Source organism: Bradyrhizobium sp. 186, from assembly GCF_023101685.1.
Lineage (GTDB): Bacteria > Pseudomonadota > Alphaproteobacteria > Rhizobiales > Xanthobacteraceae > Bradyrhizobium.
Genome location: NZ_CP082164.1, coordinates 6,030,467 through 6,085,952, shown reverse-complemented (window position 1 = coordinate 6,085,952; position 55,486 = coordinate 6,030,467). Strand labels below are relative to the sequence as shown.

Here is a 55,486-nt window from a genome sequence, read left to right as displayed (position 1 = left end):
AATGGCCTCGCCGGCGCGGATCCGCGCGGCGCTCTCCTTCATGGCGCGGTAGAGCGTGGTGGCGGTCTTCCGCTCCTCCGGCGAGAGGTAGACGTTGCGCGAGGACATCGCGAGGCCGTCGCGCTCGCGCACCGTGCGGGAGCCGATCACCTTGACGCCGAGGTCGAGATCCCCAGCCATCTGCGTCACCACCCGCAATTGCTGAAAGTCCTTCTCGCCGAAGATCGCGACATCCGGCCGGCATTGCGTGAACAGCTTGCCGACGACGGTGGCGACGCCGCCGAAGAAGTGCGGGCGGAAGCGGTCCTCGAGGTCGGCCAGCGCGGTCCCCTCCGGCACGATGCGGGTGGCGAAGCCTTCCGGATACATCGCCTCGACGCCGGGGTGCCAGACGATCTCGACGTCTTCGGCCGCGAGCTTGGCGATATCGGCCTTCCAGGTTCGCGGATAGGCGCCGAAATCCTCGGTCGGAGCGAACTGGGTCGGGTTCACGAAAATCGAGACCACGACGCGGCTGGCGCGTCGCCTGGCCAGGCGCACCAGCGACACATGCCCGTCATGGAGTGCTCCCATGGTCGGCACCAGCGCGATCGTGGCTTTTCGCTTGCGAAGATTGTCGACGGCGCGTCGCAGGGCGGGGACCGTGCGGACGATCAAGGGGCTTCGTGACATCAGGTCTCAACGGGGTTTGGGAATGGAGGCGGACGCGTCCCGGCGCCCGAGAGGCTAACCCTAACAAGCGGCGATCGTGGACGCCATGCATCCGGATGCGGCACAGCGTTGCCTGTGAAGCCGCGCAGTATGTCGCGACATTGTGGGCTGGATCACAGACGAAAGATGGCGCCGCGATTCATGATGAAGCACGGCGCAGTGTGATTTGCATTTCCTGTCACGCATTTCACTTGACCGCCGACGCGGCCAACTCGAAGATATTCCGTAGGGGTGTTGAGGATCGCTATGCTTGTGCAGGCTAGCCAAGGCCAATCCGGCTCGGCGCATGTGGTCGTGCTCGGCAACGAGAAAGGCGGCTCCGGCAAGTCGACCTCCGCCCTGCACATCGCGGTCGCGCTTCTGAAGGCCGGCCAGCGCGTCGCCACCATCGATCTCGACTGCCGTCAGCAGAGCTTCACCCGCTACATCAACAACCGTTCCGCTTGGGCGCGCCGCACCAAGCTCGACCTCGAGCTGCCGGTGCATCGCTGCATCAAGCTTGGCGAGACCATGCAGATCGCCGAGAACGAGAATTCCGAGTTCCAGCAGTTCATGGAGGCGGTTTCAGCGGTCGAGAGCAGTTTCGACTTCATCGTCATCGACACTCCCGGCACCGACAGTTACCTGATGCGGCTGGCGCACTCGATGGCCGATACGCTGGTCACGCCGATCAACGACAGCTTCCTCGATTTCGACGTGCTCGGCACTGTCGATCCTGCCAACTATGCGGTGACGGGCGAGAGCCACTACGCCGAGATGGTGCTGGATACCCGCCGCAAGCGCCGCCAGCTCGACGGCTCGACGACTGACTGGATCGTCGTGCGCAACCGCCTGTCGATGCTCGGCTCCCGCAACAAGCAGCTCGTCGCCAACGGACTGAAGGATTTGTCGCTGCGGCTCGGCTTCCGCTACGTCGACGGCTTCGCCGAGCGCGTCGTTTACCGCGAGTTCTTTCCGCGCGGCCTGACGGCCCTCGACGAGATCGACGAGGCGACGTTGGGCATGCGGCCCAATCTCGGCCATCTCACCGCGCGGGAAGAGGTGACGAGCCTGCTCCGCCAGCTCAAGCTTCCGCTTGACGAGCGCGGCCGCCGCCGTGCGGCCAATAGGGCCGAGTGGTTCAGCCAGGTCGCCAAGCCGCTCGAGATTCACGACATCCTCGGCGCCTGACCACGTCGCTACTTCCGGTCGAAGCTTCCTAGCCGGTTCCCGCTGGAACCGACCCCGCGAAAACCCGTTTTCATCTCGTGTTTACTGCGAAGTTGAACCAGATCGAGACCGGTTGCGTCGGATGGTGACGTGCACCCTGACGTAGCTGTAGGGGGACGGGATGCTCAAGAAACGTGTGCGTCGCACAATGAAAGGGCTGCCAGTTCACAAAATTTGGCCTTCCTGTCACGCGGCTGTGACATATATTAGGGAATAGGCGCGAGGGAGCCAAAGAGCTTCCCGAACAAGCACGGTTTCGACAGGGACTTCAGGCCAGACAAGCCTGAGGCTGAGGACGAAAATGAAGCGTGGAATTGCCGTTCTGGTTTCGGTTACTGCCCTCTGCGGCGTCGCCTATTTCACGGCGAGCAAGTGGGCTATCAGGCACGAGACCGTCACTTTCTACGATGCCTCGCGCGACAATCGTCCGGTGCCCGTCGATATCGCGATCCGTCGCGACAAGGAAATGCAGGCCAATGCCGGCATGATCACGATGCCGGTCGCGGTGATCAATCACGGCAACACCGTCAAGAATACCGAGTACGGCTTCCTCGCCAACATCTTCGCGGCACGCGGCTATCTCGTCGTCAGTCCGCAGCATGACCTGCCGACCGATCCTCCGATGGTGACCAAGCCCGGCGAGCTCTATGTCGGTCGGCTGCCGCAGATCCTGCGCGGCGTCGCCAACATCCATCTCGCGATGCAGGAGATGAAAAAGGTTCAGCCCAACGCCGATTACGCCAGGGTGACGATGGTCGGCCACTCCATGGGCGGCGACATCACGATGTATTTCGCCAAGCAGTATCCGGACGAGGTCAAGAAGGTCGTCACGCTGGATAATCTCCGCGTTCCCTTCGTCACCGCCGGCAAGTTCAAGATCCTGTCGTTCCGCTCCAAGGATCCGCAGTTCAAAACCGATCCGGGTGTGATCCCCACGGACGAGGAGTGCGAGAAGGCCGGAATTCAGGTCGTCAAGACGGACTTCCAGCACAACGACATGCGCGACACCGGCCCGGATGGCGCCAAGAACTCCATCCAGGGGATGCTCGACAAGTTCCTGAGCGCGGCTGACAGCGACGTGGCGCCGGTTGACACCAGCTCGTCCCCGCCCAAGATCCTCGAGCCTGGTCCGGTCGCCCTGATGGCACCTGCCAAGAGCTGAGCTTCCAAGAGCTGACGCTTCGCTCCTGGTCAGCAACAGATGTTCGAAGCCTCCGCTGGCGCCCGCCGGCGGAGGTTTTTCACATTGACCGGGCAGTGCCCGCTAACCACATTAGCCGCTCACGCAAGGTGCGAGCAGGGATGTCGGGCGAACCTATCAAACCGCGCGGCCGCGATGCCGTCTCGGCGCAAGCAGGCGGCGCACTGCCGCAGGCCAACACGTCGACCACGGACGATATCGCCGCCTTCGTCGCCAAGGCACGTGCGCTGTCCCCGCATGCGCCCGGTGCGAACGGGCGGCTGATCTTCGCGCTGGATGCGACGATGAGCCGGCAACCGACCTGGGACATGGCCTGCGGGCTCCAGGCGGACATGTTCCGCGAGGCGGCGGCAATCGGCAGCCTCGACATTCGGCTGGTCTATTATCGCGGGTTCAACGAGTGCCGCGCCACGGGCTGGATCTCCGACAGCGCCAAACTTGCAACGCTGATGAGCAAGATCGACTGCCGCGGCGGCGACACCCAGATCGGCAAGGTGCTGAGTGAGGCACGGCGGGAGGCGGTCGATTCGGGCGTGCGTGCCGTGGTCTTCGTCGGCGATGCCATGGAGGAGAAAGTTGACGAGCTCTGCGCCAAGGCTGGTGAGCTCGGCATGCTCAAAGTGCCCGTGTTCCTGTTTCAGGAAGGCCATGACGACGTGGCCGAGCAGGCATTTCGCGAGATCGCGCGCCTGACCGGCGGTGCCTGGTGCCGGTTCGATCCTGGCGCAGCAGCGCAGTTGCGCGACCTCTTGCGTGCGGCTGCGGCCTATGCGGCGGGCGGCCGCGAGGCGCTGCTCAAATTGTCGAAGACGACGAGCGGCGCGGCGAAGCTGATCGGCCAGATGAAGTGAAGCGGGTTCGCCTGGCGAGATACGACGGCATGCTTTTTGGGCGCGAGGGGACTATATATGGGCGATGCCGACCCTGATCGCCGGCGCTGTCGCCGTTGTCACGATTTATCTGCTGCTCCAGATGTTCCGCGCCGCCAATCCGGCGGTGCTCGCGCGCGCCGTCAAGATCGGCGGCGGCGTGGTGGCGCTGGCGGTCGCGGCGTTCACGGGCTTGCGGGGCGAACTGGCGGTGGCGATCCCGCTCGGGATCTTCGGCGCCGGCCTGCTCGGCTGGACGCCGCTGGCAAACTCCGGCTTCGGCAATATCGGCGGGCTGTTCGGCGGTGGCGCGGCGCGCACTTCCGGACAGGCCTCGCGCGTGCGCTCGCAATTCCTCGACATGCGGCTCGACCACGACTCTGGCCAGCTCGCGGGACAGATCGTCGCCGGGCCTCACGCAGGGCGCGCTCTCGACGAGTTTGATCTCGCGAGTCTGCTGGCGATGGTCCCGACGTTCGACGCTGAGAGCGTGGCCTTACTCGAAAGCTATCTGGACCGCCGGTTTCCCGCCTGGCGTCAGCACGCGCAGGGCGATGCGGCAGGGGGGCAGCGCCGCACGGCGCCGAGCAGCAAAATGACGGCGGAGGAAGCCTATCAGATCCTTGGCTTGCAGCCGGGGGCGGGGCGCGACGACATCAGCCGGGCTCACAAGTCGCTGATGAAGAAACTCCATCCCGACCAGGGGGGCTCGACGTACCTCGCTGCCCGTGTAAACGAGGCCAAGGATACTCTGCTTCGTACGCATAACGGCTAACTCCGGCACCACGCTACAAACGCCCGTACCGCGTGAGCTCCGCTTGCTCTGTTTGCCGTCGCCCCGATGCCCGCCATTGCCGGCGTGGTCGATCCCTTGAGCAAAGTTTTAACCGTAAATTCTTGACGAGAGGTTGTCGTGGAACAGCCTTCGCATCATTGCGTCCCCAAAAACGAAAATGCCCGCGCCGAAGGCGCGGGCATTTTGACGGAACGATGAGACGATCAGTTACGGACGGTGATGCAGGAGATATCGGCGCGCTTCAGGGCGCGGCAGACGGCTTCGGCCTGGTCCCGCTCGAGCCCGGCGAAGCGGGCGCGGTAGAGCTTGCGATTATCCTTGGCGAGGACCGGCTCGGTGAACGGATCGGCCTTGCTGAGCAGGCCTCGGGCCGAGCTGCGCGCGGCATCGATGCGCTGCTGGGCTTCGTTCTCGCTCTCGAGGGCGCCGACCTGGACGATCCACCCGCTGTGGGTGACGACCGACCGGGTGGTGGCGCTCATCTGGATCGGCTGTGGCGCCGGATCGGCGGAGGCGAGCTTCGGAGCAGCCGGGACGGGTGCGGCGGCGGTTGCGGCCGGCAGCACGCCGAGGATGCCGTTGCCGGTGCCGAAGCCCGCCGGCTGTCGCGGCAGTTCGGTACGGGCGAGTTCGGCCTTCGGCGCCTCCGGTTGGCTGACGATCTCCGGCTTGTTGATGAGATCCGCCCGGGCGACGACGGCGCTAGACGTTTCGGCGACATCGGAGCGGGACGAAACGGTATTGGTGACCTGCGGCGCAGCCTGCGTCGGGGCGGCGGAGGCAACCTTTGCGGCACCGGCCTTGACCTGAACCGTCTTGACCCGAACCGGCTTCATCGGCTCGGACGAGCCCGGCATGATGGAGAGCGGCTGGCTCGCGATGACGCCGCTGGTGAGCGGAGCGGGCTCGATCTTGGCCTCGGCCTGCCTGGCGTCTGCCTTGAAGTCAGGCTTGGGCTGCGCCGGCGGCATTGCCGCGGTCGCTGCCGCAAGCGCCGACGGGCGAGAGGCGGGACGCGGTGCAGCCGTTTCGGGAGCAGGTGCGGCCGCAGCCTGGGCCTGCGGCGCCGGGCGGACCGGAGTATCCGAAGCATCGGCGACTTCGATGTTGTCAGAACCGCTGCGCTCAGTGATCGCGGCAACGGTGCGGGTCGAGGCGCCCTTGTCCAGGTTCTCCGCGAGCAGGTTGCGCATGATGGCGTCGCGCGAACCGCCGCTGCGGCCGCCCAGCACCACGCCGACCAGATGGCGGTTGCCGCGGCGCATCGAGGTCACGAGGTTGAAGCCGGAGGCGCGGGTGTAGCCGGTCTTGATGCCGTCCACGCCCTCGACGCTGCCAAGCAGGTGATTGTGGTTGCGGATCGACTGTCCCCGGAAATTGAACGAGGCGGTCGAGAAGTAGCGGTAATAGCGCGGGAAGCGCTCCTGAATGGCGCGGCCGAGCGTGGCCTGGTCGCGCGCCGTCGTCACCTGCTCGTCGTTGGGCAGGCCCGAGGCGTTGCGATAGACGGTCTTGGACATGCCGAGCGAACGCGCCTTGCGCGTCATCATCTGGCCGAAATCATCCTCGTCGCCGCCGATCGCTTCCGCGATCACCACGGCTGCGTCGTTGGCGGAACGGGTGACAAGACCCTTGATCGCGTCCTCGACACGGATGGTCTGGCCGGGGCGCAAATTGAGCTTGGTCGGATCCTGTGCGGCGGCGTGCTGAGACACCGGCATTTCGGTGTCGAGCTTCATCTTGCCGGACTCGAGACGCTCGAACAGCAGATAGAGCGTCATGATCTTGGTGAGCGATGCGGGATGGCGCAGCCCATCGGGGCTGGTCGACTGAAGCACCGCGCCGGAATTGCCATCGACGATGATGGATGCGAATTGCGGGCTGTAGCTTTCGGAGGCATCGCGCTGCACCCGGTGGTGCGCGTAGGAGCGATGCCGATGGCGCCGCGCCTCGGCAGCATCGGTGGTGAAGATGACCGCGGTGGTGATCGTAAGAAGCCCGAAAACCCCAACCCGCGCCAAGCGCGAGGAAGACAAGTTTTTACGAAGCATGAAACCCCGTCCCCGTTTCTGACTTGATCACCGGCTCGTGAGGCGAAATTGTGCCCTGCGGACCCGGGATCATTACCTGCTCAAGCTGCCCCTCCGCTGGTGTTCGCTGCGGGGGACGTTGGGCCTGAGCCGCTGTTCTGGCTAAGGTGGTGTTCTAAAACGGCTTTTGGCCGCTCGCGGAAGATGAACACGTCCAGGGAATCAGGGTAGGGGGCCGCGGTTTCCAAAAGCTTAAGGAACCATTGCGGGAAACCCCGGGAATCTCAGCGACTTGTATTTATTTTTGTGCGTCGCACAAGATTCTTGACTTTTTTGTGCGTTGCACTAATTATGGGCAGCGTCAGGGGGCCCAAGCTTCCCGACGAAACGCCAGGGAAAAGGATCCAAGATGTTCAAGGTTGAAGACTTTCAGAATTACGGGAAAGAGCAGTTCGAGACCTGCGTTGCCTCCGCGAGCTCGATGCAGCACGGCATCCAGGCGATCGCCAGCGCCTATGGCGACTACACCAAGAAGTCGTTCGAAGACACCAAGTCCTTCGTCGAGAAGCTTTCCGGCGTGAAGTCGCTGGACAAGGCGCTGGAAGCGCAGACCGATTTCGCCCGCACCGCCTACGAGACCTTCGTCGCTGAATCGCAGAAGATCGCCGGCCTCTACAACGACCTCGCGAAGCAGGCCTTCAAGCCGGTCGAGACCATCGCATCCAAGTTCACCCCGGCCGCTCACTAACCTTGCGGACTCCTGGAATCGAAAAGCCCGGCTGAATCAGCCGGGCTTTTTTATTTGCGGGCGAGATATCCGTCCGCGCGCCACGCGCAGCTTCGACAGCGGGGCGCCGATGGCCTTGAGCGCCGCGACGATCGCGTCTTCTGCCGAGCGTGATCTCGACGCATTGCTGTATCAGCGGCGCTGCGTGTTGAGGCCGTCGTAGAGCAGCACGATCGCGTCCTTGTAGGTGTAGCTGGTATCCTTGGCCGGCGCATTCACGACATGCTTGCACCGTAGAAATCCGGACGTATCCCCACGCGAAAGCGTCGCAGCCGCGTTACGGCGGGTTCCTGGTCGACATGTTCTAAAGGGTCGGGGCGGAAGTTTTTGTCAAATCGGTCCGGATTGATTAACCTTGGCCAGGATCGCCCGAACCGGGAATCGGGACCGCCATGGCCGCATGGCCGGACCTTGCATGCTTGCGGCGAGCCGGGGGCAGGCCCATATTCCCTGCAATCGATCCGGCTTGGACCGGATCGGTTGGAAGCGGCGATCCAACAAGGCGGCGCGCCTGTGCGAAGCTCCGAAGGGTGGGGCTGCGCGGCGGACCGTCATACGCTTCCGTGGGGAATTTGAACGCCTGAGCCATGCCGCAACTGTCTTCCAAACTTGACCTGCCCGCGGCGGCCGCCGCCCACGCTCCCCGGATGAGCAATGACGAGAACCGCCCCGGCGGTCCCTCCGCTCCGAACACGTCCGTCATCACCAAGGTCAAACCGAAGACCAAGCGGCCGAACCTGTATCGCGTGCTGATCCTCAACGACGACTACACGCCGATGGAATTCGTCGTCCACGTGCTTGAGAAGTTCTTCCAGAAGGACATCGAGGCCGCGACCAAGATCATGCTGCACGTCCATCATCACGGCATCGGGGAGTGCGGCGTGTTCACCTACGAGATCGCCGAGACCAAGGTGACGCAGGTGATGGATTTCGCCCGCAAGCACCAGCACCCGCTGCAATGCGTGATGGAAAAGAAGTAATCTTCGTCGCGGCTTGTTCGGAGCCGGCCTGTGCATGTCGCATTGTGATCGTCGCGTGACGTCTGCGCGATGCCCGTCTCGGCCGGTGAACTTGCGAAAATTTGCGTCAGCGCCGATCCCGCCCAAATCGGAACGGGTTTTGCATCGAAAGTGCCGCAGGTGTGTCGCCGCCGAGTCGCGGAACCGGTCTTTCGCCGCGATCTTGGATAACTATATGTGACAAAGGTTGTTGTTGCCTGACCGGGCGATGGCGATCATGATGGTGGGGGCCATAGAGGACGCGAATGCCGACTTTTTCTCAAAGCCTTGAACAATCCCTGCATCGTGCACTGGCGATCGCAAACGAGCGTCATCACCAATACGCGACGCTCGAGCATCTCTTGCTCTCCTTGATCGACGACTCCGATGCAGCCGCCGTCATGCGCGCCTGCAGCGTCGATCTCGACAAGCTCCGCACGAGCCTGGTCAATTATCTTGAGACCGAATTCGAGAATCTGGTGACGGACGGCGCCGACGACGCCAAGCCGACCGCCGGTTTCCAGCGCGTGATCCAGCGCGCGGTGATCCACGTGCAATCCTCCGGTCGCGAAGAGGTGACCGGCGCCAACGTGCTGATCGCGATCTTCGCCGAGCGCGAGAGCCATGCCGCGTATTTCCTGCAGGAGCAGGACATGACGCGCTACGACGCCGTCAACTACATCAGCCACGGCATCGCCAAGCGGCCGGGCGTCTCCGAGGCGCGCCCCGTGCGCGGCGTCGACGAGGAGACCGAGGCCAAGGGCAGCGAGGACGCCAAGAAGAAGGGCGAGGCGCTCGAGACCTATTGCGTCAACCTCAACAAGAAGGCTCGCGACGGCAAGATCGATCCGGTGATCGGACGCAATTCCGAGATCAACCGTGCGATCCAGGTGCTGTGCCGCCGGCAGAAGAACAATCCGCTGTTCGTGGGCGAGGCCGGCGTCGGCAAGACCGCGATCGCGGAAGGCCTGGCCAAGCGTATCGTCGACAGCGAAGTGCCGGAGGTTCTGGCGGCTGCCACCGTGTTCTCGCTCGACATGGGCACGCTGCTCGCCGGCACGCGCTACCGCGGCGATTTCGAGGAGCGCCTCAAGCAGGTGCTGAAGGAGCTCGAGGCCCATCCCAACGCCATCCTGTTCATCGACGAGATCCACACCGTGATCGGTGCTGGCGCGACGTCGGGCGGGGCGATGGACGCATCGAACCTGCTCAAGCCCGCGCTTGCCTCGGGCACCATCCGCTGCATGGGCTCGACGACCTACAAGGAGTACCGCCAGCACTTCGAGAAGGACCGCGCGCTGGTGCGGCGCTTCCAGAAGATCGACGTCAACGAGCCGACGGTCGAGGATGCGATCGCGATCCTGAAGGGTCTCAAGCCCTACTTCGAGGACTACCACCGGCTTAAATACACCAACGAGGCGATCGAGGCCGCGGTGCAGCTCTCCTCGCGCTACATCCACGACCGCAAGCTGCCGGACAAGGCGATCGACGTGATCGACGAGTCCGGCGCGGCGCAGATGCTGGTCGCCGAGAACAAGCGCAAGAAGACCATCGGCATCAAGGAGATCGAAACCACGATCGCCTCGATGGCGCGGATCCCGCCGAAGAGCGTGTCGAAGGACGATGCCGAGGTGCTGAAGCATCTCGAACAGACCCTGAAGCGCACGGTGTTCGGTCAGGACAAGGCGATCGAGTCGCTGGCGGCGTCGATCAAGCTGGCGCGTGCCGGCTTGCGCGAGCCGGAGAAGCCGATCGGCTGCTATTTGTTCTCGGGCCCGACCGGCGTCGGCAAGACGGAAGTGGCAAAGCAGCTTGCGGCAAGCCTCGGCGTCGAGTTGTTGCGCTTCGACATGTCCGAATACATGGAGCGGCACACCGTGTCGCGCCTGATCGGCGCGCCTCCCGGTTATGTCGGCTTCGACCAGGGCGGTCTGCTCACCGACGGCGTCGACCAGCATCCGCATTGCGTGGTGCTGCTCGACGAAATCGAGAAGGCGCATCCCGACCTCTACAACGTGCTGCTCCAGATCATGGATCACGGCCGGCTCACCGACCACAACGGCAAGCAGGTCAATTTCCGCAACGTGATCCTGATCATGACCACGAATGCCGGTGCTTCCGATCTCGCCAAGCAGGCGTTCGGCTTCACGCGCTCCAAGCGTGAAGGCGACGACCACGAGGCGATCAACCGGCAGTTCGCGCCGGAATTCCGCAACCGTCTCGATGCCGTCGTCTCGTTCGGCCATCTCAGCGTCGAGGTGATCGGTACGGTCGTGGAGAAGTTCGTGCTTCAGCTCGAGGCCCAGCTCGGCGACCGCGACGTCACCATCGAGCTGTCCGAACCCGCCAAGACCTGGCTGGTGAAGCACGGCTACGACGAGCAGATGGGTGCGCGGCCGATGGCCCGCGTGATCCAGGAGCACATCAAGAAGCCGCTGGCCGACGAGGTGCTGTTCGGCAAGCTGAAGGGCGGCGGCCACGTCCGCGTCGTCCTGGTCAAGGACGAGGCCGACGAGACCAAGGACAAGATCGGCTTCGAATTCGTCGAGGGCCCGGTCACGCCGAAGCAGGAAAAGCTGCCCGGCGCCCGCAAGCGCCCGCCGGGCAAGTCCAACAAGCCGGGCGGCCCCGGCGGCTCGAAGGGGCCGACTTCCAAGGGGCCGCTGGTCAAGGCTTGATCAACTCATCTCATGAATCGAAAAGGCCGGCTGAAAAGCCGGCCTTTTTGTTGACGCCGATGTTGGACCACAAAGCGGCCTTACGTACCCGCCTCGGGCGCGAGCGGTGGCCGCGGCTTCTTCGGAGCCCGCGGCGCGGCATGCGGGACCGACGGCTGCATCGTCACGACGACCGGATTCGGCTTGTGATCGGTTGCAGCCCCGTTGCGGCATCGACCCGGCGGCCCCGGAGGTGGGTATGTCGCGGCTGAGCGGCACGATCTGTGGTTCATAGCCTTCCTTCTGGAAGGCAATGGAGATGTCAGCGTTCCGCTTGACGACTACGGAGCAAGGCGTCGTGCAAGTGGTCGGAACGTCCATTCCGCTGATCACGGCTTCAACACCCGAGGGTATCGATGAAATGCCCCTTCTCCCGTCGTCAATGAAGCGCAACTGGAGCGCGAGGGCAACGGATCGTTCCTCCAGATAGTTAAACCCGCAGAAGTTGTGGACAGGGCCACGCCTGGGCGGCGGGTCCTGCTATTCCCCCCCGCAAGCGCTGATCGTCCTGTACGCGGACGTGCTCGGCGCCGCGCGCGCCCGCGGGCGACAGGCGCAGCATGCTCAGCGCCGCGCCGCAAAGCGCGAAGCCGACGCCGGTGAGCAGCGCGATCCTGGTTCCGTCGACCGGATAGCGGCCGAGGAATAATGCCACCAGCGCCGCGCCCGTGGTCTGGCCGAGCAGCCGCGCCGTGCCCAGCATGCCGCTGGCGCCGCCGGCGCGCTCGCGCGGGGCGGCCGCGATCATGGTGCGGTTGTTGGGCGTCTGGAACAGGCCGAAGCCGGTGCCCGCCAGTGCCATGCGCCAGATCACGTCGAGCGGTGTGGGCGCCGCCGGCAGTAAGGCGAGCGCGCCGAGGCCGCAGGCGAACAGCGTGAGCCCGATGCCGCCGAGCAGGCCGGCCGGATAGTGCTCGACCAGCCGGCCGGCGAGAGGGGCCGCGAAGGCCACAGCGATCGGCCACGGCGTGATGAGCAGGCCCATATGCACGGCTGAATAGCCGAACCGGCGCTGGAGGTAGAAGGGGATCGCGACGAAGGCCAGCATCTGTCCGCAGAACGAGGCGATCGAGGTCGCAATCGACAGCGCGAAGACGGGGATACGCAAGAGGTCGACCGGCAGCAGCGGCGAGGCGATGTGGGTTTCGCGGTACGTCAGCAACGCGCCGGCGACGATGGCGATGCCGAACTGCACGAGGCAGGTGATGGCGGCCTCGCCATGGCCGACGCTGTCGATCGCGGCGATGCCGACGCCGAACGTGATCGCGGAGAGGCCTGCGCTCTGCCAATCGAAGGAATGGCTCGCAGGCTTCGTGTGGGGCAGGCTGCGCAGGCCCAGTACCAGCGTCACCACGCCGAGCGGGACGTTGATGGCGAACAGCCAAGGCCAGCTTCCGACCGCGAGGATGCCCGCAGCGAGCGTCGGCCCGACCGCGGCCGAGAAGGCCACGACGAGCGCGTTGAGCCCGATGCCGCGGCCGAGCTGGCTGCGCGGATAGGTGAAGCGCACCAGCGCCGCGTTGACGCTCATGATGCCGGCCGCGCCAAACCCCTGCACGATGCGCGCGATCGTGAGCAGCGGCAGCGTATGCGCCAGCGCGCAAAACGCGGACGCCAGCGTGAACAGCACCAGCCCGGCAAGATAGACGCGGCGATAGCCGACGATCTCGCCGAGCGAGGCGAGCGGCAGCAGCGAGATGGTGATGGCGAGTTGATAGCCGTTGACGATCCAGATCGAGAAGGCCGGGCTCGCGTCGAGGTCGGCCGCGATCGTCGGCAGCGCCACGTTGGCGATGGCGCTGTCGACCACAGCCATGGTGATGCCGAGCGCAATGGTCAGGATCGCCTGGTTGCGCTGGGGCTGCGGCAGGCCGTCGGCATGCTCGATCGGGGCGGCCGACATGATGGAGGCGAGCTTGATTGGAGCCGTGATTCATCCCCGGATTAGGAAATTGCAGGATTGATCGCAACCCGGCAGGACACGGACAGTTCCGGTGCCCGGGAGCAGGTCCCCCGGCGCCGCAGCATGGGTCAGGATGGCTTTCGCAACCTCACCAGCCTGCAGGATGCCACGGCATGCGCTAGCCGGCTTGGTGCAGCTCAAGCCGAGATGTGTTTGCCCGCAACGTGCAAGTAGTGCGTCGCCTACACCGGTGGCGGATTGCGGTCGGTGAAGGTCGTCCGCTGGTGCCAATAAGGATAGGGCAGCGTGACCTTGCTCGCTGCATCGAGCTTTCCAATCTGCTCCTTGGTCAATGACCAGCCGACCGCGCCGAGATTTTCGCGCAGCTGCGTCTCGTTGCGCGCGCCGATGATCAGCGTCGAGACCGTGGGACGCTGTAGCAGCCAGTTCAACGCAATCTGCGAGACGCTCTTGCCCGTCTCCTTCGCGACTTCGTCGATGGCGTCGACGACGCGATAAACGTGCTCGTCCGGCACGGGCGGCCCGAAATCGGCGGTCTTGGGCAGGCGGCTGACCTCAGGCTTGGGTTGGCCGCGACGGATTTTTCCGGTGAGGCGCCCCCATCCGAGCGGGGACCAGACCACCGCGCCGAGTCCTTGGTCCAGGCCGAGCGGCATCAGCTCCCACTCGTAGTCGCGCCCGATCAACGAATAGTAGGTCTGATTGGCGACGTAGCGCGGAAAGCCGTGCTTGTCGGCAACGGCGAGCGACTTCATCAGGTGCCAGCCCGAAAAATTCGAAACGCCGACGTAGCGAACTTTGCCGGCGCGCACGAGCACGTCGAGGGTCGCGAGCACCTCTTCGGGCGGAGTGAATGCATCGAAGCCGTGGAGCTGGAACAGGTCGATGTAATCCGTACCAAGCCGGCCCAGCGAAGCGTCGATGGCCGCGAGCAGATGTTGCCGTGACGACCCGATATCGTTGGGTCCATCGCCGAAGCGGAACGTTGCTTTGGTCGAGACGAGAACCTTGTCGCGGCGGCCTTTGATGGCCTCGCCAAGAACGCGCTCGGATTCGCCCAGCGAATAGACGTCGGCAGTATCGAACATCGACACGCCGGCATCGAGGCAGATATCCAGAAGGCGGCGCGCCTCAGTCACGTCGGTCGTACCCCACGCCGCGAGGCGGCCAACGCCGCCGAAGGTGCCCGTTCCGAGGCTCAAGGCGGGCACCATGAGGCCCGACCGGCCCAAGCGTCGGTATTCCATCGATATGCTCCTCGGCTAGCCGCTGATTGATCCGTGCGGTCTTGTTGACGAATGGTAACGCAAGCATGCGCCTTGTACCATCACGCGCGCACATAGCGGCTCTGCTTTCCAAGCTCCGCATTCGCTACGGCAGGCTTGTCGTTTGCAAGTTTGCGGCCGTGATCTTCGCGCGCAACCAGGCCTCGAACGCGCCGACATGGCTGCGACCTTTGGTTTCGGCCGACCGCACCAGATAGTAGGACACCGTCTCGACCTCGAATTCGGGATGACGGAACGGCGCGACGAGCGTGCCGTTTTCCAGTTCGTCGGCAGCGAGGATCTCGCTCTCCAGGACGACGCCGAGACCTTCGACAGCCGCGTCGATGGCCATGGTCGATCGGTCGAACCACAATTCGTGGCGTGCCTTGATAGTCGAGCCGACGACCTTTCGCAGATAGTCGGTCCAGGTCAGCGCGTTTGAGGAATGGATCAGCGTGGCGCGGGCGAGATCGCCGGGCTCGCGAAGCCCGAGCTGCTCGATCAGCTGCGGACTGCAGAGCGGGCGCAGGCGCTCCGCCAGGAGCGGTTCGATCTGCCGGCCATTGACGACGGGAGGGCGTCCATAGGCAATGGCGAGATCGAAGCGAATGGTTTCGAGATCGCGCAAGTCGGCGATGGTCGACAGGATCCGCGGTTGAAGCCATTTGGCGGCAAAGCTCGGACCGCTCGCGATGAACAGATGATCCCGCTGCGACTGGGGCGCCACCAGCCGCGTCGCGCCCATGATCGTTCCGAACGCGCGCTCGATCTCGCTGGCATAGAGGCGGCCGGCATTGGTGAGCACCGCGCGGCCGGCGTGCCGGGAGAAGACACGAACGCCGAGGAAATCCTCGAGCTTGTGGATGTGGTGGCTGATCGCGGAGGGCGTCACTCCCAGTTCCTCGGCGGCGCGGCTGAAGCTGCCGTGTCGCGACGCGGCTTCGAATGCCGACAGCGCCCTGAGCGGAGGCATTTTCGGCCGTTGCGTTGACTCGGCTTCATCGGCTGCTGAATTTTTTGAACTGGCGTTCATCATGCCTGCCCGGTACGAATTTCCCCGTTGCACAGGCAATCTTCGTACCGCGAACGCCCTGAAGTAACAGCTTCGTGCCACAAAAACCGACCTGACAACGGTGAGCCGCTTCCGCATCGCCGCGCCGCATGGCCGTGCGGCGGATGCCGCTTGCCCGAGGAGAACGCATGACTTCAGCGCTGAAACAGGCCGCCGACGAATTCCTCGTCCGATATGGCGGAGACGTCTTCCCGAACCTCTTCACGTCGGCGAAGGGGACGATCGTGACCGATAGCGACGGGCGCGAATATCTCGATTTCACCTCAGGCCAGATGTGCGCCACCATCGGCCACAACCATCCCGCCATCGTCGCTGCGGTGGCGAGTGCAGGGAAGAAGGCCTTCCATCTCTTCAGCGGGATGATCCCCGAGGTGGTCGCCGAGCTCGCCCAGGTGCTGGCGAGAGATTGGCTTCCCGGTGATCTCAAGCGCTCGATCTTCATCAACACCGGCTCGGAAGCAACCGAAGTCGCGCTCCGGATGGCCAAGATGTACACCGGCGGCTACGAGGTTCTCGTTCTCGGCGGCTCGTGGCACGGCATCACCGGTGGAGCAGCCTCGGTCTCCATGGCGAGCGACCGCAAGGGATATGGAGTGCCGCCTCCCGGCGTGTTCGTGATCCCGGAGCCGAACGCCTACCGCCCCTACATCGCAAGCGGCAGCGAGGACGAGTCCGCGCTCGCCAATCTCGAGCTCGCCCTGAAGATGTTCGACATGCAGTCGACCGGGCGGGGCGCTGCCATCATCGCGGAGCCGGTGATCAGCGCCGGCGGCGTGCTGGTTCCGCCGAAGGCGTTCATGGAAGCGCTGCGCAAGGCGGCCGACGCGCGCAGCATGCTGCTCATCTTCGACGAGGCCCAGACCGCCTTTGGACGCATCGGCAGGAAGACGGGCTCTGAATATTTCGGTGTCGTCCCTGATATCATGACCATGTCGAAGACGCTGGGCGGAGGGCTTCCGCTTGCGGCGGTGTCGACCACCGAGGCGATCGAGAACAAGCTCCACGACGATCACTTCACCTACTACACCAGCCACGTCTCCGATCCCCTACTTGCCGAGGTGGGGCTCGCAGTGCTGCGCGTGATCGCCGAAGAAAAGCTCGTCGAACGCGCCAACGTCATGGGCGCCCACCTGCGCAGCCGGTTCGAGGGGCTCCAGCAGAAATACGAGCAGATCGGCGACATCAGAGGCATGGGCCTCCTGCTCGGCGTCGAGCTGGTCACCGACCGCAACAGCCGGCGCGCGGCCCACCAGCTCGGCGGACTGACGACGAAGAAGTGCTTCGAGTATGGGCTGAGCATGAACATCCGCCGCCGGCCCGAGCGCGGATCAGTGTGGCGCATCGCGCCGCCTTTGACCGTCTCGACCGAGGAGATCGACCGCGCCGTCGATATCCTCGATCGGGCCCTGAGGGAAAGCCTCGACGAGCTGTCGCGAAACCCCGCCGCTTAGGAACTGGTCGGAGGCTGATATGATCCGCAGATATTCACTGACGCTTGCCATTGCCGCCCTGTCGCTTGCTCTACTCGATGTTCGAGCGGCGCAGGCGGCGAGCCAGACGCTGGACAAGATCAAGGAGGTCGGCAAGATCACCTTCGGTTACCGGGAGGCTTCTATACCGTTCGCCTATCTCGGAGCCGATCAGAAGCCGACCGGGCTCTCGCTCGAACTCTGCTCCGCGGTGGCCGACAAGGTCAAAGTCGCGTTGCAGCGGCTGGAGCTAGAGATCGAATACGTCCCAGTGAATGCGTCCAATCGCATTCCGCTGCTCCAGAACAGCACGATCGACGTCGAGTGCGGCAGTACGACCAATACCGCCGAACGGCAGAAACAGGTCTCCTTTTCCATTGCTACCTATGTGGCTTCGCCGCGCTGGCTGGTATCTGCCTCGTCGCGGGTGACGGAGCCGAAAGGACTTGATGGGCAGACGGTCGTCATCACGCAGGGCTCGCTGAACTTCGGTGTCGCCAAGAAGATCCTCGATGACCAGAAGCTGAATGTGACGATTGTTCAGGCCAAGGACCACGCCGAATCACTGCTCATGCTGGGAACGGGCCGCGCCGCGGCGTGGTTCGAGGATGACATCCTGGTCGCTGGGCTCGTCGCGAACGCATCCGATCCCAAGGCGTTCCGGATGCTCGCGGCCACCTATGCGCCGTCCTACTACGGGCTGATGACCCGCAGGGAGGATCCCGAGTTCAAGGCGCTCGTCGATGCCGCGATCAGGGAGAAGATGGCTTCCGGTGAGTTCGACAGGCTCTACGTCAAGTGGTTCGAGTCGCCGATTCCGCCGAAGGGACGGAACCTCCAGCTCCCCATGAGCGAAGCGATGAAGGGACGCGTCGCATCGCCCAGCGATGCGCTTGCGCCATAGGCGGCGCTGTCGGCGGACCTCGCCTCAATGCCGCAACTGGCTCTGCCGGAACTCGCGCGGCGACATGCCAAAATGCGCGCGGAAGACGCGGCCGAAATGTGAGAGGTCGTTGAAACCCCAGGCGAAGGCGATCTCGCTGATGTGGCGATGGGCGAGCACGGGCGAGGCGAGATCGCGCCTGCATTGGGCGAGACGTTCGGCGAGCACATAGCGTTGGAACGAGGTTTCCTCGTCGGCGAGCAGATCGTTCACGTAGCGGGGCGAGATGCCGAGTGCGGCGGCGGTCTCCGGCAGCGACAGGTCGGGATCGGCGAGGTGGCTGCGGATATGCGCCTTTAGCCGGTAGAGCAGGGCCGAGCGATGGGTTGAGGACGGCAGCGACGTCTTGCCCAGCCGTTCGCTCAGCGCCATCGCGAGGAGATCGACGGCTTGCTCCGACAGCGCGGCGGCGTTGTTCGGCGCGAGTCGGTCCGCGCTCTGGCACAGCTTCAAGATGAAATCGTAGGCGAGCCGCTCAAGCGGGACGTCGGCTCCGAATGACATCGCGGTCAGCGCCTCGGTGCCGCCGAGCCGCCGCCTTAACATGTCGCGCGGCACCTTGAAGATCGTCTGCGTGAAGGTGTCGTTGAACTTCAGCTCATAAGGACGCGTGGTGTCATAGAGTGCGAACTCGCCGGGATGGATCACGGTCTCTCGGCCGTCCTGCACGACGCCGCCGGCGCCGCGATTGCCGAGTGCGATCAGGACAAAGTCCTGGTCGGAGCGCGAGATGCGGGAGGGCGTGCGGAAGACGTGCTGGCGGTCGGAGCAGACCTCGGAGCACACGGCCTTGCCGAGCGCGGCCTGCGTGACCGAGCCGTGGAAGGCGCTGCCGAGGTCGGACTTGCAGTCGAGCCCGACGAAGACGTCGCAGACGATGTCCTGCCAGAGGGCAAGCCGCCGGTAGCCGGGGCTGCCGTCCGTCGTGAACTGGATTGGCATCTGGAGAGCCTCCCTTTCACATCCAGCAAAACCGCATTCTGGCCGAGATCCAGCCTGACCGGAGGCAAATTCCGTACCGGGGTGGCGATCCCTTCCGGTCGAGTTTTTGTTCCGCCGCGGTCGAGCGCCCGGCCGCCCGCCTTGGCTCAATAGACTGCATCGGACGTGGTCTCCGATCAACCGGCAATGGAGGCGGCAATGGGCATCGAACATCCGAAATACAAGGTGGCGGTGGTGCAGGCGGCGCCCGCCTGGCTGGATCTCGATGCATCGATCGACAAGTCGATCGGGCTAATCGAGGAGGCGGCCGAAAAGGGCGCCAAGCTGATCGCCTTTCCGGAAGCCTTTATCCCCGGCTACCCCTGGCACATCTGGCTGGATTCGCCGGCCTGGGCGATCGGTCGCGGCTTCGTGCAGCGCTATTTCGACAATTCGCTCGCCTATGACAGCCCGCAGGCCGAGAAGCTGCGCGAAGTCGTACGCAAGGCAAAGCTGACGGCGGTGCTCGGCCTGTCCGAACGCGACGGCGGCAGCCTCTATCTCGCGCAATGGCTGATCGGGCCCGATGGCGAGACCATCGCAAAGCGCCGCAAGCTGCGGCCCACCCATGCCGAGCGCACCGTCTATGGCGAGGGTGACGGCAGCGATCTCGCTGTCCACGCCCGGCCCGACATCGGCCGCATCGGTGCGCTGTGCTGCTGGGAACATCTGCAGCCGCTGTCGAAATACGCCATGTACGCCCAGAACGAGCAGGTGCATGTCGCGGCTTGGCCGAGCTTCTCGCTCTACGATCCCTTCGCGCCGGCGCTTGGCGCGGAGGTGAACAACGCTGCCTCGCGCGTCTATGCGGTCGAAGGCTCATGCTTCGTGCTCGCGCCTTGCGCAACGGTGTCGCAGGCCATGATCGACGAACTCTGCGACCGGCCCGACAAGAACGCGCTGCTGCACGTGGGCGGCGGGTTCGCTGCGATCTACGGCCCCGACGGCAGCCAGATCGGCGACAAGCTCGCGCCGGACCAGGAAGGGCTGCTGGTCGCCGAAATCGATCTCGGCGCGATTGGCGTGGCCAAGAACGCGGCGGATCCCGCCGGGCACTATTCGCGGCCCGATGTCACGCGGCTCCTGCTCAACAAGAAGCGATACCAGCGCGTCGAGCAGTTCGCGCTGCCGGTCGACACCGTCGATCCCGCGGACATTGCCGCGGCGGCGAGCTAAGTGCAGCCGACAGGGGAGGGCCTGATCATGGAATCCGCTATTCCTCAGAACCTGGAAATGAAGCGCTCGCGCCACAAGCGGGTACCGGACGATTATCAACCGCCATATCCATCGTTCGTGGCGCGCTACAAGCCCGCGGTCAGCCGTGTCGTCATGGCCTATTTCGGTGTGCAGTATCGCGGCACGACGCGGGCGGCAGCGACGGAAGCACTCGTGGAAATCGGCGGACGCTTTGCGGTGGAAGTCGGTCCCTCGCATTGGGACTGCGCCCAGTATGTCGACCAGGCCGGCCATACGAATGTCGTCTCGGTTGCCTATTGGGACGACATCGCGTGTTTCGACGCCTGGTTTGCGCCGGCGCGCGAGGCGTGGACAGGCAAGGCGCGAGAGGGCATCGGTACGTTTATCGAGGTGCTGCGCCCCTCAGTCGAGCGGCACGAGACGTTGTTCTCCTCGCTCGGCCGGCCCGAGGGTGTGGCCGCCATCGCCGACGGCATGAGCGGCGAAGTGCAGGAGCACGCCTATTGGGGTGGCATGCGCGACCGCATTCCGCTGTCGCAGACCGATGCAATGACGCCCGGCGGCAATCCCGAGCTGATCCGCGATGGTGCGCGGTTGCGTGTGAAAGCGCACGACAATCTCTGCCTGATCCGCTCTGGACAAGACTGGAGTGACACAGAGACTTCGGAGCGAAAACTCTATCTCGACGACGTCGAGCCGGTGCTGCGCGAGGGCATGGAGTTTCTGCGCGACGACGGGCTCGGCATCGGCTGCTATGCCAATCGCTACATGCGCGTGCTCGCCGCCGACGGCAGCGTGAGCGAAAAGTCCTACGGCCAGAGCTGGTGGAAGAGCCTCGCGGCGCTCGAACGCTGGGCGGAATCGCATCCGACCCATGTCAGGATATTCGGCGCCGCCATGAAGTATCTATCGACGCTCGGGCCATCGGCAAAGCTGCGGCTCTATCACGAAGTCACGGTGGCCGCCGCGGACGAGCAGTTCTTTGAGTATCTGAACTGCCACCCGAAGACGGGCATGCTGGCGGCGGTCGAGACCGCGAGCACCTGAGGGTTACGCAACGCAGTGGCCGAGCAGCTCGGGATGCGTGGCGCAGATGTGATGCGCGCCGGCTTCCTTAAGCTCGGCCTCGCTGCCATAGCCATAGAGCACGCCGATCGCGGTCATGCCGTTGGTTCGGGCGCCGACCACGTCATGGCTACGATCACCGATCATGATCGCGGTGCGCGGATCGACCTTGGCCTCGGCCAGCGCATACCGAAGCAGGTCGCGCTTATCGACGCGCGTGCCGTCGAGCTCGGAGCCGAACACGCGCTCGAAATAGGGCCGCAGGCCGAAATGATCGACGATGCGGTTGGCGTAGACCGCAGGCTTGCTGGTGGCGACGAAGATGCGCTGACGTGTCGCTGCCAGCGAGGACAATGTGTCCTCAATTCCACTGTAGGCCTCGTTCTCGAACAGGCCGACATCGCTGAAGCGCTCGCGATAGAGCAGCAGCGCCCGGTCGGCGAGTTCCTCGCTTCCAGTGAGCTTCGTCAGGCTGGCATGGAGCGGCGGCCCGATGCACCAGGTCAGCTCGTCCTCGCTCGGCACCGCGACGCCTATCCGCTCCAGGGCGTACTGAATCGAGCGCGTGATCCCGGGTTTCGGGTTGGTCAGCGTGCCGTCGAGATCAAAATAGATTGTAACCATCAGGGCGGGACCAGTGTTGATACTGCCGCCCGTTGCTAGTTGGCTGGGCTTCCAAGTCAAGGTCGGATTTGCTTCATTGCTGTCTCGCCCATTCGACGATCGCCGTAGCCTCCGCGCCGGCCTGCGTCTCCCAGGCGGCGATCGCGTTCGTTGCCGCCTTCCGAAGCGCGGCGACGAGCGACGCAGGCGCGGGTTCGGCGATGCGGACGCCGTTGTCACGCATGCGCGTATAGTTTTCGGAGTTGCGATGGGCCAGCAGTGCGTACTGGCTTTGCTCGGTCTCGGCCGCCGCAGCCAGAACCTCGCGTTGCATGGGCTCGGATAGCTCGGCAAACGCGTCGCTGCGGATGAACGCGATGGAGACCGGCATCGCGTAATTGATGGCCGTAAAATACGGCAGGAAGTCCCAGAGCTTGCGTCCCGCGCCACCGTCGCCGGAGGTGAGGAACGCATTCAGCCGGTGCTCTCTGAGCCCGGCAAGCGCCGCGTCCATCGGCAGGAATTGCGCGTTGGCCCCGGCCGCGCGCATCACTTCGCTGGAGTTTGTGTCGTAGGCCCGCAAGTTCAGTTTCGGCAGGTCGTCGGCGCCTTCAAGCGCGTGGTCCGACCACAGCCCCGTCGCCGGCCAGATCGTCAGATAGAGCAGCTTGAGGCCACGTGCCTGGAGCGCGCGTTCATAGAGCGGGCGCGCCCGCACATTGCCGGCCCGGGCGACGTCAACGGATTGCACCAGGAAGGGCAGGGTGGAAAGACCGAGCACCGGGTCAATGCCGGACAGCGCGCCCGCGAACGCGTCGCCGCCGGCGATCCGGCCGTCTAGCGCCGCGCGAGGCATCTCGCTCGAGCTGATCTTGAGTTCGTTGTCGAAGGCATTGGCTACGATCACGAAGCCGTGGGTACGCTCGGAGACGCGGCTGGCGAAGGTCGTGAGCCCGATCCCGGAAATGTTGTTCTGCGGATATTCGGTCGTCATCCGCCAGGTGACTTGTGCCGTGGCCGGTGCGACGCTGAGGACGAGCGCGGCCCAGACGGTAAGGGCGGGGATGGTGCGGATCCGTTTGGCAAGGAAGAGCATTGGGAGGAGCAGACCAGGAATCATATCGGCGATGTCTCGAACCATGTCAGGAAGCCACGATTTGGCAGAGCACCTTGTCGCATGCCGCGCCGGCGCATGCCACAGATATGCTTGTGCCGCGCTGCGCATCATCGCCGCGCTGCTCCTGTCGGCGACGCAGGCGCAAGCTTGGGACAGTTCGCCGGCAAAGACCAACGTCGCGGTGCCGAGCGTCGAGGAGCTTGCGATGCCGCCGCAAAAGCCTCCGGATGCGCATGAGAGCGACACGCGGGAGTCGATCTGCCTGATCATCGAGGCGGCCGCGCGCGACGCCAATCTGCCGCTGGAATTCTTTGCCCGGGTGATCTGGCAGGAGAGCCGCTTTCAGACCGATGCGGTGGGACCGGTGACGCGCAGTGGCGACCGCGCGCAGGGGATCGCGCAGTTCATGCCGGGCACTGCGAACGAGCGCGGGTTGCTCAACCCCTTCAATCCGGTGCAGGCGCTGCCGAAGTCGGCGGAGTTCTTGAACGAGCTGCGCAACCAGCTCGGCAATCTCGGTTTGGCCGCGGCCGCCTACAACGCGGGACCGCGGCGGGTGCAGGAGTGGCTCGCCGGCACCGGCGGCATGCCTGATCAGACCCGCAACTACGTTTTCGCCATCACCGGGGCGACGGTCGAGACGTGGGCTAAGGCCGGCGCGACCGGCAAGGGGCCGCCAAGCGGACCGCCGACAAGCTGCCGCGATTTGATGGCGCTTTTGAAGCGGGCGCCAAACCCGTTCGTCGCCGAGCTCGAACAGCATGTGGAGCTCGCCGCTGCAAAAATCTGGGGCGTGCAGCTCGCCGCCGGATTCGATCGCAACAGGGCGCTAGCGATGTATTCCCGCGCAGTCACACGGTTGAGCGCCGTGATCGGCGAGCGCGATCCGAGCTTGCTGTCGTCTGTGATGCGCAGCCGCGGCACGCGCGCCTTCTATCAGGTGCGCATTGGTGCTGATACGCGTACCGAGGCGGATGATCTCTGTAACCGCATACGCAAGGCGGCTGGAGCCTGCTTCGTGCTGAAGAACAGGGGTGTGAGCGGGTAGGGGCGTCTTTGTCTCCTTTTGTCATTCCGGGGCGAGCCCCTTGGCGCGAGCCGGAATCCATTGTTCAGCAATCTCTCAGGCCCGATGGATTCCGGGCTCACGACTTCGTCGCGCCCCGGAATGACGGTGGATAGTGTTGGCGCGTGCATGTCAGCCCCGCCTCGCGCTTCCTTGACGCCAGCGGCCACATTGCCCGTTATGCGGGCACGATTCCTCTTCCCGACCGGCCGTCCCGTGGCGTTTCCTCCGCTCGATTCACCTGAATGGCAAAGCTCCTGGCGCGCCTTTGCATGGGGGCTGCGCTCGATCACGCAGACGATCCTCACCGTCGTCCTGTTCGTGACCTATCTCGGCATCGGCGCGCTCGCCCACGATTCGCATTTCAGCCTGGCCTGGGCGCTGGCTTCGACGCTGTTCGTCTGGGCCGGGCCGGCGCAGATCATTCTGATCACCACGCTCGGCTCAGGCGCGACCATCATTCAGTCCGCGATCGCGGTGACCGTCAGCGCCATCCGCCTGTTCCCGATGGTGGTGTCGGTGTTGCCTCTGATGCGTACACCGACGACGAAACGGCGGGAGATGATCTTTGCCGCACACCTCACCGCGGTGACGTTGTGGGTCGAATGCCATCGCTTCCTGCCGCGGGTGCCGCGCGAGCGGCGGATCGCCTTTGTCCACGGGCTCGGCTGCGGCCTGGTCTCGGTGTGCCTCTGCGCCAATACGGTCGGCTATTTCCTGGCCGCCAATTTGACGCAGACGCTGGGCGCCGCGATCCTCCTGCTGACGCCGCTGTCCTTCCTGTTCTCGACCGCGCGCAACAGCCGCGAGATCGCGGACGTCGTCGCGCTCGCGTTGGGGATATTGCTTTATCCGCTGGCCGCGAAGATGAACTCCGGCCTCGACATCCTCGTCAGCGGCCTCGTTGCCGGCACCATCGCCTATTGCGTGCACTGGTGGCGCGAGGTGCGCGCATGAACTTCGCGCAGCTCATCGGTGACTGGCACGCGCTGGCCGTGCTGTTCGTCGCCGGCGTCGTTCCCAACCAGATATGGCGCATGCTGGGCCTGTGGTTCGGCGGTGGCATCGACGAAGGCTCCGAGCTCCTGGTCTGGGTGAGAGCGGTCGCGACCGCGATTCTGGCCGGTGTCATCGCCCAGATCGTGGTCGAGCCGCCCGGCGCGCTCGCCAGCGTGCCGGACGTGTTGCGGTATGGTGCGGTGGGCGCCGGCCTCATCGTCTTCCTGCTGACGCGCCGCTCGATCTTTGCAGGCGTGGTCGCCGGCGAAGTCTTCATGCTGGCCGGCAAGTGGTGGTTGGGTTAAAACCCTCGCGAACAGCAAGGAACTGGAAATATGGTTCGCGAAAACGAACTGCGCGAGGGCGAGGTCGCCATCGACCTGCCGCCGACGCAGGATGCCGGCCTCGTCTTCATCGGCCGTATTCGAACCCCCTGGACCTCCCGGCTGGAGACGCCGCGGCAGGGGCGGCACGATGGCCCGGTGTGCCGGCTCGAAATCTTCGATCTCTTCGTGCCCGCGATCAAGGGCGTCGACTTCTACAGCAATCTCGAGGTGCTCTACTGGCTTGACAAGTCGCGCCGCGACATAGTCCTGCAAAGTCCGAAGAACAACCAGAACACGCGCGGCACCTTCTCGCTGCGCTCGCCGGTCAGGCCGAACCCGATCGGCACCTCGATCGTGAAGCTCGTCGGCATCGAGGGTAATGCGATCCTGGTGCGGGGCCTCGACTGCATCGACAACACGCCGCTGATCGACCTCAAGCCCGACCGCTGCGAGTTCACGCCGCTCGCCGCGCCGCAGGCGGGGGATTTCGAGACGGAGTGAGGTTTCTCCACGTCGTCATTGCGAGGAGCCCTTGCGACGAAGCAATCCAGACTGTCTCTGCCGGGGCAGTCTGGATTGCTTCGCTGCGCTCGCAATGACGGAGTGTGTGGCGCTAACCCGCCTTCAACGCCGCGATCAGCTTGCTGGCGTTCTCTTCCAGCACGTTGACGTCCTCCTTGCGGCTGGCGGGCGGCAGCATCGCGACGCCGTCGTGGCGCGGCATCACGTGCATGTGCAGGTGAAACACCACCTGTCCGCCGGCGGGCTCATTGAATTGCTGGACGGTGATGCCATCGGCCTTGAACGCCGTCATCGCGGCGGCCGCGATCTTGTGCGCGCCGCGGGCGACGTGGGCGTAGTCGTCAGGCGTGACGTCGAGGATGTTGCGGGCAGGGGCTTTTGGGATCACGAGCGTATGGCCGGACACACGCGGCATGATGTCGAGGAAGGCGAACACGTGCTCGTCCTCATAGACCTTGTGGCAAGAAAACTCGCCGCGCAGGATCTTTGCAAAAATGTTGTTGGGGTCGTAGGCGGTCATGGCGGCTCCCTAGAATTTTGCGCTTACTGTCACCAGCCGCAGCAGGGCGTCAAGGCGCCTCGTCGGCGTCTTTCCGGAACGGTCCCATCTCGGCGAGCTCCCGTCCGGCCTCCGCGACATAGGCGCGCTCGCGCTTGAGGTAATCGTCGATGGCGCGGCGTAGACCGGGATCGGCGATGAAGTGGGCGGAATGGGTGGTTTGTGGCAGGTAGCCGCGCGCGATCTTGTGCTCGCCTTGCGCGCCAGCCTCGACATACCCAAGCCCGTGCTTGATCGCGAAATCGATCGCCTGGTAGTAGCAGACCTCGAAATGCAGGAACGGGTGATGCTCGACCGCACCCCAGTTGCGGCCGAACAGCGTGTCCGAGCCGATGAAGTTGATCGCGCCAGCGATCCAGCGGTCATTGCGGCGGGCCATCACCAGCAGCACGTCCTCGCTCATGGTCTCGCCGATCAGCGAGAAGAATTCGCGCGTCAGATACGGCCGGCCCCATTTGCGCGAGCCGGTCTCCGTGTAGAAATCGAAGAACGCGTCCCAGGCATCCTCGGTGATGTCGCTGCCCGTGAGGCAGTGGATGGTAATGCCGGCGGCAAGCGCGTCGCGGCGCTCGCGCTTGATCGACTTGCGGTGGCGCGAGTTCAGCGTGCCGAGGAAATCGTCGAAGGTCGCAAAACCCTGGTTGTGCCAGTGAAACTGCTGATCGGTCCGTTGCAGGAAGCCGTGCTCCCCGAGCAGCCTCCATTCGGCTTCGCGCGCGAAGGTGACGTGGACGGAGGAGGCCTTGCTGACGCCGCACAGCGCCACCAGCCCGCTCGCCAGCGCCTCCGCGATGCGCTCGCGGTCGACGCCGTCGCGGATCAGGAGCCGCGGCCCCGTCGCAGGGGTGAAGGGAACCGAGACCTGGAGTTTTGGATAATAGCGTCCGCCGGCCCGCTCATAGGCTTCCGCCCAGCCGCGGTCGAAGACGTATTCTCCTTGCGAATGCGATTTCAGATAGCAGGGCACGACGCCTGCGACGCGGCCATCGATTTTGGCCACGAGGTGCCGAGGTCCCCAGCCGGTGCGTATGGTCGCCGAACCCGACTTCTCAACAGCAGAGAGAAACGCGTGCGAGACGAAGGGGTTATACGCAGGTTTTAACAGGCCGGCGGAAAAGCCTGGGAGCCCGGATGAGGTTCCCTTGCCATGCCCGTTGCAAGCCTTGCCGGGATTTGCGCAGGCGTCCCAATCCTCAGCGGAGACTTCGCCAATGGATGGTACGGCCTCAAGCGTGATTTCGGATGATGCCATCGTGCCCAAGATCGTGCATTGCAGCAGCGACTTCAAGAGTGGGGAACATCAAGCCTACGGCACGAACCCCTCAAAGATCATCTGATCCGCATACTGCCCGGCGCGCGTCCGCTGCTCGGGCGTGCGCACCGTCCAGCCGAGCAGGGCGCAGCCGAACACATTGCGGGCGATCCAGGGGGCAGGGGCCGGCAAATGGTCGACCTTGAAGGCGACGAAATGCGGCTGGGTCTGCAAGCCGTGGCGCAGGTACAGCATGCTGTCGCGCTGCTCCTGCGTCAGCTTCGCCCAATACTCGTCCTCATATGTCCGCTGCGCGACGATGCCGCGTGGGCGTGAGGGCAAAAGCTCGCGCAGCGCCAGCACCTGGTCGGGATCGAAGGACATGCCGACGGCGGGGCCATCGTAGGATGCCAGTACCTCGGCCATCCGCTTCACCAGCTTGCGGTCGCCGCCAAAATGGCTCTTCACCTCGATCACCAGCGGTACGCGGCCGGCGACCATGGCGCAGAGGTCCGACAGCGACATCATTCGCTCGGCCGTGTCCTTGAACGTGAGGCCCTTCAGCTCGGCCGCGCTTTTCTCGATCAGCTCGCCGGTGGCCTCGGCGAGGCGGCCGAGCTCATGGTCGTGATGCACCATGGCCTCGCCGTCGGCGGAGAGCTGGATGTCCACCTCGATCGAAAAATTGCCAGCGATCGCAGCCTGCACCGCGCCCGGCATGTTTTCGACGACGCTACGGGAAATGTCATGCAGGCCGCGATGGGCGACCGGGCGGGCTGTCAGCCAATCAGGAGCACGCAAGGCCGTCAGCTCCGCCTCAGGCGACCTCGAACAGGCCTTCGACCTCGACCGCCGCATCCGCGGGCAGCGAGGCGACGCCGACGGTGGTGCGGGCGTGGCGGCCCTTGTCACCGAAGGCCGCGACCATCAGGTCGGAGGCTCCGTTGAGCACCTTCGGCCCGTCCAGGAAATCGGGCGCCGAGTTGATGAAGCCGCCGAGGCGCACCACACGTACGACCTTGTCGAGGTCGCCGAGCGCCGCCTTGACCTGGGCCAGCAGGTTGACGGCGCAGCCGCGCGCCGCTGCCGCGCCCTGTTCGATCGAGACATCGGCGCCCAGTTTGCCCTTGGCGATCAGCTTGCCGGCGGGATCGAAGCAGACCTGGCCGGAGACGAACAGCAAATTGCCGGTGCGCACAAATGGCACGTAGTTGGCCACAGGGGTGGGGGCCTCGTGCAGCTTGATGCCCTGTTCCGCCAGTTTCTGCTCAACCGTGCCCGCCATGTCTCGACCTCGATGTCCAGGAATTCATTCGCGCCCGGCACGCCGTTGCGGGTCGGGCGCGCCCTGTTTCGCCCATCGTGCCGCCACATGCAAGCAAGCCGATGCGGGCGGCAGGAGGCCGGGCCGGACTGCGATTTCTTGAGGCGGGACAGGAGGTTCAACGCTGGGCCGCAATTTTACGTGAAACCGCCGCAGTTGCGACGCATTGGAACGGTCATTAAAGTGTCGAATCTGCGCTTCCCAAGGGACAGACATGGTGCACCTTTTCCGGACTTCGCTCGGTGTGATGGCGCTCGCGGCGGCCGCTTTCGGCGCAGGCGGCGGGGCTTACGCAGCCAGTGGTCCGTTCCTCGCGCACCAGGCGCTCTACGATTTGAGCCTCGTGAAATCGCGCTCGAACTCGGTCAACAGCGCGCGCGGCCGTATCCTGTACAATTTCGCCGGCAGCTCTTGCGAGGGCTACACGTCCGAATTCCGCCAGGTCTCCGAGCTCGACAGCGGCGAGGGCAAGGTCACGCTCAGCGACCTCCGCTCCAATTCCTGGGAAGACGCGGCCGGAAAGAGCTACCGCTTCAAGATCGAGACGCGAATGAACGAAGCCGACGCCGGCCGGGTCGACGGCTCGGCGGAGCGCGACGGCGACCACATCAACGTCAAGCTGAAGCTGCCGGCGCCGAAGGCCTTCACCCTCGACGGCAAGATCGTATTCCCGACTGAGCAGATCCAGCGCATCATCGCCGCTGCCAAGGACGGCAAGTCGCTTCTGGAGCTGTCCGTCTATGACGGCTCCGACGACGGCCAGAAGGTCTACAACACGCTGACCGTGATCGGCCAGCCGATCCCCGCCGACCGTACCGCCTCGCCGGATCCGTCAACGTCGGACGAGCATATGAAATCGCTCAAGCGCTGGCCGGTCACCGTCAGCTATTTCGACCGCGAAGCGCAGCAGAAAGAGGGCGAGCAGACGCCGGTCTATGCGATGGCCTTCGAGCTCTATGAAAACGGCGTCTCCCGCCAGCTCGTGCTCGACTACAACGATTTCGTCATCTCCGGCGCGATGGGCAAGTTCGACGCGAAGGACAGCAAGCCCTGTAATTGAGGCTTGGTTCTTTTCGGAAGCGGTCACCACCGGCGCATCCTGGCATCTGGCCCTCAGCGCGCACTGCGGCTAGGCTCCCTCCCAACCATAAATCTCCGGGAGCCAGCCCCATGCCCAAGCTCGATCATCTCCGCCCCAGTGGCCTGCATCACAATCCGGCCTATTCCCACGTCGTCACCGCCTCCGGCGCGCGCACCATCTACATCTCGGGCCAGGTGTCTGTCGACGAGGAGGGGCGGATCGTCGGCGAAGGCGATCTCGCCGCGCAGACCACGCAGGTGATGCAGAATCTCGGCCTGGCGCTGAAGGCGGCTGGCGCGAGCTACGCCAACATCGTGAAGATCACGACCTTCGTGGTGAACTACAAGCCGGAGCTGCGCCCCGTCATCGGCAAGGCCCGCTCCGTCTTCTTCGAAGGCATGGAGCCGCCCGCCAGCACCCTCGTCGGCGTCTCCGCGCTCGCGGCGCCGGAATGGCTGATCGAGATCGAGGCGGTAGCGATCGCGGATTGAGGTGGGCTACGTGCGCGTCGCGCCGGACATCTCTTGCAGAACTGCCAGCGCTTCGTTAGGCGCGTCCCTCACTCCTGCGCTTTCTCCGGCCCCTCATAGGCAATGCCTCGGATCACCGCGGCGCTTCCGAATTTTTTGCGCAAGCCGTCTATCGCGCGCTCGGCGTGGGCGGCGCGGCGGTCGAGCATGTCGGTGTCGTCGTCGGCCGAGCCGGTGCGCAGTGCGCTGACGCCGGCGCCCATCAGGCGGAAGGCGGTGCCGTCGATTTCCTTGGCCAGCATCTCGCGGCAGATCGCGAAGATTTTTGCGGCGAGTTGCGTGGGCGCCGCGATCGATTGCGAGCGCGTGCGTTGGCGGAAATCGGCGGTCTTCAGCTTCAGCGTGACGGTCGAGCCCGCAAGCTCGCTGCTCTTCAGCCGCGACGACGTCTTCTCGCACAGACGCCACAAAATCCGCTCCAGCGTCGCGAAATCGCGGATGTCGGTCTCGAAGGTGGTTTCGCTGGAAATCGTCTTGGCGCCGCGGTCGGGTTCGACGCGGCGGTCGTCGATGCCGCGGGCGAGCCGCCAAAGCCTGCGGCCGTCGCTCGGAAACTGCCGCATCATCTCGATCTCATCGGCCTTCTGGAGATCGGCGATGATGCGGAAGCCACGCTGCGTCAGCCGCTCCTGGGTCGCCGGCCCCACGCCAAAAATGAAGCCGACCGGCTTCTCCGCCAGCATCGCGCGCGCTTCCTCCTGATCGAGCGCGGCAAAGCCGCGCGGCTTGTCGAGGTCGGAGGCGATCTTCGCCAGGAACTTGTTGCAGGACAGCCCGACCGAGACGCTGATGCCGATATCGCGCTCGACGTCGCGGGCAAAGCGGGCCAGCACTTTTGCCGGGATCATGCCGTGAGCCCGTTCGGTGCCGGAGAGATCGAGAAAAGCCTCGTCGATCGAGAGTGGCTCGACCAGCGGCGACAGCGCCTGCATGGCCTGGCGCACCTCGCGGCCGACCCGGACATATTTCGCCATGTCCGGCGGGATCACGACCGCATGCGGGCAGGCTTCCAACGCCCTATACATCGGCATCGCCGAGCGCACGCCATAGGTGCGCGCGATGTAGCAGGCGGCTGACACCACGCCGCGCTTGCCCCCGCCGATGATGACGGGCTTGTCGGCGATGTCAGGATTGTCGCGCTTTTCCACCGTCGCATAGAAGGCGTCGCAATCAATATGGGCGATGGTCAGCGCCGACAGCGCGCGGTGGCGGATGAGGCGAGGGGAACCGCAGGCAGAACAGCGCCGTACGCCCACATCCAGATCGGCCAGACAATCCCGGCAGAAGCAGCGGGGCCCGGCCGGATCGGGAGCGTTCACGGCACGTCGCGCTCCCAGGTCCGGTCGCCGAGCGCGTCGCCCAGCACCTGCCGCGCTGCGGCAACATTGGTCGGATGCAGTTCCGAGGCACTGGCGAAGGCCTTCACGGTCGCGTCATCGCGCAACACGAAATCGAGCACGCTGACGAGAAAATTGGGGTCGGAGGCGGCATTCCGCAGCGTCTCCGGACCGACACCTGTCTCGGCCAGGAACAGGCCCAGCCGCTCGGGTTCGCCTGCGACGAAAGAGAGCGCCTGAATCGCAACGATTTCAGCGACTTCGCGGGGGTTGTGAACAGGCTTTTTCAAGGGGTCGGTTTGCCTTTCCGTTAACTTTCAGTGTCTACTTTGGAATCATCATGCCCGAGTCTCGTGCCTAAGTCTTGCGACCCCAGACAAGCAACTGGAAACCACATCGCAGAAAGTCGGCCCTCGGGTTTAACGAAACTAGAGCGAATCTGAGGCTAGTTTGAATCCAGTTTTCGAAGCGCCGGCGAGCGGCGCCTGAGGCGTCACATGTATTGCTCTCCTTGCCAATTGGGAGGACAGGATGGCTAAGACCGTCCTGATCGTGGAAGACAACGAGCTCAACATGAAGCTCTTCCGCGACCTGTTGGAGGCGCACGGCTACCAGACCACGGGCACCAGCAACGGCTACGAGGCACTCGACCTCGTGCGCAAGATGCGGCCCGATCTCGTGCTGATGGATATTCAATTGCCGCAGGTCTCCGGCCTGGAGGTGACGCGCTGGATCAAGGACGATCCGGAGCTGCGCGCCATTCCCATCGTCGCGGTCACGGCCTTCGCGATGAAGGGCGATGAAGAGCGCATCCGCGAAGGCGGCTGCGAAGCCTATTTGTCCAAGCCGATCTCGGTCGGCAAGTTCATCGAGACGGTCCGGCGTTTCATCGGGTAGGGAGTGAGTTTCAGTGTCCGCGCGTATCCTGGTTGTCGATGACGTCCCTGCCAACGTCAAACTGCTCGAAGCCCGTCTCTCCGCCGAATATTTCGACGTGATGACCGCGTCGAACGGCACCGAGGCGCTCGCAATCTGCGCCCGCGCCGAATGCGACATCATCCTGCTCGACGTCATGATGCCGGACATCGATGGTTTCGAGGTCTGCCGCCGCCTGAAGACCGATCCCGCGACCCACCACATCCCCGTCGTGATGGTGACGGCGCTCGACAGCCCCGCCGACCGCAATCGCGGGCTGGAGGCCGGCGCCGACGATTTCCTGACCAAACCCGTCTCCGACGTCGTGCTGATTGCGCGGGTGCGCTCGCTGACGCGGCTGAAGATGATGACGGACGAGTTGCGCATGCGCGCCATCACCTCGCTCGAGATCGGCATGCAGGCGCCCGAGCGCACCGCGGTGGCCGACACCGGCAAGGGCGGGCGCATCCTGTTGGTCGACGACCGCCAGTCGTCCTATGAGCGGCTGTCGGCACTGCTCGCCGCCGAACACACCGTCGATGTCGAGCCCAACCCGACGGAGGCACTGTTCCACGCGGCCGAAGGCAATTACGACCTGCTGATCGTCTCGCTCGACCTCAACAATTTCGACGGCCTGCGGCTGTGCAGCCAGGCGCGCTCGCTGGAGCGCACGCGGCACGTGCCGATCCTCGCGATCGCGGAAGCCGAGAACAGCACAAGGCTGCTCCGCGGGCTCGAGATCGGCGTCAACGATTATCTGCTGCGTCCGATCGACAAGAACGAGCTTTTGGCGCGCGCACGCACGCAGATCCGCCGCCGCCGCTACACCGATCATCTGCGCGACAACGTGCAGAACTCGATCGAGATGGCGATCACCGACGCGCTCACCGGCCTGCATAACCGCCGCTACATGGAGAGCCATCTGGCGACGCTCGCCGAGCAGGCATCGACTCGCGGCAAGCCGCTGGCGCTGATGATCCTGGACATCGATTATTTCAAGTCGATCAACGACAATTACGGCCATGACGCCGGCGACGACGTGTTGCGCGAATTCGCCGTGCGCGTGCGCAAGTCGATCCGTGGCATCGATCTCGCCTGCCGCTACGGCGGCGAGGAGTTCGTCATCGTGATGCCGGAGACCGACCTCCACGTCGCCGGCATGGTCGCCGAGCGCCTGCGCCGCTCGATCGCGGGCGAGCCCTTTGCCGTCCACAAGGGCACCAAGCGGATCGAGGTCACGATCTCGATCGGCCTGACCACGCTGGAGCAGAAGGGCGAGCCCGTTGCCGACGTCCTCAAGCGCGCCGACACCGCGCTGTATCGCGCCAAGCACGACGGGCGCAATCGCGTGGTGTCGCAGGCGGCGTGAGGCTGGCCAGCACAAAAATCTCGAAAACAACCCCATGCACAGTAGCCGATGCTAGCGAGATCAACGGCTTACGCGGGCCGCAAAGCCCTTTGACTCGTCGGGCAAAACAGGGGCATTTTGTCATCGTCGGGTAGTGGGACGACTGCTGTCGCTACATCCTCAACTGTCGTCCCGGCGGAGGCCGGGATCCATAACCCCAGGGAGGGGTTGTGGTGCGAGCAGGTAACCACGAGTCTTCGTCAAATTACTCCCTGTGGCTATGGGTCCCGGATCTGCGCTCCGCTTCGCTTGTCCGGGACGACAGCGGTTAGTGCGGCGCGCGCTTGCCTCGTTTCACCGCCGGCTTCACCACATCATCCCCCACATCCACGCCCGCATTCCGCAGCAGCACCTTTGCCGCTTCCTTCGCCGCACGCGCCATCGCGGGATCGTCGCGTACAAGGTCCTGCGCGATGGAGCCGTCGACCAGCAGCACGAGCTGCGTTGCGAGCGCATCCGCCTCGGCAACTCCGAGCTCATTCAGGCGGTCGCGAAACCAGACGCGGCGGCTCTCCTTGAAGGCGATCGCGATCTTCTTAACCGCGCGGTCCGCGGGCCCGAGCTCGGCCACCGCATTCACGAACGGGCAGCCGCGAAAATCCTTGGCTGCAAACCGCCGCTCCAGCGAATCGAAGGTGGCGAGGATCTGCTCGGCCGGCGGCTTGTCGGACGGCCGCGGCTGCACGAAGCGGCGCGCCAGATAGGCCGCGATCAGCGCGTCCTTGGACGGGAAGTGGTTGTAGAGCGTGCGCTTGGAGATGCCGACCTCGGCCGCGATGGTGTCGACGCCGATGGCGCGGATGCCTTGCAGATAGAACAGCTTGTCGGCGGTCTCGAGGATCCGCTCCTTCATCGTCTGTGGGGTGGGCGGGGGAGCCATGCGGCGGCGAACGTCCTCTTCGCTTGACAGTGCATCCCTTCTATAGCCTAAGTACACAGGTCTGTGTAACTAAAATCTGCGGGAATCGCAGACGACGGCTATCGCGCCGCGCTGACTAGGGAGAAGAATAACAATGCCCCTGTTGCAGATCCTGCGTCCGACGCTTCCCATTCTGATCGGCGCCTCGATCATGCTCACGCTGAGCATGGGGTTGCGGCAGAGCCTCGGGATCTTCCTGCAGCCGCTGACGCATGACATTCATATCTCGGTGTCGGATTTCACGCTGGCGCTGGCCGTGCAGAATCTCGCCTGGGGCTTTCTCCAGCCGCTCGCCGGTGCGCTGACCGTGCGGCACGGCTTCCGCCCGATCATGATCGTCGGCGCGCTGATGTACATCGCGGGCCTCATCCTGATGGCGACCGCGAATGGCCTCGTCGGCATCATGATCGGCGGCGGTGTGCTGATCGGCACCTCGCTGGCCTGCACAGCGGCCGCGATCGCGATGTCGGTGGCGGCGCGCGCGGTACCCGAAACAGTGCGTTCGACCGTGCTCGGCATCGTCTCCGGCGCCGGCTCGCTCGGCGCGCTGCTGTCGGCGCCGCTCGGGCAGATGCTCAACGAGGGCTTTGGCTGGCGCATCGGGCTCGCCGGCTTCGTGGTGATGTCGGTGCTGATGATCCCCGCCGCCTGGTACGCCGGCCGTGTCGACATGATTCCGCTGCCGAAGCCCGCGGCCGACGACATCGGCGATGCCACGGCCATGATTGCGGCGCGGACCGCATTCGGCAACGCGTCGTTCGTGGTGATGACCTGTGCCTATCTCGTCTGCGGCATGCAGCTCGTGTTCCTGACGACGCATTTGCCGTCCTACCTTGCCATCTGCGGCCTCGACCCGATGCTGAGCGCGCAGACGCTCGGTATGATCGGCGGCTTCAATGTGCTGGGCTCGCTGTTCTTCGGTTGGGCCGGCCAGCGCTGGAACAAGCTCGCGCTGCTCGGCGGGATCTACATCCTCCGCTCGCTCGCGCTCGCCTGGTACTTCATGCTGCCGGCCACGCCTGCCTCGACACTGCTGTTCGGCGCGATCATGGGCTTCCTGTGGATGGGGGTCGGCCCGCTGGTGGCGGGCGCTGTCGCCGAAATGTTCGGGCTGCGCTGGCAGGCCATGATCCAGGGTCTTGCCTTCATGAGCCACCAGATCGGCAGCTTCCTCGGCGCCTACGGCGGCGGGGTGATCTACGACTCGCTCGGCTCTTACACCATGGCGTGGCGAATCGGCGTTGCGCTCGGGCTCGCCGGCGGCATCATCCAGGTCGCCTTTGCGCTGATGCGGCCGCCGGTACTGCGGGCAGCGTAGCCGGGGCGTGTCCTGGTAATTATCACCTCTGTCGCCGGGCCTCACGCAGCAGAGCGCTCGGAACGAAGACGGACGGCATCGATGTGTGCTTATTGTCGAGGATGGGAGGGATGACCATTTTCTGACTTGTCTCGGACCCGGTTGGAGGAAGCCGCGATGCAGAGTGACAGCCGTCAAGCCCATTGGGAGGGCGTCTACACCAAAAAGGGCGAGAACGAAGTAAGTTGGTTTCAGGAGTATCCCGCTCCTTCGCTTGAGTTGATTGAGCATATCGGCGCGACGCCTGCTTCGGCCATCATCGATGTGGGTGGGGGCGCTTCGCGTCTGGTGGACAATCTCGTTGATCGGGGGTTCGGCGACGTAACCGTTCTCGACCTATCCGGGGCTGCGCTTGAGACAGCTAAAGTCCGCCTTGGAGCCCGTGCTGCGCGGGTTCATTGGATTGTCGCGGACGTCACAGTATGGGAGCCGCCAAAGGCATACGATATTTGGCATGATCGAGCGGCGTTCCACTTCCTGACCGACGACCGCGACCGCGCTGCATATGTCGGGCGCCTTGAGCGAGCCTTGAAAGTAGGAGGGTACGCTATCATCGCGACTTTCGCGCTCGATGGGCCAGAACGATGCAGCGGCCTACCCGTACAACGGTACGATCCTGCGGGTCTTGGCCAGACCCTCGGTCGTGCTTTTCAGCTTACTGATACGCGTCGGCATGCTCACGCGACGCCTTGGGGGGCTGAGCAATCGTTTCAATTCAGTCTGTTCCGCCGTCGCTAGGCTGTTGCGTGTAGTCGGACAGCGCGGGCCCCTGAGGTGGCCGCCTCTTCAGCGGCCCTCGAAGGGCGACGGCCCAGCTGCATCGTGGCCGTTCATCCTTCGAGGCTCGCCCAGCGGTGCTCTGCACCGCTGGCCTCGCACCTCAGGATGACGGGATGGAGAGCGGCGCCTGGCACGCCGCTCAAATCGAAGCGGATTTGACCGAGCAATCATAAGTTTCAATGTAAATAACTAACAACCCAAGCTCGGCCGTCATCCTGAGGTGCGAGCCGTGTGGCGCGCAGCACCGCGCGGCGAGCCTCGAAGGATGATGTTGTGGGCGTCTATGTCTACATGCTGAAGTGCGCGGACGGCTCCTTCTATATCGGAAGCGCCACCGGCGAAGACGTGTCCAAGCGAGTCGGCGAGCACAATGCCGGAGCTTATCCGGGATACACTTTTTCGCGGCGACCGGTCGTCCTGGTGTGGTCCGAGTATTTCGATCGGATCACCGATGGCATCGCTGCCGAGCGGCAACTCAAGGGCTGGAGCCGGGCAAAGAAGGAAGCTCTTGTTCGCTCGGATTGGAAATCGGTGAGCCAGTTTGCGCGACGGCGCGCGGGAGCGCCTAGACCGAAGAAGTAAGGGGCAATGGGGTGCTGGGGCTGCTCATCCTTCGAGGCTCCCCACACGGCGCGCTGCGCCGCGTGGCTCGCACCTCAGGATGACGGAGATAGATCGGCAAAATAAAAACAGGGCCCATACGGCCCCGCCAAAGTCCGTAGCGTATCCCGCGATCTTACTGGATTTTGGATTCGCGGAATTCGACGTGCTTGCGCAGCAGCCGGCCGGCGAGGTTCGGCTACCAGCGGCAAGCGTGGGCCGACATCAGGGCCCAAGTTCAACTGGGACAGCGAGCCGGCGGGAGGTACGGACTAAAGCGCAATGAGATGAGGATGAATCATCATCGCGCTTTAGGCTATTGTTTGAGCATGATCTTTTCGGAAAACCGCTGCGCACTTTTCCGGATCATGCTTTAGCGCGGGCGTTTTGGCCGCTTGAGTTCGGCGACCTGAAACTTGTTGCCGGCGGACAGGCTGCTGCAAATCCAGTAGGCTCTATTTCGGTAGTCGCCCAAGAACACCTTCGTCTCGACGCAATCCACGTAGGATTTGTAGGTGAGGTTGTCTCTGCATGTTGGCGAGAAAGGTGCATTTGTTTGTCCGCCCCCTGACTCGCTGCATCCAACCCAAGGATCTTTGCCGTGTGGGAGGCTTGATTCACAGCCACCGTTGCAATTGCTGGCGACTTTCTCCAGCCTGCCAATCCTCCCTAATACTGAATCTGGTGCAGGCGAATGCGTCCGTGTGGCTGACGACGACGTTTGAGCGGTTGACGCAGTCCGGCGCGATGCCGTTGTGTTTGCCGCGCGCTCCGCCCGATGTGGCCTTGCCGCCTGCTTCGGCGCGTCGACTGTGACGGGGGGAAGCGGGGCGGCGGAGCCTGGTGTGATTTGTGACGCTGCCGGGCCGCACAGCAAGGCAGTTGACAAGACAGCGACGGCTGAGGGCACGACAAAGCTTGGCGTCAATCTCATGACCATGTCCTTCCCAAATCCGGGACGGAAATGCCGTTCCGGTAAGTGCACGGTACCATACATTCCGAATTGAGCAACCGAGGGTTGAAACGATATCTGCCAATGACTCGCCATCGATATGGCGGCCAAGAGAACGCCGACCGCGCGCTTAAAGCCGTCGCGATGTCTGCTTCTGTGCCCCAAGGCTGACATCGAGCCATTTGGCTTCATCGTCGTCTTCTGCGCGCATAGTGGGCGCGACAATTCTACGAGCACGCCTGGCTCAGCTCTCGTGCCCCGGACGTAGCGCAGCGTCACTTCGACGGTGCGCTGCAGAGCCGGGGCCCATGTCTCCGTATTCGTACTGTGTTGCATCCTGGGTCCCGGCTCTGCGGCGCAGCGTTGCACGCTGCACCGCGTCCGGGACACGAAAGGGGGCAAAATAAAAACGGGGCCGTGAGGCCCCGTCAAAGTCCTTCAACGTCCCGCTCGGTGGAAGTCGCCTTCTGACCCTTTGCACAAGTCGGTGATCCGCGCGTTCGCGCCTCAGGTATTCTCTGCCGCATGAATGCGCTATTCGTATCGATCCAAGGGATCAGCACATGAAAGAAGCCATTATCCGTCGCGCAACAGAACACGATCTGCCCGAGGTCCTGAATCTTTACCGACATCTTCATCCGCACGAAGCTCAACTGGCGCCAGCTATTGCTGCGCGCGTCTGGTCCAATTTGCTTACATCGAGCTTCATGACTGTGATCGTGGCGCAAGCAGCTGAGCAGCTTCTATCTTCGTGTACGCTCGCAATTGTGCCTAATCTGTCTCGGGGCGGTAGATCATATGGGGTGATCGAGAATGTAGTCACGCACGCCGATCATCGTAGACTAGGGCTCGGGCGACGGGTTCTTGCTCATGCGCTCGATCTTGCATCGCAGGCCGATTGCTACAAAGTCCACTTGGCGACGGGTTCGAAGCGTGAGACCACCCTACGCTTCTACGAAGAAGCAGGGTTTGAACGAGGAAGCAAAACGTACTTCGAAGTACGGCGGTAGGTGGCCTCAATTGGCGGTCCGACCGCTGTTCGCAGCCATGTCCGTTGTTGTGCAGGTTTTCGGATGCCGGCATGCCGAGACCATCCCCACGCTCGGACAGCCGGCGCCCGAAAAGCGCCAAGGCACGAAATCGCGGGATGTGGGGCACCGACTGTGCAGCGGGTGCTATGGGGATTTGGCTTCGGCGTGAGTGTTGCGGAAGTTGAGCTGATGGTGGCGATCGGATCGCTTTAGCTCGAATCTTGGGCGTGCGTGCTGGCGCGAGCGAGCGGATCGCAGGTTGCTCGACAGGATTTGCGGCGCGATCACGGGCCAGTCTTGCTGATCGGCGCAAGTGGATGTGCTGCCGGGCGAGAGCCGGCCAAAATGGTGCGCTTCGGTGCGGTGCTGGATCAGCGATGACAGCATCATGAGGTGTCGATCCTGATCGCGGCCGGCGTGGGCGTGGGTCGGTGCTTTGGCTCGCTGCCGCGCGCGAAGGTCTCGATGACGAACATGCGTCCGCCGCAGCAGGGGCACGGTCGTGGCAGCATGCGGGGTTCGTCGGCCGCTGGGGCCTCTGAGGCATTTTGCTGTTCGGAGCGGATCGGCACGGCGAGCAGTTCGCGCGCCCGCGCGATGTTGGCGGCGCGGCTGCCACTGGCCAGCAGTCCGTAGTGCCGGATGCGGTGGAAGCCCCCGGGCAGCACGTGCATCAGGAAGCGTCGGATGAACTCGCGGGTCGACAGCGTCATGGTCTGATAGCGGCCAGGCCCCTCGATCCGGTAATTCTTCCACCGCTCATAGGTTACCGCACCCTCGGCTAAGCCCCCCGCTTCAGCGGGCTATCGCGCAGCGATTTAGTGGTGTGCTGGGCATGTTCAGTAACTTGGAGGTGAAAGTCCTCTACCCAACCTGATGGAGGTGAAGGGTTAGTGACAACGCAAGGGCTATCGCCGCGAGGCGAGGTCTGAAGGAAGCGTAGAGCAAACGTGCGAGTCGATGGACAAGAACCGGATACAAGGCGCGAGCGTCGGACGAGCGGGCCACTTACCGCGAAGTCCATATCCATCAAGGATGCGAAGCGTAGATCCGGCGACCTGTGCACGGAAAGTAACTGAACTTACCCCAGGAGATCTGCTCTGTGTCGCTTCGGCGACTGAGAATGCCGCGAGGCATCCTGACCGCGGGGCAGAAGTCAGCAGAGGGCGTATTAGGTCATGTCGTCGGCAAGGCTAGTGAGGCACTCCGTCGCCGAAAGGTGGAGGCAACAGATAGGCTGAGCCGGGAACGATGGCTGAAGGCCCGAACGAGAGGAGAGGCAAGTAGGACATGAATCTCGAGAGCGACAAGCGGCTGAACATCCAGTTGAGACTGGACTTCTCATCGGCGCCGACGGGTGAAGCCCGGCAGGCGGGAGGGGGAGACATCGAATCGCTCTCGGTGGCGAATGAGCCCGAACGCCCAGCCGACACGCGTCGGATCATGGAGGAGGTATGTGAGCGAAAGAACCTGAAGGAAGCATTGCGGCAAGTGAGGAGCAACAAGGGCAGCGCCGGCGTCGATGGGATGACCGTTGATAAACTCGGTGACTACCTGAAGCAGCACTGGCCGGTCATTCGGGAGCAATTGCTGAACAGGACCTACGAACCGAAACCGGTGAGACGGGTGGAAATCCCGAAGCCGGATGGCGGAGGGATGCGAAAGCTTGGCATCCCAACCGTGCTGGACCGCTTTGTCCAGCAAGCGGTGATGCAGGTTCTGCAGCGGCAATGGAATCCGACGTTCTCCCAATACAGCTATGGGTTCCGACCGCGTCGGTCGGCTCATCACGCCGTGGCTCAAGCGCAGCAGTACATCGCGCAAGGCTACGGATGGGTGATCGATCTCGATTTGGAAAAGTTCTTTGATCGAGTCAATCACGACAAACTGATGGGCCAGATCGCCAAGCGCGTCGGGGACAAGCGGCTGTTGAAGCTCATCCGGGCATTCCTGAATGCCGGGGTGATGGAGAACGGACTGGTCAGCCCCAGCGTGGAAGGAACTCCGCAAGGAGGACCGCTTTCGCCACTGCTAAGTAACCTCGTACTCGACGAACTCGACCGCGAACTGGAGCACCGGGGACACCGCTTTGTCCGTTATGCGGACGACTGCAACATCTACGTTCGCAGCGAACGCGCGGGTCAGCGGGTGATGGAGAGCACACAAAAGCTCAAGCTCAAGGTGAATGAGGCGAAGAGTGCGGTGGCACGACCGCAGGAACGAAAGTTCCTCGGGTTCAGCTTCACGGCTGGTCCATGCATCAAGCGCACGATCGCGCCGAAATCGCTGGAACGGTTCAAGCAGCGAATCCGAGATACTACGCGAAGGGCCAAGGGCGTCAGCATCAAGACGACAATGGAGGAACTGGCCAAGTATATGCGGGGCTGGCGTGGCTATTTCGGCTTCTGCGAAACGCCCGAGGTGTTGATCGCCCTCACTCGTTGGGTCCGCTTGCGATTGCGGGCCGCTCTTTGGCGCCAATGGAAAACACCAGGACGTCGTCGAGCAGCACTCATCGCGCTGGGAGTCTCGGGGGAATTGCGCAACATGGCCGGTAGCGGCCGTGGACCCTGGCACCTCGCCCGGAGCAAAGCCCTCTCTGTTGGACTCTCCAATGCCCACTTCAAATCGCTCGGGTTCCTGTCCTTGATCGAAGCGCGTTAGCGTAACTTCTCGAACCGCCGTATACGGACCCGTACGTACGGTGGTGTGGGAGGGGTGGAGCCGCAAGGCTCCCCCCTATCCCGATCTATGGCCCGAGGCTGACATGGAGCCATTCGGCTTCATCGTCGTCTTCTGCGCGCATAGCGGACGCGACAATTCTACGAGCACGCCTGGCTCAGCTCTCGTGCCCCGGACGCAGCGCAGCGTCACTTCGACGGTGCGCTGCTGATCCGGGGCCAATGTCTCCGCATCGTACTGTGTTGCATTCATTCTGGGTCCCGGCTCTGCGGCCCAGCGTTGCACGCTGCACCGCGTCCGGGACACGAGGGGGGCAAAATAAAAACGGGGCCGTGAGGCCCCGCAAAAGTCTTCAACGTCCCGCGATCTTACTTGATCTTGGATTCGCGGAATTCGACGTGCTTGCGCGCGACCGGGTCGTACTTCTTCTTGACCAGCTTGTCGGTCATGGTGCGCGAATTCTTCTTGGCGACGTAGTAGAAGCCGGTGTCAGCGGAGGACACGAGCTTGACCTTGATGGTGACCGCTTTGGCCATGTTCAGGACCTCTGAAATGAAGGGAATCTGGAGCCGGCCAAACGGCCCGCGTTGGCCGGCAACCTAGCCAGAAACGGCTTGATGTCAAGGTTTTAGGGCCGCAAAACTACTCAAATCGGCCCAATCAGGCTTCAAAAAGAGCCGTAACAGACGCCTGGTCTATCGGTCACCATTGTACGGGTTTCCGTACAATGATATGTACAGTTGTCTGTACGGAAAGACCAGGACGAATTGCCATGGCAAACGTTTCTTACACGGAGCTACGGAGCAACCTCGCGGCCTACATGGACCAGGTCTGCGACGATCGCGCCCCGCTCGTTGTAACGCGCCAGAACGCCCGTAGCGTGGTGATGCTCTCGGAGGAAGAGTACGAGGGCCTTGTGGAGACGGTTCATCTTCTGAAGAGCCCGGCCAACGCCGCGCGCCTTCTGCGCTCCATCAAGGAAGCCGATGAAGGTAGGCTCGTCGAGCATGAATTGATTGAGCCCGGCTCGACTGGCTAGGCGACATGTTGATCGCTTGGACCGAGATTGCCTGGCAAGACTACCTTCAACGGCAAAAAGAGGACGAAAAAATCCTCACGGCCATCAACGATTTGATCAAGGACATCAAAAGAGACCCGTTTAGGGGGATCGGGAAACCGGAGCCCCTTAAACATGATTTGCGCGGTTGGTGGTCTCGCCGCGTTACGGGCGAACATCGGCTGGTGTACCGCCTTCAGGGCAAGGATGACGGGCAGCAGCTCGTCATCGCCCAATGTCGATATCACTACTGAAAACGTTTCATTGGTTCGGTCAGCTTGGGCGTCAAAAATATTACCCCTCGAAGAACCGGTTTTTCGGCCGCGGCAGGCCCAGATTCTCCCGCAACGTGGCGCCTTCATACTCTTTGCGGAAAATCCCGCGGCGCTGGAGCTCCGGGACCACCTTGTCGACGAAATCGTCGAGGCCTGCGGGGACGAACGGGAACATGATGTTGAAGCCGTCGGAGCCGCGCCCGACCAACCATTCCTCCATCTGGTCGGCGATGGTTTTTGCGGTGCCGACGAAGGCTAATCCGCCATAGCCGCCGACGCGCTGGGCGAGCTGGCGCACCGTGAGCTTGTCGCGAGCGGCAACATCGACCATGCGCTGCCGGCCGCTCTTGCTGGCATTGGTCTCGGGGATTTCGGGCAGCGGCCCGTCGGGATCGAAGCCGGAGGCATCCGTGCCGAGAATGACCGAGAGCGAGGCGATCGCGCTGTCGTAATGCACACGGCTGTCGAGTAAAGCGCGTTTCTCCTTGGCCTCGTCGACGCTGTCGCCGACCACGACAAACGCGCCGGGCAGGATCTTCAGGTGCTCGGGATCGCGGCCGACCTTCTCCATGCGGCCCTTGATGTCGGCATAAAGCTTCTGGCCGTCGGCGAGGCTGCCGCCGCCGGTGAACACGGCTTCCGCGGTCTCGGCCGCGAGCTGCCTGCCGTCTTCGGAGGCGCCGGCCTGCACGATCACCGGCCAGCCCTGCACGGGGCGGGCGATGTTGAGGGGACCGCGGACCTTGAGATATTTGCCGTTGTGATCGAGCACATGCATCTTGGACGGCTCGACGAACAGGCCTTCTTCGACATCGCGGACGAAGGCGTCGTCGGCGAAGGAGTCCCAGAGGCCCGTGACAACGTCATAGAACTCGCGGGCGCGCTTGTAGCGCTCGGCGTGCTCCATGTGGTCGTCGAGGCCGAAATTCAGCGCGGCGTCCGGATTCGAGGTGGTGACGATATTCCAGCCGGCACGCCCGCCGCTGAGATGGTCGAGCGAGGCAAAGCGCCGCGCCACGTGATAGGGCTCGTCGAACGTGGTCGAGCCCGTCGCGATCAGGCCGATCCGTTCGGTGACGGCCGAGAGCGCCGACAACAGCGTGAACGGCTCGAACGACGTCACCGTGTGGCTACGTTTGAGCGCACTGATCGGCATGTTCAGCACGGCGAGGTGATCGGCCATGAAGAAGGCGTCGAACTTGCCGGCCTCGAGCTTTTGGATCAGCTGCTTGATATGGCCGAAGTTGAAATTGGCGTCCGGCCAGGCCCCCGGATAGCGCCAGGCGCCGGTGTGGATGCTGATCGGGCGCATGAACGCGCCAAGCTTGAGTTGCCGTTGTGCCATTGCCCCGTGTCCGTTCTGGGTGTCGCTCGGAAAGACATAGGCATGAGTAGGAACTCCGCCATCCGCTGAGGCGGGAAGATTATTTTGTTTTTCGCGACGCTCTCAGCACAATCCCGTCATTCCGGGCTCGCGCCAAGAGGCGCGCCCCGGAATGACGATCAGCTCAAGATATCCTTGTGCATCTTGCCGCCGTAGAAATGGAAGAACGGCACCGGCGCATCGTGGCGGAGCGGACCGGTGGCAAGGCGCATGTCGAGCTCGTTGAGCACGTTGCGCGTCATCGGATGCAAATCGGCGAGCGGCTTTGAGCCGAGCTCGACCCAGACCAGCTCGACCAGCTCCGCGTCCGCATGGATCACGCCCTCGACGCGATGAGTGATCGCGGAGGCATCCGCCGTGAAGAAACGCGTGTCGAACCGCTTGACGCGGCCGGGCGGGGTGATGGCGCGCGCGATCAGGAACAGGCTGGACGGGTCAGGCAACAGGCCGGCCTCCGCAAACGGCGTCCAGGCGCCGTCGAGCTTGGGCGCCTTGCCTTCAGTTTTATCCTGCGCCTTGCGCCCGAGGCAGAGGCCGGTCTCCTCGCAGGCCTCGCGGATCGCGGCAATGGCCAGCGACTTCGCGCGCGAGGCCGGTGTCTTCGGGCTGCCCTTGGCGAGATTGGCTTCCAGCTCGGCGGTGATGGGTGCAGCACAGGGCACGCGGTAGTCGGCCTTGTCGACGCGCCCGCCGGGGAAGACGAACTTTCCGGGCATGAACACCACCTTATCGTGGCGCTTGCCGACCAGAACTTTCGGAACGGTGCCGCTGCGATCGACCAGGATCAGCGTCGCGGCATCCTTGGGCCGAAAGTAAGGGTGGTGGTCGGCTTCCTTGCCTTCGTGGACCTTTGCCTTCTCCGCCTGCGCGATATCCGTCATTTCCTCACCCAAACTGCTTTTGTCTATTTTGCCTACACCGGCGGAATACCATCCGGAGGATTGTCGTCAAAGCCGTGCATGCGCAGAGCCCATTGCAATCCGACCACGGCGCCCTTGACCGGCTGCAACAGCGCCAGCGAGGCGACGAAAGTGAAGGGCAAATAGGCGGCAAAGCTGAGCCAGATTGGCGTCGTGTAATTGGTCTCGATCCAGAGGATGCTCGGCACCACGATATGGCCGACGATGACGATCACGAGATAGGCGGGCAGGTCGTCGGCACGATGCGGCGTGAAGTCGAGACCGCAGACCGAGCAATTGTCAGCGGTCTTCAGGAAGGCGCGGAACAGCTTGCCTTTGCCGCAGCGCGGGCAGCGTCCGCCAAAGCCGCGCTTCATCGCAGCCCAGACGTCGCGCTTCTCAACGAGGCCGGTCTCGCGCGTCCAGATTTTTGGGACCGTGTTCATCGCTACCACGCCTTGCCCTTTTCGCCCTTGCTCTTCCCCTTCTTCGCTTTGCCGGATTTCTTCTGCTTCTCCGGCTTGCGCTTCTTCGGGCTGCGCCCGGGATGCGCCTTGAACGAGGGGCGGCGTTGCGGACCAGATTGCCGGCGGTTGCGCGGCGCGGTCTCGCCAGACGACGACAGCAGCTCGAAGCGCAGCGCACCTGCGATCGGTGCTGCTTCTATCAGACGGACGTCGACCACGTCACCCAGCTGATGCATGGTGCCGCTGCGCGTACCGACCAGGGCGTGGCGGCCCTCGTCATAGTTGAAATATTCCGTGCCGAGGGATCGGATCGGGATCAGTCCGTCGGCGCCGGTCTCGGCGAGCTTGACGAACAGGCCGGCGCGCGTGACGCCGGAGACGCGGCCCTGGAAGCTCGCGCCGATGCGGTCGGCGAGATGATGCGCGATCAGGCGGTCGACGGTTTCGCGCTCCGCCTTCATCGCGCGCCGCTCGGTCACCGAGATATGGGCCGCGACCTCGCCGAGACTTTCCGGCGTTTCGCTGTCGGGCAGCGCGCCTTCACCAAGGCCGAGCGCGCGGACCAGCGCGCGGTGCACGACCAAGTCAGCATAGCGGCGGATCGGGGAGGTGAAATGCGCGTAGCGGCGCAGGTTCAGGCCGAAATGACCGTAATTCTCGGCTGAATATTCGGCTTGCGCCTGGGCGCGCAGCACGACTTCGCTCACCAGCGGAAAATGGTCGTGGCCTTCGAGCTGCGCCAGCACGCGGTTGAACAAAGCGGGACGCAGCGTGCCGCCCTTCGCAAACGGCACGTCCAGCGTCTCCAAAAACTCCTGGAGCGCGTGGACCTTCTCCAGTGTCGGCTCGTCATGCACGCGGTAGATCAGCGGCAGCGACTTCTTCTCGAGCATTTCCGCCGCCGCGACATTGGCGAGGATCATGAACTCCTCGATCAGCTTGTGCGCATCCAGGCGCTCCGGCACGATGACACGATCGACCGTGCCGTCGCTCTTCAGCAGGATCTTGCGCTCGGGCAGATCGAGATTGAGCGGATCGCGCTCGTCGCGGGCGCGCTTGACGCAGGCATAGGCGGCATAAAGCGGCTTGAGAATCGGGTCGAGCAGGGGGCCGGTGGTGTCGTCCGGTCGGCCGTCGATCGCGGCTTGCGCCTGTGCATAGTTTAGCTTGGCCGCCGAGCGCATCAGGATGCGATGGAAGGTGTGCGAGCGCTTGCGCCCGTCCGGCCCGATCACCATCCGCACCGCGAGCGCGCCGCGCGGCTCGCCCGGCACCAGCGAGCAGAGATTGTTGGAGATGCGCTCCGGCAGCATCGGCACGACGCGGTCGGGGAAATAGACGGAATTGCCGCGGTCGAGCGCGTCGCGGTCGAGCGCGGTGCCCGGCTGGACGTAGAAGCTCACGTCCGCGATGGCGACATCGACGACGAAGCCGCCCTTGTTGTTCGGATCAGGATCGGGCTGCGCATGTACCGCGTCGTCGTGATCCTTGGCATCCGGCGGATCGATGGTGACGAGCGGCACGTCGCGCCAGTCCTCGCGCCCCTTCAGGTTCGCCGGCTCTGCCGCTTCGGCTTCACGCTCTGCCGCGGGGCGGAATTGCAGCGGGATGTCGTGAGAATAGATCGCGATCAGGCTGATCGCCTTCTCCGACTTGACCGAGCCGAGCTTCTCCTTGACGCGGCCGGAGGCGAGGCCAAAGCCGCGCGAGCGGACGATGTCGACGCTGACGAGGTCACCGTCCTGCGCGCCCTGCGTGTCGGTGGTGGCGATGTTCAGCTCGCGGTCGGCAGACTTCTTATCGACGGGCACGAGCCGTCCGCCGCCTTCGGGCAGGCTGCGGAAGACGCCGAGGATGCGGCTCTTGGCCTTGTCGAAGACCTTGATGATGTGGCCGCGATAGGCCGGACCTTCGGTCTCATCCGAGCGCTCGACGCGCAGCAGCGCACGATCGCCAACGCCGGCCGCGGTGCCAGGCCTCGGCCGGCGCGGCATTGCGATGAGGATTTTTGGCGGCTCGCCGCTTTCGACCTCGTCCCATTCGGTGGGGGAGGCCATCAGCTCGCCGTCAGCGTCGCGGCCGGTGATGTCGGCGACCAGCGTCGGCGGCAGGCTGTCGGGCTCTGAAATTGTGTGGCGCTTTTTCTTGACGACACCGTCGTCGGCGAGCTCGCGCAGCATGCGCTTGAGCTCGGCGCGATCGGCGTTCTTCAGGCCGAACTCGCGCGCGATCTCGCGGGTCCCGACCTTTCCGTGATTTGCCTTGATGAAGGCGACGATGGCGTTCCGGTCGGGAAAGCCATGGTCATGCTTGCGTTTCACTTAACCTCTAAGTCGTGCCGGCACTCTTCTTGGCCGGAGCTTTGGCGACGGAGGCCCTGGTCGGCGACGTCTTGGCCGTCGACGACACGGCTGCGCGCGCCTTGCTGGTGGATTCTGATTTGGTCTTGGCCGCGGCTTTCTTCGCGGCCGGTTTCTTGGTTTTCGGCGCGGCGTCCTCGCCATCGGCGGTTTTGGCCGTCTTCGCCTTCTTTGCCGTCTTCGTGGTCTTGGTGGTGCGCTTGGGCTTGCCGCCGCCCTTGGCTGCGCGTTCGTCGATCAGCGCGATCGCCTGCGCCAGCGTGATCGCATCCTTTTCGAACTCGGCGGGAATCGTGGCATTGACGCCGCCCGCGGTGACGTAGGGACCATAGCGGCCGCCCTTCACCGTGACAGTGCCGAGCGTCGGGTGATCGCCGATCGCCTTGCCCGGGTCGGCGCCGAAACGGCGACTCGGGCCCTTGGCAACCTTCTCGGCAATCAGCGTGACGGCGCGATTGAGGCCGATGTCAAAGACCTCGTCGCCGGCCTCTAAGCTGGCATAGGTTTTCTCGTGCTTCACGAACGGCCCGAAGCGGCCGAGGCCGGCCGTGATCGGCTGACCGGTCTCCGGATGCTTGCCGATCTCGCGCGGCAGCGACAGCAGTTTCAACGCTTGCTCAAGCTCGACATCGCCGGGCGAGGTGCCCTTCGGGATGCCGGCGCGCTTTGGCTTCTCGCCTTCCGCATAGTCCTTCTGCTCGCCGAGCTGAATGTACGGGCCGAAGCGGCCGGCCTTGACCCAGACGTCGAAGCTGGTGTCGGGATCCTGGCCGAGCGAGCGGTCGGCGCTGGCCTCGCCGTCGGCGGCGAGCTGACGAGTGTAGCGACATTCCGGATAGTTCGAGCAGCCGACGAAGGCGCCGAACTTGCCGGCCTTCAGATTGAGCCGGCCGTTGCCGCAGCTCGGACATTGCCGGATGTCACCGCCATCGGCGCGGGGCGGATAGATGTGCTGTCCGAGCATCTCGTCGAGCACGTCCAGCACCTGCGCGACGCGCAGATCCTTGATCTCGTCGACGGCGCCGATGAAGTCGCGCCAGAAATCCTTCAGCACCTGCTGCCAGGAGATCTCGTTGTTGGAGATGCGGTCGAGCTGCTCTTCCAGATTGGCGGTGAAGTCGTATTCGACATAGCGGCTGAAGAAGCTTTCGAGGAACGCGACCACGACGCGGCCCTTGTCCTCGCCGTGCAGGCGCTTCTTCTCGAGCTTGACGTAGCCGCGGTCCTTCAGGACCTGGAGGATCGAGGCATAGGTCGAGGGCCGGCCGATGCCGAGCTCTTCCATGCGCTTGACCAGCGACGCTTCCGAGAAACGCGGCGGCGGCTCGGTGAAGTGCTGGGTGACGGCGAGCGACTGCCGCTTCAGCGCGTCGCCCGAACTCATCGCCGGCAGGCGGCGGGAATCCTCGTCCTCCTCGTCGTCACGGCCTTCCTGGTAGAGCGCGAGGAAGCCGTCGAACTTGATGACCTGGCCGGTGGCGCGCAGCTCCAGCGTGCGGCCGCCGGCCTTCGCCGTGATGTCGGCCGTGGTGCGCTCGAGTTCGGCAGATTCCATCTGGCTGGCGATAGTGCGCTTCCAGATCAGTTCGTACAGCCTGGCCTGATCGATATCGAGCTTGCGGTTCATGCTGTCGGGACGGCGGGAAAGGTCCGTCGGGCGGATCGCCTCGTGCGCTTCCTGGGCGTTCTTGGCCTTGGCCTGGTACTGGCGCGGAGCCTCCGGCACGTAGGCGTTGCCGTAATCCTCGCCGATCACCTTGCGCGCCTGGGTGATTGCTTCGGGCGCGATCTGCACACCGTCGGTACGCATATAAGTAATGAGTCCGGTGGTCTCGCCGCCGATGTCGATGCCTTCATAAAGCCGCTGCGCGATGCGCATCGTGTGCGCCGGCGCAAAGCCGTATTTGCGGCTGGCTTCCTGCTGCAACGTCGAGGTGGTGAAGGGCGCCTGCGGATTGCGCCGGGCGGGTTTTGCATCGACCGTGGTCACCGCGTAAGCGGCCGTTTCGAGCGCCTTCTTGAAATCCTCGGCTTCCGCGCCGGTGCCGATATCGAGACGCTGGATCTTCTTGCCGTCGGCGCCGACGAGGCGCGCCTCGAACGCGTCGCCGCGCGGCGTCAGCAGGGTCGCGATCAGCGACCAGTATTCGCGCGCGACGAACTTCTCGATCTCGATCTCGCGATCGCAGACGAGCCGCAGCGCCACCGACTGCACGCGGCCGGCCGAGCGGGCGCCCGGCAGCTTCCGCCACAGCACGGGGGAGAGGGTGAAGCCGACCAGATAGTCCAGCGCCCGGCGCGCCATGTAGGCGTCGACCAGAGCGCCGTCGATCTGGCGCGGATGCTTCATGGCTTCGGAGACGGCCTGCTTGGTGATGGCGTTGAACACCACGCGCTCGATCTTGTGGTCTTTCAGCGCGCGCTTCTCTTTCAACACCTCCAGCACGTGCCAGGAGATGGCCTCGCCCTCGCGATCGGGGTCGGTCGCCAGAATCAGGCGGTCGGCGCCCTTCAGGGACTTGGCAATATCGTTGAGGCGGCCGGCCGCCTTGGGGTCGATCTCCCAGATCATCTTGAAATTAGCGTCGGGATCGACGGATCCGTTCTTTGCGGGCAAGTCGCGGACGTGGCCGAACGAGGCCAGAACCTCGTAGGACGAGCCCAAATACTTGTTGATCGTCTTGGCTTTCGCCGGCGACTCCACAATGACGATATTCATGCAGTTCCAGTAATTTACGGGGAAATCTTGGGCCGAATTCGAAAAGATTCGGGTCGGCCGTTTCGACCCGAACATGGGTGGTGAGGCCCCCGCTGTCAAATCGAGGGGTATTGAAAGGCCCCAGAATGGGAAAAGTTTCATATCGAGAAAGTTGCAAAATACCACCTTTGAGTTGCGATTGATGTCGGCGTAGAGTTTCCCCCGGGCATGGATTCGGATGGGGTCTGGTGACAAAGCCAGGAAGGCAACGAGCGCGCGTCGTATCAGGCGCGCACGGACGCTCGCGTAACGAGGAACCGGGGGAGGGCGGGGCGGATGAGGCAGTTGCCTTCATCGCCGAGCAGGTGGCGGCATTGCGCAAGCTCGCCGAGCGTCACAAGCTCGATGTGCTGCATTATCTGCTGGGCATGACCAAGTTAGAGGCCGATGAGCATCTGAGGCTGCGGAGCAAGCGCAAGCTGTCGTGAAGGACGCGCCCCTTTCGAGGCAGCGCGCGCACGTAGCCTGGATGGAGCGAAGCGTAATCCGGGGGACTCGTCTTATGTGCACCAATCCCGGATTGCGCTTCGCTCCATCCAGGCTACGCAAAGCGTGCTGCGCCTCTGGCGCTGTCAGGCCGACCGTCGGCGTGGCGCCGGCCGCGGCTTCAGCGTCGTGTCCGCGGGGCTGAGCAGGCGGCCGTCCTCCGCGCGCAGCTCGAGCTTGCGCACCGGGCGACCCTTGGCGCGGTCGACCAGAATGGTGGCTATTTCCTCGGGCCGATCGTCGAACGCCTCGCTCCATTGCCGAAGCGCGACCAGGATCGGGAAGGTGCCGTGGCCCTTCGGCGTCAGCACATATTCCTGATAGGCGCTGCCGTCGGAGGCGGGGGCCGTCGTCAGGATGCCGTGGTCGACCAGCGAGCGCAGCCGCACCGCCAGAATGTTTTTCGCCATGCCGAGCTCGTTCTGAAATTCACCGAAGCGGCGCAGGCCGAACAGCGCCTCGCGGATAATGAGGAGCGACCACCAGTCGCCGATCGCCTCCAGGGAGCGTGCGATCGGGCAGGCGTCGCCCTCGAAGCTGGTTCGTTTCACCATCGTGTCGTCCCGTCATGTCTGCCGGATCTCGGCAGCGATCACGCGCTTGTGTGGTTGCATTATAAAACCATTTGCCCTAGATGGCAATCTAGTTTTATGATGCAACCATCTGGAGGCGAGTGTGAGACTGAAGGACAAGACGGCATTGATCACCGGCGGCAACAGCGGCATCGGTCTGGCGACGGCAAAGCTGTTCGTGGCGGAAGGCGCGAAGGTGGTGATCACCGGGCGCAACAAGGAGACACTGCAAGCTGCCGCGAAAGAGCTCGGTCCGAACGCGCTCGCGGTCGCTGCCGATGCCACCGACATCGCCGCGACTGAGGCCGCGATCAGGAAGGGGGCCGACAAGTTCGGCAAGTTCGACATCGTGTTCGCCAATGCCGGGATCGCGGGCGGCACTCCGCTCGGTTCTGCGACGCTGGAAACCTTCGAGAAGGTCATCAGCACCAACCTCACCGGCGTGTTCTTCACCGTTCAGTCCGCGCTGCCCTATCTCAACGACAATGCCTCGATCATTCTCAACGGCTCGGTGATCTCGGTGCTCGGCATTCCCGGCTATTCGGCCTACGGCGCCGCGAAGGCCGGCGTGCGGGCGATGGCGCGGATCATGGCGTCGGAGCTGTCGCCGCGCGGAATCCGCGTCAACGTCGTTGCGCCCGGTGCGATCCGCACACCGATCTGGGGACCCGCGATCGCAACACCCGAAGCCGAGAAGGCGTTCGAGAAGCGGATCGCGCTGACGACGCCGCTCGGCCGCATTGGTGAAACAGATCACGTTGCGAAAACGGTGCTGTTCCTCGCCTCGGATGATTCCGCGCACGTGCAGGGCCAGGAAATCTTCGTCGACGGCGGCGCGGTTGCCTCGCCGAGCGGCGCACCGATCTATCGCGGCTGATCAAATCAAATGAAAATTGAATCGGTTGGCGCGCTGGCGGCGGTTGCGCCGGCCGGTTCCCTCGTCTTGCGGGATGTATTCTCTGAACCTTACGTGATGCGTTGAACCTTCGCGCGCGCTGCCAAGACCCTTTACGGGCAGGGGGTCACAAGGCCCATTTAAAGGAGCCCGTTATGCCAAAGGCAGCTCGTATTTTTTCGCCGATTTCAGCACCGACTATTTACACCGAAAAATCCGCCATTCCCGCGAAGCGCTCCGGCATGTCCGAACTCGTCGCGGTCGCGTTGTTCTCCGGGATCGGCTTGTTCGTCTCGCTCGTTGCCGTGATCCTGGGCGTACAGGGCGTCTGGTTTTAGCTTCACCGAACACGTGCACGTCCATCAGCCGCCGCCGGCGATGTTGCGGCGGCTAAAGCGCGATGAGATGAGGATGAATCATCATCGCGCTTTAGGTTGTTGTTTGATGATGTGCGCGTGGCCTCAGGCCGCGCGGAGGCTTGTTGCCGCCTCGAGCGCGCCGGCCAGCGCCTTCTCGCGATGTTCCGGGCCGACCTGGATGCCGTCAGCGACGATGAATTCGGGATTCTGGATACCCATGAAGCCGAACACGCCGCGCAAATAGCTTTCGAGGTGCTCCAGCGATGCCGCCGGCGAGCCTGCGCCGTAATAGCCGCCGCGCGAGATCGCCACGATCACGCGCTTGCCGCCGGCGAGGCCCTGCGGCCCGTTCGCGTCATATTTGAACGTCTTGCCCGCCACCAGAACGCGGTCGATCCAGGCCTTGAGCTGGCTCGGGATGGTGAAATTGTACATCGGCGCGCCGATCACCACGATGTCGGCGGCGAGGAACTCGTTCAGCACCGCCGCGCTCGCGGCAAGGTCGGGTCCGAGTTCCGCCGGCGCAGGCGCACCTTGCGCGGCGGCGAGGTGCGATCCGGAGAGGTGAGCGAGCGGGATTTGTGTCAGGTCGCGGTAGACGATGTCGAGCGACGGCGTCGCCTGCCGAAGACGGTCGACGACGGCAGCGGAAACCTGCCGGCTGACGGAGTGGGGGCCTAGCACGCTGGAGTCGATATGGAGGAGTTTCATTGGGGTCACCTATGGTATAGATTTGTAACCCGCACTACATGAGTGACTGTCGAAATCCCCGCAAGAACGCACTTTTTTGAGCCATGGGCACATCTCTGAAACCTGCACACATCGATTTGCCTGCCGCGCCGAGGCCGGATCCCAACCATGCGGACTGCCGCGGGGTCGCTTCCGTGCTGTCCCGCGTCGGCGACAAATGGAGCGTGTTCGTCATCATGATGCTGAGCGATGGGCCGAAGCGCTTCAACGAACTCAAGCGCCTGATCAACGGCATCTCGCAGCGGATGCTGACCCTGACGCTGCGCGGGCTGGAGCGCGACGGCCTGGTCACGCGCACGATTTTCCCGACCATTCCACCGCGTGTGGACTATGAGCTGACCGACCTTGGCCGCGGGCTGTCGCAGCCCGTAGAGGCGCTCGGCAAGTGGGCGAAGGACCATCTTGTGCAGATTGAGGCTGCACGTACCCATTTCGATCAGCGCAACCACACCTAAAGCAGCGACACCAATCCACCGCCGTGACGCTCGAGCCGGCCGGCAAGCTCGAGCTCAAGCAGCACCGTGCGCACGATTGCGGGCGAGGCGCCGGACATCCGCACAAGATCGTCGATTGAGATTGGTGTGGGGCCGAGGAGACCAGTGATCTGACCGCGGTCGTGTCCTTGCGGAT

The 55,486-nt window shown here is 63.9% G+C and carries 54 protein-coding genes and 1 pseudogene (2 of these 55 cut by a window edge); 30 read left to right on the top strand and 25 right to left on the bottom strand.

The window, feature by feature from the left end; all coding sequences use genetic code 11:
• Positions 1 to 672, bottom strand: the 5' portion of a protein-coding gene (gene panC, locus IVB18_RS29300; protein ID WP_247983866.1) for a pantoate--beta-alanine ligase. The gene continues 180 nt to the left of window position 1, outside the view; only the first 672 of its 852 coding nucleotides appear in the window; its start codon is at positions 670 to 672; the stop codon falls past the left edge of the window.
• A gap of 285 nt (positions 673 to 957) precedes the next feature.
• Here panC and IVB18_RS29295 point away from each other — a divergent pair, with 285 nt between their 5' ends.
• The 4 genes from IVB18_RS29295 (at position 958) to IVB18_RS29280 (ending at position 4,765) form a co-directional block, all read left to right on the top strand.
• Entirely contained in the window at positions 958 to 1,881 is a 924-nt protein-coding gene (locus tag IVB18_RS29295; RefSeq protein ID WP_247983865.1) for a division plane positioning ATPase MipZ, read from the top strand.
• 340 nt (positions 1,882 to 2,221) lie between these two features.
• Entirely contained in the window at positions 2,222 to 3,082 is an 861-nt protein-coding gene (locus IVB18_RS29290) for an alpha/beta fold hydrolase (RefSeq protein ID WP_247983864.1), read from the top strand.
• A 140-nt stretch (positions 3,083 to 3,222) separates the two neighbouring features.
• A complete protein-coding gene (locus IVB18_RS29285; protein ID WP_247983863.1) occupies positions 3,223 to 3,972 on the top strand; it encodes a VWA domain-containing protein in 750 nt (249 codons plus the stop codon).
• A gap of 64 nt (positions 3,973 to 4,036) precedes the next feature.
• Positions 4,037 to 4,765 carry a DnaJ domain-containing protein gene (locus IVB18_RS29280; RefSeq protein WP_247983862.1) on the top strand — a complete coding sequence of 243 codons (729 nt, stop codon included), beginning with the start codon at positions 4,037 to 4,039 and terminating at the stop codon, positions 4,763 to 4,765.
• A gap of 224 nt (positions 4,766 to 4,989) precedes the next feature.
• Here the strand turns inward: IVB18_RS29280 and IVB18_RS29275 are convergent, their stop codons facing one another.
• Positions 4,990 to 6,837 carry a D-alanyl-D-alanine carboxypeptidase gene (locus tag IVB18_RS29275; RefSeq protein WP_247983861.1) on the bottom strand — a complete coding sequence of 616 codons (1,848 nt, stop codon included), beginning with the start codon at positions 6,835 to 6,837 and terminating at the stop codon, positions 4,990 to 4,992.
• A 388-nt stretch (positions 6,838 to 7,225) separates the two neighbouring features.
• On the opposite strand from IVB18_RS29275, the gene IVB18_RS29270 reads away from it, so the two are divergent.
• The 3 genes from IVB18_RS29270 (at position 7,226) to clpA (ending at position 11,279) form a co-directional block, all read left to right on the top strand.
• Positions 7,226 to 7,564 carry a phasin family protein gene (locus tag IVB18_RS29270; RefSeq protein WP_247983860.1) on the top strand — a complete coding sequence of 113 codons (339 nt, stop codon included), beginning with the start codon at positions 7,226 to 7,228 and terminating at the stop codon, positions 7,562 to 7,564.
• A gap of 686 nt (positions 7,565 to 8,250) precedes the next feature.
• Complete coding sequence (clpS, locus tag IVB18_RS29265; protein WP_247983859.1) at positions 8,251 to 8,583, top strand: ATP-dependent Clp protease adapter ClpS; 333 nt, start codon at positions 8,251 to 8,253, stop codon at positions 8,581 to 8,583.
• A 284-nt stretch (positions 8,584 to 8,867) separates the two neighbouring features.
• On the top strand, positions 8,868 to 11,279 hold the full coding sequence (gene clpA, locus IVB18_RS29260) for an ATP-dependent Clp protease ATP-binding subunit ClpA (RefSeq protein ID WP_247983858.1): 2,412 nt from the start codon (positions 8,868 to 8,870) through the stop codon (positions 11,277 to 11,279).
• A gap of 469 nt (positions 11,280 to 11,748) precedes the next feature.
• Here clpA and IVB18_RS29255 read toward each other — a convergent pair whose 3' ends face one another.
• The 3 genes from IVB18_RS29255 to IVB18_RS29245 form a co-directional block, all read right to left on the bottom strand.
• The gene (locus tag IVB18_RS29255) at positions 11,749 to 13,221 is read right to left on the bottom strand and encodes an MFS transporter (protein ID WP_247983857.1); all 1,473 of its coding nucleotides are present in this window, start codon (positions 13,219 to 13,221) and stop codon (positions 11,749 to 11,751) included.
• A 242-nt stretch (positions 13,222 to 13,463) separates the two neighbouring features.
• Positions 13,464 to 14,489, bottom strand: a complete 1,026-nt coding sequence (locus tag IVB18_RS29250) for an aldo/keto reductase (RefSeq protein WP_247983856.1) — start codon at positions 14,487 to 14,489, stop codon at positions 13,464 to 13,466.
• Positions 14,490 to 14,613: 124 nt separating this feature from the next.
• Positions 14,614 to 15,480, bottom strand: coding sequence for a LysR family transcriptional regulator (locus IVB18_RS29245; protein WP_247983855.1), 867 nt, complete (start codon positions 15,478 to 15,480; stop codon positions 14,614 to 14,616).
• Between the two features lie 227 nt (positions 15,481 to 15,707).
• Between IVB18_RS29245 and IVB18_RS29240 the strand changes: the two genes are divergently transcribed.
• Positions 15,708 to 17,030: an aspartate aminotransferase family protein gene (locus tag IVB18_RS29240; RefSeq protein WP_247983854.1), complete on the top strand. Its 1,323-nt coding sequence runs from the start codon at positions 15,708 to 15,710 to the stop codon at positions 17,028 to 17,030.
• A gap of 19 nt (positions 17,031 to 17,049) precedes the next feature.
• Positions 17,050 to 17,952 carry an amino acid ABC transporter substrate-binding protein gene (locus tag IVB18_RS29235; RefSeq protein WP_247983853.1) on the top strand — a complete coding sequence of 301 codons (903 nt, stop codon included), beginning with the start codon at positions 17,050 to 17,052 and terminating at the stop codon, positions 17,950 to 17,952.
• A gap of 24 nt (positions 17,953 to 17,976) precedes the next feature.
• Here IVB18_RS29235 and IVB18_RS29230 read toward each other — a convergent pair whose 3' ends face one another.
• Positions 17,977 to 18,933: a helix-turn-helix domain-containing protein gene (locus IVB18_RS29230; protein ID WP_247983852.1), complete on the bottom strand. Its 957-nt coding sequence runs from the start codon at positions 18,931 to 18,933 to the stop codon at positions 17,977 to 17,979.
• 198 nt (positions 18,934 to 19,131) lie between these two features.
• Between IVB18_RS29230 and IVB18_RS29225 the strand changes: the two genes are divergently transcribed.
• On the top strand, positions 19,132 to 20,148 hold the full coding sequence (locus IVB18_RS29225; protein WP_247983851.1) for a carbon-nitrogen hydrolase family protein: 1,017 nt from the start codon (positions 19,132 to 19,134) through the stop codon (positions 20,146 to 20,148).
• A 27-nt stretch (positions 20,149 to 20,175) separates the two neighbouring features.
• Entirely contained in the window at positions 20,176 to 21,216 is a 1,041-nt protein-coding gene (locus tag IVB18_RS29220) for a phenylacetaldoxime dehydratase family protein (protein WP_247983850.1), read from the top strand.
• 3 nt (positions 21,217 to 21,219) lie between these two features.
• Here IVB18_RS29220 and IVB18_RS29215 read toward each other — a convergent pair whose 3' ends face one another.
• Together IVB18_RS29215 and IVB18_RS29210 are read right to left on the bottom strand one after the other, a co-directional pair.
• Positions 21,220 to 21,858, bottom strand: coding sequence for an HAD family hydrolase (locus IVB18_RS29215; RefSeq protein ID WP_247983849.1), 639 nt, complete (start codon positions 21,856 to 21,858; stop codon positions 21,220 to 21,222).
• A gap of 73 nt (positions 21,859 to 21,931) precedes the next feature.
• Complete coding sequence (locus IVB18_RS29210) at positions 21,932 to 22,957, bottom strand: TRAP transporter substrate-binding protein (protein WP_346732679.1); 1,026 nt, start codon at positions 22,955 to 22,957, stop codon at positions 21,932 to 21,934.
• 202 nt (positions 22,958 to 23,159) lie between these two features.
• On the opposite strand from IVB18_RS29210, the gene IVB18_RS29205 reads away from it, so the two are divergent.
• The 4 genes from IVB18_RS29205 (at position 23,160) to tsaA (ending at position 25,846) form a co-directional block, all read left to right on the top strand.
• A complete protein-coding gene (locus tag IVB18_RS29205; protein ID WP_247983847.1) occupies positions 23,160 to 24,002 on the top strand; it encodes a lytic transglycosylase domain-containing protein in 843 nt (280 codons plus the stop codon).
• A gap of 234 nt (positions 24,003 to 24,236) precedes the next feature.
• Positions 24,237 to 24,977: an AzlC family ABC transporter permease gene (locus tag IVB18_RS29200; protein ID WP_247983846.1), complete on the top strand. Its 741-nt coding sequence runs from the start codon at positions 24,237 to 24,239 to the stop codon at positions 24,975 to 24,977.
• Positions 24,974 to 25,324: an AzlD domain-containing protein gene (locus tag IVB18_RS29195; RefSeq protein WP_247983845.1), complete on the top strand. Its 351-nt coding sequence runs from the start codon at positions 24,974 to 24,976 to the stop codon at positions 25,322 to 25,324. The genes IVB18_RS29200 and IVB18_RS29195 overlap by 4 nt, the downstream gene beginning before the upstream one ends.
• A gap of 30 nt (positions 25,325 to 25,354) precedes the next feature.
• A complete protein-coding gene (tsaA, locus tag IVB18_RS29190; RefSeq protein ID WP_247983844.1) occupies positions 25,355 to 25,846 on the top strand; it encodes a tRNA (N6-threonylcarbamoyladenosine(37)-N6)-methyltransferase TrmO in 492 nt (163 codons plus the stop codon).
• 112 nt (positions 25,847 to 25,958) lie between these two features.
• On the opposite strand, the gene IVB18_RS29185 is transcribed toward tsaA, so the two are convergent.
• From IVB18_RS29185 to IVB18_RS29170, 4 genes are read right to left on the bottom strand one after another with little or no spacing between them, the layout of a single operon-like run.
• Positions 25,959 to 26,387 carry an HIT domain-containing protein gene (locus IVB18_RS29185; protein WP_247983843.1) on the bottom strand — a complete coding sequence of 143 codons (429 nt, stop codon included), beginning with the start codon at positions 26,385 to 26,387 and terminating at the stop codon, positions 25,959 to 25,961.
• 49 nt (positions 26,388 to 26,436) lie between these two features.
• Positions 26,437 to 27,678 (bottom strand): GNAT family N-acetyltransferase, encoded by a 1,242-nt coding sequence (locus IVB18_RS29180; RefSeq protein ID WP_247983842.1) that lies wholly within the window; start codon positions 27,676 to 27,678, stop codon positions 26,437 to 26,439.
• Positions 27,679 to 27,732: 54 nt separating this feature from the next.
• Positions 27,733 to 28,479, bottom strand: coding sequence for a glycerophosphodiester phosphodiesterase (locus tag IVB18_RS29175; protein ID WP_247983841.1), 747 nt, complete (start codon positions 28,477 to 28,479; stop codon positions 27,733 to 27,735).
• 16 nt (positions 28,480 to 28,495) lie between these two features.
• Positions 28,496 to 28,963: a RidA family protein gene (locus IVB18_RS29170; RefSeq protein ID WP_247983840.1), complete on the bottom strand. Its 468-nt coding sequence runs from the start codon at positions 28,961 to 28,963 to the stop codon at positions 28,496 to 28,498.
• Positions 28,964 to 29,216: 253 nt separating this feature from the next.
• On the opposite strand from IVB18_RS29170, the gene IVB18_RS29165 reads away from it, so the two are divergent.
• Both IVB18_RS29165 and IVB18_RS29160 read left to right on the top strand, forming a co-directional pair.
• A complete protein-coding gene (locus IVB18_RS29165; RefSeq protein WP_247983839.1) occupies positions 29,217 to 30,062 on the top strand; it encodes a cell envelope integrity EipB family protein in 846 nt (281 codons plus the stop codon).
• 110 nt (positions 30,063 to 30,172) lie between these two features.
• On the top strand, positions 30,173 to 30,574 hold the full coding sequence (locus tag IVB18_RS29160; protein ID WP_247983838.1) for a RidA family protein: 402 nt from the start codon (positions 30,173 to 30,175) through the stop codon (positions 30,572 to 30,574).
• Between the two features lie 68 nt (positions 30,575 to 30,642).
• On the opposite strand, the gene IVB18_RS29155 is transcribed toward IVB18_RS29160, so the two are convergent.
• A complete protein-coding gene (locus IVB18_RS29155; protein ID WP_247983837.1) occupies positions 30,643 to 31,932 on the bottom strand; it encodes a DNA polymerase IV in 1,290 nt (429 codons plus the stop codon).
• Positions 31,929 to 32,240 carry a DUF3572 domain-containing protein gene (locus IVB18_RS29150; protein WP_247983836.1) on the bottom strand — a complete coding sequence of 104 codons (312 nt, stop codon included), beginning with the start codon at positions 32,238 to 32,240 and terminating at the stop codon, positions 31,929 to 31,931. Before IVB18_RS29150 ends, IVB18_RS29155 begins: the two co-directional genes overlap by 4 nt.
• A gap of 241 nt (positions 32,241 to 32,481) precedes the next feature.
• Between IVB18_RS29150 and IVB18_RS29145 the strand changes: the two genes are divergently transcribed.
• Positions 32,482 to 32,847 (top strand): response regulator, encoded by a 366-nt coding sequence (locus IVB18_RS29145; protein WP_247983835.1) that lies wholly within the window; start codon positions 32,482 to 32,484, stop codon positions 32,845 to 32,847.
• Between the two features lie 13 nt (positions 32,848 to 32,860).
• A complete protein-coding gene (locus IVB18_RS29140; RefSeq protein WP_247983834.1) occupies positions 32,861 to 34,234 on the top strand; it encodes a PleD family two-component system response regulator in 1,374 nt (457 codons plus the stop codon).
• Positions 34,235 to 34,541: 307 nt separating this feature from the next.
• On the opposite strand, the gene IVB18_RS29135 is transcribed toward IVB18_RS29140, so the two are convergent.
• Positions 34,542 to 35,153 (bottom strand): TetR/AcrR family transcriptional regulator, encoded by a 612-nt coding sequence (locus tag IVB18_RS29135; protein WP_247983833.1) that lies wholly within the window; start codon positions 35,151 to 35,153, stop codon positions 34,542 to 34,544.
• A gap of 133 nt (positions 35,154 to 35,286) precedes the next feature.
• On the opposite strand from IVB18_RS29135, the gene IVB18_RS29130 reads away from it, so the two are divergent.
• The 4 genes from IVB18_RS29130 (at position 35,287) to IVB18_RS29115 (ending at position 39,891) form a co-directional block, all read left to right on the top strand.
• Entirely contained in the window at positions 35,287 to 36,510 is a 1,224-nt protein-coding gene (locus tag IVB18_RS29130) for an MFS transporter (RefSeq protein ID WP_247983832.1), read from the top strand.
• Between the two features lie 156 nt (positions 36,511 to 36,666).
• Positions 36,667 to 37,287, top strand: a complete 621-nt coding sequence (locus tag IVB18_RS29125; protein ID WP_247983831.1) for a class I SAM-dependent methyltransferase — start codon at positions 36,667 to 36,669, stop codon at positions 37,285 to 37,287.
• A 315-nt stretch (positions 37,288 to 37,602) separates the two neighbouring features.
• Positions 37,603 to 37,911: a GIY-YIG nuclease family protein gene (locus IVB18_RS29120; protein ID WP_247983830.1), complete on the top strand. Its 309-nt coding sequence runs from the start codon at positions 37,603 to 37,605 to the stop codon at positions 37,909 to 37,911.
• 1,533 nt (positions 37,912 to 39,444) lie between these two features.
• A complete protein-coding gene (locus tag IVB18_RS29115; RefSeq protein WP_247983829.1) occupies positions 39,445 to 39,891 on the top strand; it encodes a GNAT family N-acetyltransferase in 447 nt (148 codons plus the stop codon).
• A gap of 407 nt (positions 39,892 to 40,298) precedes the next feature.
• Here IVB18_RS29115 and IVB18_RS29110 read toward each other — a convergent pair.
• Positions 40,299 to 40,682, bottom strand: a pseudogene (locus tag IVB18_RS29110) (transposase); the annotation flags it as partial.
• Between the two features lie 520 nt (positions 40,683 to 41,202).
• On the opposite strand from IVB18_RS29110, the gene ltrA reads away from it, so the two are divergent.
• Positions 41,203 to 42,576, top strand: coding sequence for a group II intron reverse transcriptase/maturase (ltrA, locus tag IVB18_RS29105; protein ID WP_247983828.1), 1,374 nt, complete (start codon positions 41,203 to 41,205; stop codon positions 42,574 to 42,576).
• Between the two features lie 386 nt (positions 42,577 to 42,962).
• Here the strand turns inward: ltrA and rpmG are convergent, their stop codons facing one another.
• Positions 42,963 to 43,130 carry a 50S ribosomal protein L33 gene (gene rpmG / locus IVB18_RS29100; protein ID WP_045008041.1) on the bottom strand — a complete coding sequence of 56 codons (168 nt, stop codon included), beginning with the start codon at positions 43,128 to 43,130 and terminating at the stop codon, positions 42,963 to 42,965.
• A 236-nt stretch (positions 43,131 to 43,366) separates the two neighbouring features.
• On the opposite strand from rpmG, the gene IVB18_RS29095 reads away from it, so the two are divergent.
• Positions 43,367 to 43,633, top strand: coding sequence for a type II toxin-antitoxin system prevent-host-death family antitoxin (locus IVB18_RS29095; protein ID WP_247983827.1), 267 nt, complete (start codon positions 43,367 to 43,369; stop codon positions 43,631 to 43,633).
• A gap of 5 nt (positions 43,634 to 43,638) precedes the next feature.
• Positions 43,639 to 43,905, top strand: a complete 267-nt coding sequence (locus IVB18_RS29090) for a Txe/YoeB family addiction module toxin (protein ID WP_247983826.1) — start codon at positions 43,639 to 43,641, stop codon at positions 43,903 to 43,905.
• Positions 43,906 to 43,945: 40 nt separating this feature from the next.
• Here IVB18_RS29090 and IVB18_RS29085 read toward each other — a convergent pair whose 3' ends face one another.
• The 5 genes from IVB18_RS29085 to topA form a co-directional block, all read right to left on the bottom strand.
• Positions 43,946 to 45,271, bottom strand: a complete 1,326-nt coding sequence (locus IVB18_RS29085; RefSeq protein ID WP_247983825.1) for an LLM class flavin-dependent oxidoreductase — start codon at positions 45,269 to 45,271, stop codon at positions 43,946 to 43,948.
• A gap of 158 nt (positions 45,272 to 45,429) precedes the next feature.
• Positions 45,430 to 46,191, bottom strand: a complete 762-nt coding sequence (locus IVB18_RS29080; RefSeq protein ID WP_247983824.1) for an NUDIX hydrolase — start codon at positions 46,189 to 46,191, stop codon at positions 45,430 to 45,432.
• Between the two features lie 32 nt (positions 46,192 to 46,223).
• Positions 46,224 to 46,655 carry a DUF983 domain-containing protein gene (locus IVB18_RS29075; RefSeq protein ID WP_247983823.1) on the bottom strand — a complete coding sequence of 144 codons (432 nt, stop codon included), beginning with the start codon at positions 46,653 to 46,655 and terminating at the stop codon, positions 46,224 to 46,226.
• Between the two features lie 2 nt (positions 46,656 to 46,657).
• Entirely contained in the window at positions 46,658 to 48,997 is a 2,340-nt protein-coding gene (rnr, locus tag IVB18_RS29070) for a ribonuclease R (protein WP_247983822.1), read from the bottom strand.
• Positions 48,998 to 49,004: 7 nt separating this feature from the next.
• The gene (gene topA, locus IVB18_RS29065) at positions 49,005 to 51,755 is read right to left on the bottom strand and encodes a type I DNA topoisomerase (protein WP_247983821.1); all 2,751 of its coding nucleotides are present in this window, start codon (positions 51,753 to 51,755) and stop codon (positions 49,005 to 49,007) included.
• A 227-nt stretch (positions 51,756 to 51,982) separates the two neighbouring features.
• Between topA and IVB18_RS29060 the strand changes: the two genes are divergently transcribed.
• Positions 51,983 to 52,222 carry a hypothetical protein gene (locus tag IVB18_RS29060; protein WP_247983820.1) on the top strand — a complete coding sequence of 80 codons (240 nt, stop codon included), beginning with the start codon at positions 51,983 to 51,985 and terminating at the stop codon, positions 52,220 to 52,222.
• A gap of 144 nt (positions 52,223 to 52,366) precedes the next feature.
• On the opposite strand, the gene IVB18_RS29055 is transcribed toward IVB18_RS29060, so the two are convergent.
• Positions 52,367 to 52,834 carry a helix-turn-helix domain-containing protein gene (locus IVB18_RS29055; RefSeq protein ID WP_247983819.1) on the bottom strand — a complete coding sequence of 156 codons (468 nt, stop codon included), beginning with the start codon at positions 52,832 to 52,834 and terminating at the stop codon, positions 52,367 to 52,369.
• 121 nt (positions 52,835 to 52,955) lie between these two features.
• Here IVB18_RS29055 and IVB18_RS29050 point away from each other — a divergent pair, with 121 nt between their 5' ends.
• Both IVB18_RS29050 and IVB18_RS29045 read left to right on the top strand, forming a co-directional pair.
• On the top strand, positions 52,956 to 53,729 hold the full coding sequence (locus IVB18_RS29050; protein ID WP_247983818.1) for an SDR family oxidoreductase: 774 nt from the start codon (positions 52,956 to 52,958) through the stop codon (positions 53,727 to 53,729).
• A 173-nt stretch (positions 53,730 to 53,902) separates the two neighbouring features.
• Positions 53,903 to 54,085 (top strand): hypothetical protein, encoded by a 183-nt coding sequence (locus IVB18_RS29045; RefSeq protein WP_247983817.1) that lies wholly within the window; start codon positions 53,903 to 53,905, stop codon positions 54,083 to 54,085.
• Positions 54,086 to 54,208: 123 nt separating this feature from the next.
• On the opposite strand, the gene IVB18_RS29040 is transcribed toward IVB18_RS29045, so the two are convergent.
• On the bottom strand, positions 54,209 to 54,817 hold the full coding sequence (locus IVB18_RS29040) for an FMN-dependent NADH-azoreductase (RefSeq protein ID WP_247983816.1): 609 nt from the start codon (positions 54,815 to 54,817) through the stop codon (positions 54,209 to 54,211).
• An 83-nt stretch (positions 54,818 to 54,900) separates the two neighbouring features.
• Here IVB18_RS29040 and IVB18_RS29035 point away from each other — a divergent pair, with 83 nt between their 5' ends.
• Positions 54,901 to 55,311, top strand: a complete 411-nt coding sequence (locus IVB18_RS29035) for a helix-turn-helix domain-containing protein (protein WP_247983815.1) — start codon at positions 54,901 to 54,903, stop codon at positions 55,309 to 55,311.
• Here IVB18_RS29035 and dprA read toward each other — a convergent pair.
• On the bottom strand, positions 55,308 to 55,486 hold the 3' end of the coding sequence (gene dprA, locus IVB18_RS29030; RefSeq protein WP_247983814.1) for a DNA-processing protein DprA. The gene runs 940 nt beyond the window's last position; 179 of the gene's 1,119 nt are visible here — the last part of the coding sequence; its start codon lies beyond the right edge, outside the window; it ends in the stop codon at positions 55,308 to 55,310. The two genes, IVB18_RS29035 and dprA, sit on opposite strands and share 4 nt — an antisense overlap.

Excerpts from the sequence above, each read along its gene's own strand:
- IVB18_RS29295 (WP_247983865.1), top strand. The coding sequence starts at position 958 with ATGCTTGTGCAGGCTAGCCAAGGCCAATCCGGCTCGGCGCATGTGGTC.
- IVB18_RS29290 (WP_247983864.1), top strand. The coding sequence starts at position 2,222 with ATGAAGCGTGGAATTGCCGTTCTGGTTTCGGTTACTGCCCTCTGCGGC.
- IVB18_RS29285 (WP_247983863.1), top strand. The coding sequence starts at position 3,223 with ATGTCGGGCGAACCTATCAAACCGCGCGGCCGCGATGCCGTCTCGGCG.
- IVB18_RS29280 (WP_247983862.1), top strand. The coding sequence starts at position 4,037 with ATGCCGACCCTGATCGCCGGCGCTGTCGCCGTTGTCACGATTTATCTG.
- IVB18_RS29275 (WP_247983861.1), bottom strand. The coding sequence starts at position 6,837 with ATGCTTCGTAAAAACTTGTCTTCCTCGCGCTTGGCGCGGGTTGGGGTT.
- IVB18_RS29270 (WP_247983860.1), top strand. The coding sequence starts at position 7,226 with ATGTTCAAGGTTGAAGACTTTCAGAATTACGGGAAAGAGCAGTTCGAG.
- clpS (WP_247983859.1), top strand. The coding sequence starts at position 8,251 with ATGAGCAATGACGAGAACCGCCCCGGCGGTCCCTCCGCTCCGAACACG.
- clpA (WP_247983858.1), top strand. The coding sequence starts at position 8,868 with ATGCCGACTTTTTCTCAAAGCCTTGAACAATCCCTGCATCGTGCACTG.
- IVB18_RS29255 (WP_247983857.1), bottom strand. The coding sequence starts at position 13,221 with ATGTCGGCCGCCCCGATCGAGCATGCCGACGGCCTGCCGCAGCCCCAG.
- IVB18_RS29250 (WP_247983856.1), bottom strand. The coding sequence starts at position 14,489 with ATGGAATACCGACGCTTGGGCCGGTCGGGCCTCATGGTGCCCGCCTTG.
- IVB18_RS29245 (WP_247983855.1), bottom strand. The coding sequence starts at position 15,480 with ATGCCTCCGCTCAGGGCGCTGTCGGCATTCGAAGCCGCGTCGCGACAC.
- IVB18_RS29240 (WP_247983854.1), top strand. The coding sequence starts at position 15,708 with ATGACTTCAGCGCTGAAACAGGCCGCCGACGAATTCCTCGTCCGATAT.
- IVB18_RS29235 (WP_247983853.1), top strand. The coding sequence starts at position 17,050 with ATGATCCGCAGATATTCACTGACGCTTGCCATTGCCGCCCTGTCGCTT.
- IVB18_RS29230 (WP_247983852.1), bottom strand. The coding sequence starts at position 18,933 with ATGCCAATCCAGTTCACGACGGACGGCAGCCCCGGCTACCGGCGGCTT.
- IVB18_RS29225 (WP_247983851.1), top strand. The coding sequence starts at position 19,132 with ATGGGCATCGAACATCCGAAATACAAGGTGGCGGTGGTGCAGGCGGCG.
- IVB18_RS29220 (WP_247983850.1), top strand. The coding sequence starts at position 20,176 with ATGGAATCCGCTATTCCTCAGAACCTGGAAATGAAGCGCTCGCGCCAC.
- IVB18_RS29215 (WP_247983849.1), bottom strand. The coding sequence starts at position 21,858 with ATGGTTACAATCTATTTTGATCTCGACGGCACGCTGACCAACCCGAAA.
- IVB18_RS29210 (WP_346732679.1), bottom strand. The coding sequence starts at position 22,957 with ATGATTCCTGGTCTGCTCCTCCCAATGCTCTTCCTTGCCAAACGGATC.
- IVB18_RS29205 (WP_247983847.1), top strand. The coding sequence starts at position 23,160 with ATGCCGCCGCAAAAGCCTCCGGATGCGCATGAGAGCGACACGCGGGAG.
- IVB18_RS29195 (WP_247983845.1), top strand. The coding sequence starts at position 24,974 with ATGAACTTCGCGCAGCTCATCGGTGACTGGCACGCGCTGGCCGTGCTG.
- tsaA (WP_247983844.1), top strand. The coding sequence starts at position 25,355 with ATGGTTCGCGAAAACGAACTGCGCGAGGGCGAGGTCGCCATCGACCTG.
- IVB18_RS29185 (WP_247983843.1), bottom strand. The coding sequence starts at position 26,387 with ATGACCGCCTACGACCCCAACAACATTTTTGCAAAGATCCTGCGCGGC.
- IVB18_RS29180 (WP_247983842.1), bottom strand. The coding sequence starts at position 27,678 with ATGGCATCATCCGAAATCACGCTTGAGGCCGTACCATCCATTGGCGAA.
- IVB18_RS29170 (WP_247983840.1), bottom strand. The coding sequence starts at position 28,963 with ATGGCGGGCACGGTTGAGCAGAAACTGGCGGAACAGGGCATCAAGCTG.
- IVB18_RS29165 (WP_247983839.1), top strand. The coding sequence starts at position 29,217 with ATGGTGCACCTTTTCCGGACTTCGCTCGGTGTGATGGCGCTCGCGGCG.
- IVB18_RS29160 (WP_247983838.1), top strand. The coding sequence starts at position 30,173 with ATGCCCAAGCTCGATCATCTCCGCCCCAGTGGCCTGCATCACAATCCG.
- IVB18_RS29145 (WP_247983835.1), top strand. The coding sequence starts at position 32,482 with ATGGCTAAGACCGTCCTGATCGTGGAAGACAACGAGCTCAACATGAAG.
- IVB18_RS29135 (WP_247983833.1), bottom strand. The coding sequence starts at position 35,153 with ATGGCTCCCCCGCCCACCCCACAGACGATGAAGGAGCGGATCCTCGAG.
- IVB18_RS29130 (WP_247983832.1), top strand. The coding sequence starts at position 35,287 with ATGCCCCTGTTGCAGATCCTGCGTCCGACGCTTCCCATTCTGATCGGC.
- IVB18_RS29125 (WP_247983831.1), top strand. The coding sequence starts at position 36,667 with ATGCAGAGTGACAGCCGTCAAGCCCATTGGGAGGGCGTCTACACCAAA.
- IVB18_RS29115 (WP_247983829.1), top strand. The coding sequence starts at position 39,445 with ATGAAAGAAGCCATTATCCGTCGCGCAACAGAACACGATCTGCCCGAG.
- ltrA (WP_247983828.1), top strand. The coding sequence starts at position 41,203 with ATGAATCTCGAGAGCGACAAGCGGCTGAACATCCAGTTGAGACTGGAC.
- rpmG (WP_045008041.1), bottom strand. The coding sequence starts at position 43,130 with ATGGCCAAAGCGGTCACCATCAAGGTCAAGCTCGTGTCCTCCGCTGAC.
- IVB18_RS29095 (WP_247983827.1), top strand. The coding sequence starts at position 43,367 with ATGGCAAACGTTTCTTACACGGAGCTACGGAGCAACCTCGCGGCCTAC.
- IVB18_RS29090 (WP_247983826.1), top strand. The coding sequence starts at position 43,639 with ATGTTGATCGCTTGGACCGAGATTGCCTGGCAAGACTACCTTCAACGG.
- IVB18_RS29085 (WP_247983825.1), bottom strand. The coding sequence starts at position 45,271 with ATGGCACAACGGCAACTCAAGCTTGGCGCGTTCATGCGCCCGATCAGC.
- IVB18_RS29080 (WP_247983824.1), bottom strand. The coding sequence starts at position 46,191 with ATGACGGATATCGCGCAGGCGGAGAAGGCAAAGGTCCACGAAGGCAAG.
- IVB18_RS29075 (WP_247983823.1), bottom strand. The coding sequence starts at position 46,655 with ATGAACACGGTCCCAAAAATCTGGACGCGCGAGACCGGCCTCGTTGAG.
- topA (WP_247983821.1), bottom strand. The coding sequence starts at position 51,755 with ATGAATATCGTCATTGTGGAGTCGCCGGCGAAAGCCAAGACGATCAAC.
- IVB18_RS29055 (WP_247983819.1), bottom strand. The coding sequence starts at position 52,834 with ATGGTGAAACGAACCAGCTTCGAGGGCGACGCCTGCCCGATCGCACGC.
- IVB18_RS29045 (WP_247983817.1), top strand. The coding sequence starts at position 53,903 with ATGCCAAAGGCAGCTCGTATTTTTTCGCCGATTTCAGCACCGACTATT.
- IVB18_RS29040 (WP_247983816.1), bottom strand. The coding sequence starts at position 54,817 with ATGAAACTCCTCCATATCGACTCCAGCGTGCTAGGCCCCCACTCCGTC.
- IVB18_RS29035 (WP_247983815.1), top strand. The coding sequence starts at position 54,901 with ATGGGCACATCTCTGAAACCTGCACACATCGATTTGCCTGCCGCGCCG.